A 56,529-nucleotide genomic window follows, 5' to 3' on the forward strand; every position below is an offset into this window, starting at 1 on the left:
ACTGGTCGGGGAGACAGGATTCGAACCTGCGACCTCTACGTCCCGAACGTAGCGCTCTACCAGACTGAGCTACACCCCGAATGAGCCGCGCATGATACCGGCCTGGCGCGGCTTCGGCAAGAGCCCCGGTGAACCGGAGGCCTTGCAAGGCGGGGGAGGCCTGGATGCCGGAAAAACCAAGGGCCGGCTTGCGCCGGCCCTTGGCCTGAAACTGGTCGGGGAGACAGGATTCGAACCTGCGACCTCTACGTCCCGAACGTAGCGCTCTACCAGACTGAGCTACACCCCGCGGTGGCCGCACATGATGAGGGATCGCTCATGGCACGGCAAGTCTTGCTTTCAGCGTTTTTCATCGGACGCATCGTCTTCGCGCATCTCGAACCACATGCCGTTGAGCACGGCGGCCAGTGCGGCCAGGCCGGTCCCCAGGATCCAGGCGAAATACCACATATTTTTTGCTCCTTTGGGCAGGTCCCTCTGCAAGAGCCCACACGTCCGTGTGCGGGGATTCAACGGTGCAGGTCCCTTTGCAAGAGCCCGCACATCCATGTGCGGGGATTCAAATAAGGAAAACCGGGCAATCAGTAGGCGTTGGGGTTGCGGTCCATCTCGTCGGCGGTGACCTTGCCTTTCAGTACCCGGTAGACCCAGGTGGTGTAGGCAATGATGATCGGCAGGAACAGTGCGGTGACCAGCAGCATGATCCACAGCGTCAGGTGGCTGCTGGAGGCGTCCCAAACCGTGAGGCTGGAAGCCGGGACAGTGGAGGAGGGCAGCAGGAACGGGAAGATTGCAAAACCCACGGTCAGGATGATGCCGGCGATCGCCGCACCCGAGGCGATGAAGGCCAATCCACCGCGGCGCATGCGCAGCAACGCCGCGCTGGCCAGCAACCCGAGCAGGCCCACGGCCGGGGCGAGGAGCGTGGCCGGCATCGTGCTGTAGTTGTGCAGCCAGCCGCCGGCGGCGCCGATGGCGACGGTCTTGAGCAGCGGATTGCTGTCCAGGTCGGTCGCCAGCGCCGAGGTGACCGCATAGCCCGGTAGCCAGGTGGCGATCAGCACGCCGCCCAGCGCGAACAGCAGGAAGGCGACGATCGCGGCGACGCTACCGTACTTTGAAGCGCGTTCGGCGACCGGGCCATCGGTCTTCAACACCAGCATCGCCGCGCCATGCGCCACCAGCATCGCCACGCTGAGCAGGCCGGCGAGCAGCGCGAACGGTGTCAGCAGCCCGAAGAACGAACCGGTGTAGAACACCCGCATGCTGTTGTCGAAGTGGAACGGCACACCCAGCAGCACGTTGCCCACTGCCACGCCCATGATCAGCGCCGGGACGAAGCCGCCGACGAACAAGGCCCGATCCCAGTTGTCACGCCAGCGCTGGCTGGGCATCTTGCTGCGGAACTTGAAACCGACCGGGCGCAGGATCAGGGCGAACAGAATGACGAACATCGCCAGATAGAAGCCGGAAAAACTCGCTGCATACAGTGGTGGCCACGCCGCGAAGATCGCGCCGCCGCCCAGGATCAACCAGACCTGATTGCCTTCCCAGACCGGACCGATGGTGTTGATCACCAGCCTGCGTTCGGCATCGTTGCGCGCCACGAATGGCAGCAGCGCGCCCACGCCGAGATCGAAGCCGTCCATCACGGCAAAGCCGATCAGCAGGATGCCGAGCAGCAACCACCAGATCAGCCGCAGGGTGGTGTAGTCGAGCAGTACGAAATCCATGATGTGTTCTCCTGCCTTACGACTGGCCGCCGGCCAGCGTTTGGGGTGTGAGAGGGGCAGGCGATGGATGCACGATCAGCGGCGGTGCCAGTTCGTCGGGGCCCTTGCGGATCGACTTCACCATCAACTTGATCTCGATCACCAGCAGCACGGTGTACAGCGCGACGAAGCCGCACAGCGACAGCAGGATCTGATGCAGGGCCAGGCCCGAGGCGGCGTAGAACGTCGGCAGAACGCCTTCCACCGCCCAAGGCTGGCGGCCGTACTCGGCCACGAACCAGCCGCATTCGATCGCGATCCACGGCGCCGGCAGTGTCCACACCGCCAGTCTGAGGAACCAGCGCTTGCTCTCGAAGTTGTGCTTGCAGGAGAACCAGAACGCGAGCACGAAGAAGCCGATCAGGTAGAAGCCCAGGCCGGCCATCACCCGGAACGCCCAGAACAACGGCAATACGCGCGGCACCGTATCCATCGCCGCCTGTGCGATCTGTTCGGGCGTGGCGTTGAGGATGTCCTCGCGATAGCGCTTGAGCAGCAGTCCATGCCCCAGATCCTGCCAATGGCGCTCGAACACCTCGCGTGCGGCCACATCATTGCGGTCGGCACGCAGCCGTTCCAGCGCACCGTAGGCGATCTGGCCGCCGCGCACGCGATGTTCGGCGCGCTCCACCAGTTCGAGGATGCCGGGGATCGGCGTATCGAGCGAGCGTGTCGCGATCAGGCCCATCAGATAGGGGATCTTGATCGCGTAGTCGTTCTGGTGGGTCTGCTGGTTCGGAATGCCGAAGGCAGTGAAGTCTGCCGGTGCGCGTTCGGTTTCCCACATCGCCTCGATCGCGGCCAGTTTCATCTTCTGATGTTCGTTGGCCGTGTAGCCGCTCTCATCGCCCAGCACGACCACCGACAGCGCCGACAGCAGGCCGAATGCGGAAGCCACCGCGAACGAGCGCCGGGCTATATCGCGGTACTTGCCACGCAACAGATAGAGCGCGCTGATCGACATCACGAACACCGCGCCGGTGACATAGCCGGCGCTGACCGTATGCACGAACTTGGCCTGCGCGACCGGGTTGAACAGCACTGCCATGAAGTCGACCACTTCCATGCGCATCGTGTCCGGGTTGAACACCGCGCCGGTGGGGTTCTGCATCCAGCCGTTGGCGATCAGGATCCACAGCGCCGACAGGTTGGTGCCCAGCGCCATCAGCCAGGTGATGGTGAGGTGTTGCACGCGCGACAGGCGGTTCCAGCCGAAGAAGAACAGGCCGACGAAGGTCGCCTCCAGGAAGAACGCCATCAGCCCTTCGATCGCCAGCGGCGCGCCGAACACGTCGCCGACATAGTGGCTGTAGTAGGACCAGCTCATGCCGAACTGGAACTCCATCACCACGCCGGTACCGACGCCCATCGCGAAGTTGATGCCGAACAGCGCCCCCCAGAACACCGTCATCCGGCGCCAGACATCGCGTCCGGTCATGACGTAGACGCTCTCCATGATCGCGATCATGAGAGACAGCCCGAGCGTCAATGGAACGAAGAGGAAGTGATACATCGCGGTCAGTGCGAACTGCAACCGTGACAGTTCTACGACGGTCGAGTCGATCATGGCGGGGCCATCTCGTTGAGTTTTCGGGAGCTTGTGATGTGATCGGGGCGGATGGTGCGCTCGGTATCGGATTGGAACAATGCGACGATTTGCCTCATCTCCGATGATGGGCCGCAGGTCGCGCCTGCCGACTACAATCGACGACCACCCGTACTGCCTGACGAGGGTGATTTGAGCGACATCGCGGCAACTTCCAGCGATACACCCGAACTGTGTCGACGACGCGTGAAATGGCTGGCGTCACTGGCTGGCGGCGCCCGGCGGGCCGATGCCGGGGCTGCGGCGGCAATCGGTGCATCCGGCGTGCTGCTGGTGATACAGGCGGCGGCGATCGCATGGCTGGTGCATGCCGCGTTCGAGCTGCATCGGCCAGTAGCCACGCTCTGGCCGGGCTTCCTTGCGCTGGCCGCCGTGCTCGCGGTGCGGCTCGGGCTGCAATCGGCCGCGCAGCTGCTGGCGGGACGAGTGGCTGACACCGCACGTCTGGCGCTACGTGGTTGGGTCTATCGCCAGGTAATGGAGCGCGGCCCGTTGTGGCTGCGGCAACGCCGTGTCGGCGAGCTGGGTGAATTGCTGCTCGCGCATGCCGATGCGCTGGAGGGCTATTACACCGGCTATCGACTGGCGCGCGTCGAGGTCGCGGTGGTGCCGTTGGCGATCCTGCTCGCGGTGGTCTGCGTCGATCGCGTGGTGCCGGTGATCCTGCTCGGCACCGCGCCGCTGATTCCTGTGTTCATGATGCTGGTGGGTTGGGGCGCCGAAGCCGCCGGCCGCGCGCAATTGGCCGAGCTGGCGCGCATGGGCGGGCATTTCGCCGATCGGCTCAAGGGGCTGGGATTGCTGCGCGTGTATGGCTGCGGTGAAGCCGAGCTGGCCGGCATCGAGACCGCCGCCGAAGGCGTGCGTCAGCGCACGCTCAAGGTGTTGCGGATCGCGTTCATGTCTTCGACCACACTGGAGTTCTTCGCTTCGGTGAGCGTGGCGATGGTGGCGTTGTATCTGGGCCTGGGTTATCTGGGGATGATCCCCTTGGCCGGCGCAGGTTCGCTGGGCGTCGGTGTGTTCTGCCTGCTGCTGGCCCCGGAGTTCCATGGGCCGATGCGACGGTTGGCCGCGCATTACCACGACCGTGCCAATGCGCTTGCGGCGGTTGCGGAAGTGGAGCGGCTGATCGGTGCGTCCGACACGTCGATGGCGGCGGACGACACGGCTCCGGCACGTGTGCTGGAAGTCGCCGAGCAGCATGCGCCGCTGTTGGAACTGCGGCATGTCATGCTGCGACCGATTGGCGCACCCGCTGCCGTGCTGCATGACGTGTCGCTTGCCTTGCAACCGGGACAGCGATTGGCACTGGTCGGCCCGAGTGGCAGCGGCAAGAGCACCCTGTTGGAAGTGATGGCTGGCTGGTTACCGCCAGAGCAGGGGCGTGCGCTGCTGCGGCCGGGCATGAAGGTCGGCTACGCCGGGCAACGCCCCTACCTGTTTCACGGCAGCATCGCCGACAACCTGCGCCTGGCGGATCCACAGGCCACGCGCGCTCGCTTGCAGGCGGTTGCGGAGGTCGCGCAGGTGATGCGTTTCGCCGAACACCTGCCGGACGGGTTGGACACCGTGATCGGCGAGCGTGGCTTCGGTCTATCCGGTGGCGAGGCACGACGCATTGCGCTGGCGCGACTGCTGTTGCGCGATCCGGATCTGTTGCTGCTCGACGAACCCACCGCCTTTCTGGATCCGGAGACAGAAGCCGACTTGCTGCACGCGCTGGCCGCCTACGCGCGTGGACGTGCAGTGGTGGTCGCAACGCACGGTGATGCCGCGATGGCTTGGGCGGATGTGGTGTATCGCCTGCCGTCGCAGCATGCCGATGCGGAGGGTGGGGCATGAGTCCGCCACGTGATGACCTCATTGATGTGTTCCTCCGCCACCGTCGTCGGCTGTTGCTTTCGGCGCTGCTGATGCTGGTGACGATGCTGGCCGGGGTAGCGCTGCTGGGCGTGTCTGGCGGCTTCCTGACCGCGGCGGCATTGGCCGGTGTGGCGGGTGGTGTGGCCGGTTTCAACTTCTTCTCGCCGTCTGCCGGCATTCGTGCATTGACCTTCGTGCGGATCGCCTCGCGCTACGGCGAGAAGTTGATCGGACACGACGCCACCCTTCGCATCGCTCGCGACCTGCGGGTGTGGTTTTTCCGCCGTGCCTTGCCGCTGGCGCCGGCCCGGTTGTCGGCCAGCCGCGTTGGCGAATTGATGGCGCGGTTGATGTCGGACATCGGTGAGGTTGACGGACTGACGGTGCGTGCGTTGGCACCGCTGACGGCACTGCTCGGTATCGGCGTAGTGGGTGTGGTGGCGGCCGCATTGATCTACGGACCGGCGGCGGTGTTGATCGCAACGACGGGATTGGCGATCGGCCTGCTGGTGCCATCACAGGTCGCGCGTGGCGCGCAGGCACGCGAACAGCTGCGCGCGACGCAGCGCACCGAGTTGCGCACGCTGGCGTTCGAGGGGCTCGAAGGCGCGGCCGACCTGCGCGCGGTGCAGGCCGAGCCGGATTGGATCGCACGTGTGGCACAAGCTGCCGAACAGGTGGCGCAAGGAGATCGCCGTCAGCGTCGTCGGCTTGTCGCGGGTAACGCACTGCATCTGGCCTGTGGTGGCATCGGCTTGCTGGCGATGCTGTATCTGGCGTTGTCGGCGGCCGAGCAGCGCGTGATCGCGCCGGAAATGGCGGCGGCGCTGGTATTCCTGATGCTGGCGTTGCTGGAAGTGTCAGCCGGCGCCGGTTTGGCCTGGCAGGCGCTGCAATCCGGGCGCGTCGCCGCGCAGCGATTACAGACGATCGTGGAACAGCCGGTCAGCGTGGTCGATCCGGCGATATCGACCGCACCACCGACACGCGGTGAGATCCGCTTCGAGAATGTGCGTTTCGCCTGGTCCGGGAGCGGGCGCGTGCTGCTGGATGGTCTGGATCTGCGTGTCGTGCCTGGTGAGCGCATCCTCATCAGCGGCGATAGCGGCTGTGGCAAGACGACCCTGTCCTCGCTGCTGTTGCGTCTGTGGGATCCGTCGGAAGGGCGGGTGAGTTACGGCGGCGTCGACCTGCGCGAGATGGCACAGGCAGCGTGGCATCGCTGCATTGCCTGGTTGCCGCAGAACGCGCCGGTGTTCGCCGGTACCCTGCGCGAGAACCTCGCCATCGGTGATCCGCAGGCCGACGAAGCTGCGATGTGGTCGGTGCTGGAGCAGGTCCGAATGCATGAATGGGCGCAGCATCAAGGTGGCCTGGATGCCTGGATCGGCGAAAACGGCGCCACGATGTCCGCCGGTCAGGCGCGCCGTCTGGCGCTGGCCCGTGCGCTGCTACGCAACACCCCGGTGATGCTGCTCGACGAGCCCACCGAAGGTCTCGACGTCGATACCGCACATGCGCTGCTGCGCGATCTGGCGCAGGCACTGGGTGAACGCACGCTGGTGATGATCAGCCATGACGAACTGCCTGAAGGTGTGGTGCACCGGCGCTATCGGATGCAGGACGGGAAGCTTCACGCACTGTGAACCGCCGTCACAGCTGTGTAGCTGGCTTTCGTCAAAGATTTGACAGTCGGATTGCTCCATTCGACACTCGCGAAAGCGCTTGTTCGTCCTGCAGTGGAACGAGATGCGGACGGCCACGGCATGGGCCGTGGTATCGGTTGTTTTATGGATCAAGGAGAGATTGATGTCTTTCGGCATGCTTCGCGCCATGCTCGTTGTGGTCGCCGGTGCGACGCTGGCAGCCTGTGCCCATTCCACCCCCGTCAGCAAGGAGCCCACCATGACGGCCACCACCGCATCCACTTCCACCGTTCCCATCGAGCCTGTCAAACAGTGGCCACTTAAGTTCAAGCGGCATAGTTTTGGCGTGTATTGCTATGACACCTATGGCTGTAAGGTCTGGTATGCAAATACCTGGCAGGCCTTGAGGGGGGAGGCCAAACTGCAGCCCCCTTCGGACAGCTATGGTCCTGATTATCAGAGGAACTGGAGTGGCACCCATATTGATATCAGAAATTTCCCTCCGCCGGCACAGGTCACATGGCGTTCGAAGGATGGGCAATCACACGAGGCTCTAATCGATATTGGAGAGATATTCAAGGATGAATTGATCAGGCATAACCTGTCTCGTGAAGAAATGGCGGATGTGCCAAATGGGAGATATGAGTTTGATCCGGCCATCTTGATGGAGGTGAACGATCGTACGATTCGGATCTATATGCGCGCCTTCATTTCGACGAAGCACCTGCAGAAGCCCGGTAATCCCGAGAGTAACTTTCGCAATGATTTGATCCTGATCAAAACCTTTACCTACTGAGCACAAGGAGTGATGCCGTGGGCGAATTGTTCAAGGGTGGTACGTCTCGTCCCGTGACGAATGAGGAGCTGGGACTCTATGAGCAGTCTCAAGCACAGCAGGCAAGGCACCTAGTTCCAATACTTCAGCGAGCTGAAAATAATCATGAATATATGTTTGTTGCCATGTTCGATGGAACTGGGCAGGATGCTAATAATCAAAGGCAACTGCCCTCCAATGTGGGTGTTCTGAAAGCGCAGATTGAAGAAATTGGGCAAAATCCTGATTTGCGAATTGGTTATAAGTATGTTGAAGGCATTGGTACCCAAGCGAACCCATTGACACGCACTTTGGATGGCGCTCTTGCCTATACCTGGGACGACAAGATCGAGAAGGCATATACGGGGCTTGTTCAGCAGGCAAAAATTTGGCGAGAGCAAGATCCAGACGCCGAGATTCGTATCGCTGAAGTCGGTTATAGCCGCGGTGCTGTTCTCGCGCCAGGATTCGCCAGGTTGGTTGATCAGTACGGTATTGCCCGCCCGGACGGCCTGAGCTTCGGCCGCGACGCCCAAGGCAACATCACCGTCCAGAGTCCACACCCACCGCTGGTGCCACCGGGCGAAGTCGCACAGGCGATGGGGTTGTTCGACCCGGTCGGAACCAACATGCCGAAGAACTACGATGCCCGGCTGCCGCCATCGGTCATCAGTGCCTTCTCGATGATGGCGGCGAACGAGCAGCGCAAGGTATTTCCGCACGAGACCATCGTGGCTCCGGCGTTGAGCGCGGATGCGCGCTTCCTCAATGTTCCGGTGCCGGGTGGACACTCCAACGTGGGCGGTGGCAACGGCGAAGGCGGCCTGGAAGCTTTGGCCTTCAACCAGATGGCCGATTATCTGAACGGCCTGCGCGATGCACCTTTGTTCGAGCACCGCTCGCTGCCCGATGACCCATCGCAGTACACCGTCTATCAAGCGCGTGGCGCAACTGCGTTGCCGGGGCTGGACCACGACGGGCAACGCGATCTGCGCGAAGAACTGGCGAACTGCAAGATCGTCGATCCGTGTCGTGATGCGGAACCGATGAACCAGGACTTGGCCGGAAAGTTCGAGTATCGGAGTCTGCAGCCGTCAGCCCACGTGCCGGAATTCCTGACGGCGCATACGCTGCAGGCGCCGAATGATCCGGTAGATCGACGTGTATCGCCAGAGGATCCCGCGCACCCGGATCACAGCATGTTGGAGCAGATCAGGCAGGGTGTGCGCGATATAGACACGGCCCACGGCAGGAGCTACGACGAGACCAGCGAGCGCCTGAGTCGCAGCCTGCTGGCCGCCAGCAAAGACAATCGCGAGCTGTATCCCGGCCGTAAGGTTCCACTGGCGGGCAATGCACTGGAACGTGTCGATCATGTGCTGCTCGGCAAGGACGGCCGGTTCGCCTTCGCGGTGCAGGGTGATCCAAGTGATCCCGCGCACAAGCGCGCTGCGGTGGATGTCGAGCAAGCGGTGCATACACCGCTGGAGCAATCCGATACGAAGCTGGAAGCCGCGAATCAGGTGATCTCGCAGGAGTTGCAGCAGACCCGAGAACAAGCGCTACAGCAACAGCAGGCAGATAGATCGGTCGCGCCGGCGATGTCACTGTGATTTTCCTGCGACCAGTGTTAAGCACGAGCCTGTAGAGCGTCGAAGAACCTTCGTGCCGCCGCTAAAACCATGGAGGATGATCAACCCGATGTGCCGCAAGCCGGTGTTGTGCAGCCGCGAAATCGCACGCAGCTTTGGAAAGCTGTAGCAGCACAGCGAGGCGGTGCGCGCTTGCCCCACAGCCTGCCCTGGGCGAAGATCGCGGTCTATTCGATAGGGAGTTGTCGATGATGACTAGGTACGGAATCGCCATGGCTTGCGGTCTACTGGCCGGCGCGACTACTGCGGTAGCGGGTGCTGAAGAGGCGAAGGTCGCCGCGTTCAATACTCAGGTGCAGGTGGAGATCGCGGCCGATGGCCAGGCGCATGCGACCAGCATCGATCGGCGGCTGCCGGATGCCTTGCGCGGGCCGATCGAGCGCCAGGTCGAGAAGTGGCGTTTCGCGCCACCGCAGGTGAATGGTCATGCCGTTGCAGCGACGACATATGTCCGCTTGACGGCTTGTCTTGTGCCTTCCGAGGGTGACGCGATGCGATTGGCGGTTGCCTACAGTGGCCATGGCCCCGGTTCGGATCCAAATCCTGAGTTCCTGGCGCCCCGCTATCCGGTCGCTGCTCTTCGTGGAGGTGTTTCGGCGAACCTGCAGTTGCAGTACGTGGTGCAGGGCGACGGCAAAGCAGTGTTGGAGAAAGTCGACTTCGATTCGCCGATCAGTTCGGCTGCACGTCGCGGGTTCGAGGATTCGGCGCGGCAGTGGCTGAAGGGGCAGCGTTTCAAACCCGAATCGATCGATGGCACACAAGTGGCCACGCGAATGCAGATGCCGATGAACTTCAGTATCGGAACGCCGCTTGCCTCTATGAATCAAGCTGAGCGCGAAGTACGGAAGATGCGTGAGCACTACATGGCCGAGCAGGCATTGTCGCCAGCTTGTATCGCAGCGAGTGGCCAATTGCCTTCCAGCGAGGAATTCGCGCTGGACTCGCGGATAGAGGTGGATCCGCGCGGTTGATGCCGTGTGGACCAACTCATCTCAGGATGTGTCGAGGAACTTCCCGATCAGGGCGAATCCACGCGATTAAGCCCGGGCCGGGTGTGCACATCATGCCTGTGTGATGGTCGGGCAGCCGGCATCCAGCGTCGGCTGGCTGCCCAGAACGACAACGCCAGCAGACTGACGGTCGAACCCAGAAGGCACACGCCATTCCAGCCGGCATGGGCGTAAGCGAACGTGGCACCGATGGCGCCCAGGCCGCTGCCGACTGCGTAGAACAGCATGTACAGGCCGATCATCCGGCCGGAGGCTTCCGGGCGCGCGTCGAGGATCATGCTCTGGTTGGTGACATGAAGTGCCTGTCCGCCCAGGTCGAGCACCACGATGCCGATGATCAGTGCCCATAGCGAAACATGCAGGGCGGACAGCGGCCACCAGGCCAGCAGCAAGGCGGCCAGTGCCAGCAGGCTGGTGCGCTGTCCAAGTCCCAGGTCGGCCAGGCGTCCGGCACGCGTGGCGGCCAGTGCACCGGCTGCGCCTGCCAGGCCAAACGCGCCGATCATCGTGTGCGAATAGCGATAGGGCGGTGCGCTCAGCACCAGCGTCAATGCACTCCAGAAAATGTTGAATGCGGCAAACATCAGCAACGCCAGCATGCCGCGGATCTGCAGCGTGCGTTCCGTGCGCAGCAACGTGAACATCGAGCCCAGCAGCGCCGGATACCGGGGCGTGTTCGCCTGCGCGGTGGGGGATGGAAGTCTGCGCCACAGCAGGTAGGTGAATCCAAGTTGGATCACCGCCGCGCAGAGATAGACCCCGCGCCATCCGAATGGGGCGCTGACAGCGCCAGCGAACACCCGGGCCAACAGCAGGCCGACGAATACGCCGCCCTGGGCGGCTCCGACCACCGCTCCGCGTTCGGAGGGTGCGGCGATACTTGCGGCGTAGGCGATCAGGCCTTGAGTCATCGCAGTGCCGAGCAGGCCGACGCTGAGCATGCCGATCACCAGGGTCGGCAAGAGCCTGGCGTACCCGACCAGCACCAATGCACCGACCAGTCCCAGCGATTGCACGATCATCAGCGACCGGCGGTCGAACCGATCACCCAGGGGGACCACGAGTAGCAACGCCAACGCACATCCCGCCTGGGTTGCGGTGACCACCGCGCCGACGAAGGCGGCATCAATGGCGAAGTCACGGGCCAGCGTATCCAGCAGCGGTTGCGCGTAGTAGACGTTTGCCACGCTCACCCCGCATGCGAGGGCGAACAGAAGCCGCAGGCTCCTGGGCAGGTGCTGATGTGACGTGGGCGTTTCGGTGGTGATCGATGGCGCGGTAGAGGGGCGAGGCTTGTTCATTACAATGTGGTTTCATAATGAAACTTGATGCATCCTGAGGTTTCTGGTTTTAAAATGCAACCAGTGTCCATGAGTCCTGTCCATGCCCCGTCCATCCGCGAGTCGTGAAACCTGTCCTGTCGCCCGGTCGCTTGAACTGATTGGCGACCACTGGTCGTTGCTGGTCGTCCGTGACGCCTTCGATGGAGTCCGTCGCTTCGGTGATTTCCAGCGCAGCCTGGGCGCGGCGCGCAACATCCTTTCCGATCGCCTGCGGCGATTGGTGGAGGGCGGCATCCTGGAGACGCAGCCGGCTTCCGATGGATCGGCTTATCAGGAGTACGTGCTGACGGAACGCGGCAAGCGCCTGTTCCCGCTATTGGTGGCGTTGCGGCAGTGGGGCGAGCAGGAGCTGTTCGCGCGTGGCGAACGCCACTCGGTGCTGGTCGATGGCCGGAATGGGCACGCGGTGGAGCTGATGATCCCCATGGCATCGGACGGGAGCCCGCTCCCATCCGGTGCCGCAGTGGTGAAAAAACCCTGAGGTTCGTCGCTTACGAACCGGAGTCGATTTGAAGCGCATCCAGGAACTTGCGCACCGCTGGCCCGAAGCGATCGAAATCGACTAGGAACGCGTCATGTCCCTGTGGCGAGTCCAGGCCAATGAACTGCGCATCGGCACCGCCCCGGCGCAGGCCTTCGGCGATCTGTTCCTGCTGCTGTACCGGGAACAGGATGTCGGTGTTGGCGCCGATCGCCAGCGCCTTGCCGACCTTGATCCTGGCCAGCCCGGCCAGCGCGTCGCCGTTGGCGTATTCGGCCAGGTCGAACCAGTCCATCGAGCGGCTCAGGTACAGATAGCAGTTCGGGTCGAAGAAGCGCACGAAGCGGCGCGCGTGGCCTTCCAGGTAACTTTCGACCTGGAATTCCAGGCCAAACGGATCCTCGTCGGCCTGGTCCGAATCCAGCCGCACGCGCCCGAAACGGCCGTCCCATTCCAGTGCCGAGCGGTAGGTGATGACGCCCAGCTTGCGTGCCATGCGCATGCCGTTCTCGGGATAGCGCGATTCGTTGTAGTCGCCACCGTTCCAGTCCGGGTCCAGGCGGATCGCCTCGCGTTGCAGCGAGCGGATCGCGATCGAGAACGGCAGTGCCTGCGCACTGCCGGAGATGTTGATGTGGCTGCGGGCGATGCCAGGGTGGTGCAGCAACAGCGCCAGTGCGGTCATGCCGCCCATCGAGTTGCCGATCAGGCAGGCCAGTTGTTCGATGCCGAGCGCATGCACCACCGAAGCGGCGGCATCGGCGATGTCTTCGATCGACAGTTCCGGAAAGACCAGGCGATAAAGCTCGCCCGTGTCCGGATTGATCGAGGCCGGCCCGGTCGAGCCCTTGCAGGCGCCGAGCGAGTTCACGCAGACCACGAACCAGCGATCGGTATCGATCGGTTTGCCAGGACCGAGCATCGCCTCCCACCAGCCGTTTTCGGGGTTGCCGGCGTTGCGTGCGGCATGCGCGTTCGGCGACAGGCCGGTGACGATCAGGATCGCGTTGCCGCGCTGGGCATCGGGTTCGCCCCAGGTTTCGTAGGCGATGCGCGCGCCATGCAGCTCGCCGCCGCGCTTCATCGGGAAGGGTGAGGGCAGGGCGTGGAACTGGCTTGCGGGCGGGATGAATTCGGTCATCCGGGGATTCTAGCCAAGCTTGGCATTGCAATTACCGTCGTTGCCGGCACGCGGTGTCGTATCGGCGATGGGATGTTCTGCCTGCGAAGCAGATCGTAGGAGCGGCGTCAGCCGCGATGGAGCCTTCCTGGAACGGCCTCATCGCGGCTGACACCGCTCCTACAAGTTAGTCAGCCAAGTTAGTCAGCGGCCACCGATGACCAACTCGACTGGCGTCTCGCGCGGCAGTTTTACCCGCACCGGCACCGATTCGATATCACCGTCCTCGCGCATCGCGTTGCCGCTCGCGGACAGGCGCGCGAACACTTCGACTTCGCTCAGCGCCGACAGCTTCTGGGTCGGCATCGGGCTGTCGCCATCGTCGAGCGTCACCGTCAGCGGCAGCTCCTGCAGCGCGTGTTTTTCGACCGCGACCGGCATCGGTGGGCCGCCGGGGATGCGCGCGATCACGAACACGCTGGCATCGCCGCGCAGGCGCACGCGTGCGGCGAAGTCCGGGTCAAGTGCGACTTTGACCGTGAGGGTTGTTTGCGCGGGAGCAGGGGAATCCAGTGGTGGCTCGCCGGCTTCACCGCGTGCCAGGTTGATCTGTTCGAGCAGGCTGGCGCGGGTACCGGCATCCACTTCCGACAGCAGCGGTTGCCAGGTCTGCGCTGATTGCGCCGGCTGTCCGGCCTGACGCTGCGCCACGCCCAGGAACCAGCGTGCGCGCTGGTGGGTCGGCTGCAGCACGAGCGCGCGTTCGAGCAGTTGCACAGCGGTGGCGTCCAGGCGCTGGTCCGGCGCAGCCAGCATGCGCGACTGCGCTGCGGCCACCATCACTTCCGGTTGATCGGGCGCGAGTTCAAGCGCATGTGCGAATGCATCGCGTGCCTCGGTAAATTTCTGTTGACTGATCAGCGAGCGTCCCAGCAGCAGCCAGCCTTCGACCTGGTTGGGATCGCGCTGGAGGGCCGCGCGCAGTTGCACGATGGCTTCATCAAGACTGCGCGGCTGCGACTCGGCCTGCGTAGGAGCATCCAATGCCGCCGGTGTACCAACGATGCGGTACAGCGCGAAGCTGGCCACGCCCAGCAACACCACGCCGGTCAGCACCACGCCTCGCGACTGGCGCCACAACGGTCGCAACACGGCGCCGAGCGCTGCGATCGTCAATACGGCGGCAATGGTGGCGAACAGGGGCGTCACCATTCCTGATCGTCGCCAGCAAGCGGCACGCGGCCATCGCGATGCCGCCGGAGCATGCGCAGCACGATCATCACGCCGATCAACAGCAGCGCCAGCGGGCCGAACCACAGCAGCCAGGTACGCTGCTCCAACTGCGGGCGATACAGCACGAATTCGCCATAGCGCTCGACCAGGAACTGCTTGATCTGTGCGTCGCTGCGGCCGCGTTGCATCAGGTCGAGCACTTCGCGGCGCAGATCGTGGGCGATCTGCGCGTTGGAGTCGGCCAGCGACTGGTTCTGGCACTGCACGCAGCGCAGCTCGGCGGTCAATGCGTGGAAGCGCGCCTCTTCGGCGGCACTGCGATAGTGCAGCGGCGTGGGATCGCCTAGCGGTTCGGCGAAGGCCGGCGCGGCCAGCAGCACCAGCAGCAGCCAGAGCTTCTTCATTGCGCGGCGTTCAACGTGTGCGGCGGCGGTGCGGCGCTGCGTTCGGCCTTCTGCAGTGCCGGCAGCAACTGTTTCTGGATCACCTCGTCGGTGAGCGCGCCGCTGTACTTCCAGCGCACGATGCCGCTGCCGTCGACCAGGAAGGTCTCCGGCGCGGCGGCCACGCCCCAGTCGATCGCGGTGCGGCCTTCCGGGTCGGCCAACACCAGGAAGAACGGATTGCCGAGCTGCTCCAGCCAGTGCAGCGCGTCTTCGCGGTCATCCTTCCAGTTGTAGCCGATCACGCGCACGCGCTTGCTCAGCGCGAACCGGGTCAACACCGGGTGCTCGACCCGGCAGGCGGGACACCAACTGCCCCAGACGTTGAGCACATAGGGCGCGCCGAGCAGGTCGCGGGCGTGCGCGCGGACGCCGGGATCGTGCAGCAGCGGCAGGTCGAAATCGGGCGCAGGCTTGCCGATCAGTGCCGACGGCAGCGCATCGCGATCGGCATCGCCGGAACGCTTCACCGCGTACACCAGCAGCGCGGCCATCGCCACGAACAGCAGTACGCCGGCGACGATCGCAACAGTCGGCAGGCGACGGGAATTCGTATGGGGCATCAGGATTTCTCCGGGGTACGGCGGAAGCGCCGGTCGGCAGCAGTGACGAATCCGCCCAGCGCCATCAGCAGTGCGCCCAGCCAGATCCAGCGCACGAACGGCTTGAGGTGGGCGCGCACCGCCCAGGCATCGTTGCCCAGTGGTTCGCCGAGCGCAACGTAGATGTCGCCGAACAGGCCGGGATGGATGCCGGTCTCGGTCATGACCTGGCCGCCACTGGCGTAGCGGCGCTTCTCCGGGTGCAGCGTGGTGATCAGGCGGTCGTTGCTCAAGACGCTGAGCGTGGCGCGATCGGATAAATAGTTCGGCCCCTGTTTCTCATCGAGATGGTCGAAGCGCAGCTCGTAGCGCCCCAGCGACAGCGACTGGCCGGGAGCAAGCGCGACCTCGCGCTGTACGCTCAACGATTCCACCAGCAGTGCACCGGCCAGGAACACGGCGATGCCGACATGAGCCAGACACATGCCGAGCATCTCGGCAGTGAAGCGGCGGCCCTGCGCCTGCCAGCGGCTGGCAACAAACCGTAGCGTGCCGAGCACTACCCAGGCTGCGCCGAGTACACCGAACGCCGCCTTGAGCTTGCCCTGTGGCGCCACGAACCACGCCAACCCAGCGGCGACCACGGCCAGCAGCGCCCATGGCAGCAGCATCGCCAGCGGACGCGAGGCTTGCTCGCGCTGCCAGCGCGTCAGCGGACCGAACGGCACCAAGGCCACCAGTGGCGCCATCAGCAACACGAACAGCGTGCCGAAGTACGGCGGTCCCACCGAGAGCTTGCCCAGATTCAACGCATCGGCCAGCAGCGGATACAGCGTGCCCAGCAGCACCATCGCGCAGGCGCAGCTCAGCAGCAGGTTGTTGAGCAGCAGCAGGGTTTCGCGCGAATAGCCGGCAAACGGCGCGCGTGCCGCGCTGTTCGGGCTTTCCAGGCGTGGCGCGCGCAGCACGTACAGCAGCAGCGAACCGCCCACCACCAGCAGCAGGAAGATCAGGATGAACAACCCGCGCGAGGGATCGGCGGCGAAGGCGTGCACGCTGGTCAGCACGCCCGAGCGCACCAGGAAGGTGCCGAGCAACGACAGTGCGAACGCGGCGATCGCCAGCAGCAGCGTCCAACCGGCGAAGCTGCCGCGCTTCTCGGTCACCGCCTGCGAGTGCAGCAGCGCGGTACCTGCCAGCCACGGCATGAAGCTGGCGTTCTCGACCGGATCCCAGAACCACCAGCCGCCCCAGCCCAGCTCGTAATAGGCCCACCAGCTGCCGAGCGCGATGCCGATCGTCAGGAAACCCCAGGCGATGTTGGTCCACGGCCGTGTCCAGCGCAGCCACTGTGTATCGATGCGACCTTCCAGCAATGCGGCGATCGCGAATGCGAACGGCACCACGAAGCCGACATAGCCGGTATAGAGCATCGGCGGATGCACGATCAGCCCCGGATCCTGCAGCAGCGGATTGAGGTCGCCACCTTCCGCAGGGGCGGGCAGCAGCCGTGCGAACGGATTGGAGGTGAACAGCAGGAAGGCGAGGAAGCCGAGACTGACGATCGCCATCACGCCGAGCACCCGTGCGATCACGCGCTCGGGCAAGTGGCGCGAAGCCAGTGCCACTGCTGCGGTCCACAGCGCGAGCACCAGCGTCCACAGCAGCAGCGAGCCCTCGTGCGCACCCCACACTGCCGAGTAGCGGTATGCCAGCGGCAGCAGCGAGTTGGAATTCTCGGCGACGTAGCGCACCGAGAAGTCCTGCACCACGAAGGCATGCGTCAGCACCGCGAAAGCACCGGCCACCAGCGCCAGCTGTGCGAACGCGGCGGGACGCGCCACCGCCATCCACGCCGAGTTGCCCCGCTGTGCCCCGGCCAGCGGCAGCACCGCCTGCAGCAGTACGACCAGCAGAGCGAGGATGAGGAAGACTTGACCTAGTTCAGGGAGCATGGCGGGACCGGGGACTCGGGACCGGGGACCCGGGAAAATCAAATGCCAAAGCGGCCGCAATACCGCGAACTCCGCTTTTCCGGGTCCCCGGTCCCGGGTCCCGGGTCCCGGCCTCACAGAGCCTCACTGCATCCCCTCCACCACCTGATGCTTCTTATGCGCCGCGCCCATCTTGTCGGCCACTTCCTTGGGCATGTAGGTCTCATCGTGCTTGGCCAGCACGTCCTCGGCGACGAACACCCCGTCCTGCATGCGGCCGGTGGCGATCACCGCCTGACCCTCGCGGAACAGGTCCGGCAGGATCCGGTCGTAGCTGACCAACAATTGCCCATCACCATCGGTGACCCGGAAATGCGCCTGCAGCGAACCTGCCGCACGCTGGAACGAGCCCTTCTCGACCATGCCGCCAAGCCGGAAGCGGGCATGGGCCCCGGCCTCGCCGCGCAGTACTTCGGACGGGGTATAGAGGTAGGCGACATTGCGCTGCAGCGCCATCGCCACCAGCGTGGTGGTCAGCCCGCCGGCGAACACCAGCGCCAGCACCCACAGCAGGCGCTTGCGCCGCACCGGGTTCACCGCACCAGCTCCGCATCGCGGGGCGTGGCGGCCTTGTCGCGCTGGCGCTGACGGCGGGTCCTGGCCTGGCGCAGCGCGCGCCGGATCTGCCAGCGCGCCGCCAGGAAGTCCCAGGCCAGCACCAGCACGAACACCGCATAGGCGGCGATGACATAGGGCAGGTAGTTCATGCGCGCTCCTCGGCCAGCTTGCCAACCCAGTCCTTGCCGGCCTCGCGGCGCAGGTTGTCGGCGCGGGCGCGCACCAGCAGCGAGCCGGCGAACCAGAACTTGGTGGCGAACACCATCAGCCACAGCGGCGCCAGCATGCTCGGGTCCATGCTCGATTCGCCGAACAGGCGGATGGTCTGGCCCTGGTGCAGCGAGTTCCACCACACCACCGAATAGCGGATCACCGGCAGCAGCGCCACGCCGACGATCGCCAGCAGCCCGGCCGCGCGAGCGGCGTTGCGGTGGTCGTCGATCACCTGGTACAGGCCGATCACGCCCAGGTACAGGAACAACAGGATCAGCTCGGTGGTCAGGCGCGGGTCCCAGTCCCACCAGGTGCCCCACATCGGCTTGCCCCAGAGGCTGCCGGTCAACAAGGTGATGAGGGTGAAGGCGGCGCCGATCGGCGCACAGGCCATCGCCAGGATCTCGCACAGCTTGATCCGCCAGATCAGCGCGATCGCTGCGTACAGCGCCATCAGCCCGAACACGAACAGGCTCATCCAGGCACTGGGCACGTGGATGTAGAGGATGCGGAAGCTGTCGCCCTGCTGGTAATCGGCCGGCACCACGAACAGCGCCTGCCACAGGCCGAACCCGCACAGCACCAGCGCGGCGGCATAGCACCACGGCGCCCAGCGCCTGGCGAAGCGATCGAAGTGCGGGGGCGAGCCGAGTTGGTGGAACCAGCGGACGACAGGATTCATGCGATGGCGATGGGCTCTCGTTTCAGAAGTTCCGGTCAACTCAGCGAGATGCGGATCGCGGCTGCCGCGGCCAGTGGCGCCAGCACCAGCCCTGCGACCAGCCCCGCACCCAGCAACAACAACGCACCCACCGCATCCAGTCCCTGCGCGCTGGCGGCGACACTGCCGGCGCCGAACACAAGTACCGGTACATACAGCGGCAACGCCAACAACGCAACGAGAATACCAGAGCGTTTCATGGTGACCGTCAGTGCGGCCACCACCGCGCCCAGCAGACTCAGCAGCGGCGTTCCCAGCGCCAACGATGCCAGCAGCATCGGCAATTGGTCATGCGGCAGGTGCAGCAATTCGCCCAGCAGCGGCGCGGCCACGATCAGCGGCAACGCGCTGGTGGCCCAGTGCAGCAGCACGCGCACCAGGATCAGCCAGGCCAGCGGCACCGGCGCGAGCAGCCATTGCTCCATCGAGCCATCCTCGACGTCGCCACGGAACAGCGAGTCCAGCGACAGCAGCCCGGCCAGCAGCACCGCCAGCCACATCACCGCTGGCGCGGCCTGTCCCAGCAGATCCGGACGGGTGCCCAGGCCGAGCGCGAACAGCACCACGATCAGCAGCGCGAACAGCACCGGCTGCAGCGCATCGCCGCGACGGCGCCACAGCAGCCGCAGGTCGCGGGTGACCAGCGCCCGCGTGGCGTGCCACAACGACGGAGTGGGCGAGGGCACGCTCATGCCTGCTCTCCCAGCACCAGCATGCGGGTGCGTACCGGCGGCGCGGCATAGGCGCCATGGGTGGTCACCAGTGCGCCGCCACCGCCGCGCAGGTGTGCGGAAATCATCCGGTTGACCAGGTTGATGCCGTCCAGGTCGAGGTTGGCGTAGGGCTCGTCGAGCAGCCACAGCGGTGCTGGCGACAGCCACAGTCGTGCCAGCGCCAGACGCTTCTTCTGTCCGGCCGAGAGCTGCCGCACCGGCGTGTCCTCATAGCCGGCCAGGCCGACGATCGCCAGCGCGCTGCCGGGCATCTGCTTGGCGCGACGGCCATGCAGACCACACAGGAAGTGCAGGTTCTCCAGCGTGGTCAGGTCGGCTTTCAGGCCCGGCAGGTGGCCGAGATAGGCGATGAAGCGGCTGCGGTCGCCACGTCGGGCGGGGCGGCCATCGATCTCGATCCGGCCCGATTCCATATGCAGCAGACCTGCCAGCAGGCGCAGCAGCGTGGTCTTGCCGGCGCCGTTGTCGCCCTGCACCAGCAACGCTTCGCCAGTATCGACATGGAAATCGACCGGGCCGAACACCGGCTCTTCATTACGAGTGAAGGCCAGCGCATGCGCGGCGAGCAGGGGCGGCGCGGAGTACAGCGGATCGGTCATCGGGGAGCGGCGCCAGGCAGGCGTGGAGGCGGGCGGCATTGTAGCCGGGACTCGGGTTCGGGGACTTGGACTGGACGGGCGAAAGGCCGCCTCGGAAACAATGCTGTTGTGGGAGGGACTTCAGTCCCGACGGGCTTTACCGGCTTTCTTGTCGGGGCTGAAGCCCCTCCCACAAAAAACCGAAGCAGGAACATCCCAAGAACTTGACCAAGCAGCGAAGCCTGATGATGTTTCTCCCGAATCCCGAATCCCGAATCCCGACTTTTAAGTAAACTCGCGCCTCCCCCCGATGCACCGGACCGCGCGATGCCCCTGACGACCAAGCTGCCCAAGGTAGGCACCACCATCTTCACCGTGATGTCGCAGTTGGCGGCCGAGCACGGTGCGGTCAACCTCGGTCAGGGCTTCCCGGACTTCGCCGTGCCGCCGCGCCTGATCGACGAACTCGACAAGGCGATGCGCGCCGGCCACAACCAGTACCCGCCGATGACCGGCGTGGCACCGCTGCGCCAGGCCATCGCCGGCAAGGCACTGCGCTGCTACGGCGCGCAGGTCGATGCCGACACCGAGATCACCGTGACCAGCGGCGCCACCGAGGCGATCTTCAACGCGATCCATGCGGTGGTGCGCCCGGGCGAGGAAGTGGTCGTGCTCGACCCGGCCTACGACTGCTACGAGCCGGCGATCGATCTGGCCGGCGCGCGCGCCGTGCATGTGCCGCTGGACCCGCAGACCTTCGCCCCGGACTGGGACAAGGTGCGTGCGGCGATCACACCCAAGACCCGGCTGCTGATGATCAACAGCCCGCACAACCCGTCAGGCGCGATGTTCTCTGCCGACGACATGCGCGCGTTGGCCGAGCTGCTGCACGGCACCGACATCTTCCTGATCTCCGACGAGGTCTACGAGCACATCGTGTTCGACGGCCGCCGTCACGAGTCGGTGCTGCGCTGGCCGGAACTGCGCGAGCGCGCCTTCGTCATCTCCAGCTTCGGCAAGACCTACCACTGCACCGGCTGGAAGATCGGTTACGCGATCGCGCCGCCGGCGCTGACCGCCGAGTTCCGCAAGGTCCACCAGTACAATACCTTCGCGACCTTCGCCCCGGCCCAGCATGCCTTCGCCGCGATGGTGCGCGACGAGCCGGAGCACGACGAGCAGCTTGGCGCGTTCTACCAGGCCAAACGCGACCGTTTCCGCGAGCAGTTGCTGACCACCCGGCTCAAGCCGCTGCCGGTGCCGGGCGGCTACTTCCAGTTGGTGGACTACTCGGCGGTCAGCGACCTGCCGGACACCGAGTTCGTGAAGTGGCTGACCATCGAGAAGGGCGTCGCCGCGATTCCGCTGTCGCCGTTCTACGAGACCCCGCCGGCAGGCCAGCGTCTGGCACGGCTGTGCTTTGCCAAGAACGAAGCGACGCTGGATGCGGCGATCGAGCGGCTGCAGAAACTTTGAGTTGAAACTGCTCCTCTGTGGGAGGGGCTTCAGCCCCGACGGACTTTCCCGGTAAAGCTCGTCGGGGCTGAAGCCCCTCCCACAGAGGAGCGAAGCACCGATCCGAGGACCCCTCATGCAAGATTTGCGTATTTCCCTAGTCCAGGGCGCCACCCGCTGGCACGATCCGGCCGGCAACCGTGAGTACTACGGCGCGCTGCTGGCACCGTTGGCTGGGGTGACCGATCTGGTGATCCTGCCGGAGACCTTCACCAGCGGCTTCTCCAACGATGCGATCGATCGCGCCGAAGGCATGGAGGGCCCGACCGTGGCCTGGATCCGCGAGCAGGCGGCCCGGCTGGGTGCGGCGATCACCGGCAGCGTGCAACTGCGCACCTCCGAAGGCGTGTTCAACCGGCTGCTGTTCGCCACACCCGATGGCGCACTGTCCCACTACGACAAGCGTCACCTGTTCCGCTACGCCAACGAGCACAAGCGCTACGCGGCCGGCCGCGACCGGCTGACGGTGGAGTGGAAGGGCTGGCGGATCAATCCGCAGGTCTGCTACGACCTGCGCTTCCCGGTGTTCTGCCGCAATCGCTTCGATGTGGAGCGTCCCGGGCAGTTGGATTTCGACCTGCAGATCTTCGTCGCCAACTGGCCGTCCGCGCGCGCCTACCCATGGAAGACGCTGCTGCGCGCACGCGCGATCGAGAACCTGTGCTACGTCGCCGCGGTCAACCGGGTCGGCGTGGACGGCAACGAGCTGCACTATGCCGGCGACAGCGCGGTGATCGATTTCCTCGGCCAGCCGCAACTGGAAATCCGCGAGCGCGAGCAGGTGGTGACCACCACGATTTCGGCCGCAGCGCTGGCCCAGCACCGCGAGCGCTTCCCGGCGATGCTGGATGCCGACACGTTTGAACTGACCGAGTCCTAAGGCTATATCGCCATTTGCTTCACGCAGGAGCGGCTTCAGCCGCGATAGGGCTTTCCCGGCGATGTTTGAGTCCGGTGCTGTTGTTGTTGCTTCAAACAGTGCGTTGGAAACGCCGCCGGGAGAGCTCAGCCGCGGCTGAAGCCGCTCCTGCGGTGGCTGCGGCAGCGTGCTGTTTCGCATGACCCGGCGATATCAGCGTCCGGCGTTGGGCTTGGCCAACCGAATCTCGTACAACGTCGGCCAGCGCTTGCCGGTGACGAACAGGCGGTCGCGATCGGCGTCATAGGCGATGCCGTTGAGCACGTCGTTGTTCGGGTCGGTCAACGTTTCGGGAGCGGGTACCAGCGCGCTGAGGTCGATCCAGGCGATCACCTTGCCGCTGGCCGGATCGATCCGGGCAATACGATTGGTCAGCCACACATTGGCGAAGATCTCGCCCTTCACCCATTCCAGTTCGTTGAGGTTGCGCAGCGGCTTGCCGTCCGCGGTGACCTCGATCGTGCCGACCTGCTGCAGGGTGTCCGGGTCGAGCCGACGGATGGTGGCGCTGCCATCGCTCATGTACAGGGTGTTGCCGTCGCTGGTAAGCGCCCAGCCCTCGCCTGGATAGGCGAAACGCGCGCGTGGCTTGAACGTCGCCAGGTCATAGACAAAGCCCTGCTGGTTGCGCCAGGTCAGCTGCACGAGCTTGTCGTGCCAGATCACGATGCCTTCGCCGTAGTAGGGCGGCGGTGTATCGAGGCGTTGCAGCACCCGGCCGGTGTCCAGATCGACCTTGCGCACGCTGGAATAGCCGATCTCGCCGGTGCTCTCGTACAGATGACCGTCGTGATAGAGCAGGCCCTCGGTATAGGCGGCGCTGTCGTGTGGATAGGTCCGGACCACGCGGTAGCCCTGGACCGGGATGGGGGCGGCATCCTGCGCGGCGGCCAGGGCCGGCGCGGCGAATGCGAGGAAGAGGAGGGCGATATGTTTCATCGCTGGCGATGATCACATGCTGCGCGCCGCTGCGGCAGCCCGGGCGTGGAGCGATGTCGCATCGCTGATCGCTGAACGGAACCACGTCACAGGCGCGAGTGTGCTCGCGGTGCTGACGCCTGCACTGCTAATCTCGCGGCCGTCTTCACACAGGAAGCCACCCGTGACAAAAACCTTGAGCCTGATCGCGCTGCTGGCTGCAGCCTCGCTGGCCCCGCAGGCACATGCGCAGGGCAATATCGACTGCGAATTGCGCTTCAACCTGTCCGGCTGGTCACTCTTCTACAAGACCGCCAGCGGCAACGGCACCATCACCTGCGACAACGGCGCCAGCATTCCGGTGCGGATTACCGCCAAGGGTGGCGGCCTGACGGTGGGTAAATCGAAGATCGTCAATGGCAAGGGCAAGTTCACCGGTGCCTACAGCCTCAATGACCTGATCGGCACTTATGGTGGTGCGGAAGTGCACGCCGGTGCATCCAAGTCGAGCAACGCACAGGTGGTGACCAAGGGCGATATCTCGCTGGCCTTGGCCGGAACCGGCGAGGGGTGGGATCTGGGCGTGGGCTTCGGCAATTTTGTGATTGCGCGTCGCTGAGTTGGATGACTCCGCTGGGGTTGCCTGTGGGAGGGACTCTGCGTGGCCTAGGGCCATCAGTCCCGACGGGCTTTACCGGTACCCGTCGGGACTGATGGCCCTCCCACAGGCTCGATAGCGGACATGAAAAACGCCCCCGAAGGGGCGTTTTTTCTTTGGGGCTCAGGCGCCGCGCGGACCGCCACGGCGTGGACCGCCGTTGTTGCCGCCCGGACCCGGGCCACGACCACCGCCACCCGGGCGGCTGTTGCCGCGCGGACCACCCGGGCCCCCCGGACCGCGGTTGCCGCCGGGGCGGCCACCCGCCGGACGGGCGGTGCCGTAAGGGCTGAAGCCCGGATTGGCATGGTCTGACGGGAAGCTCGGTGCATTGCCCGGGTGACCATACGGATGCTTGCGCTGACCCTGGCCTTGCCCCTGACCCTGACCACCTGCCGCGCCACGACCCTGGCCACCGGCGCCGCCCGGAGCACGACCCTGTCCGCCGCCGGGCCCCCCCGGGCCACGCGCCTGACCCGGACGACCGGCACCGGCACCACCCGGACCCTTCGGCTTGCCGTAGGGACGGGCCTGGCCGCTCGGGCCGGCATTGCGGTGTCCGCTCGGGCCGGTGCTGACGCCATCCGGCACGTACCAGCTGCGGAATGCGGCCGGGTTGCCTTCGGGCAGGGCACGGTCGCCCTTGGGGCTGCGCTGCTTGAACGGCTTCTGCGATTGCTTGGCTGCGGCTTCGCCGGTCACGGTCAGGCCGCCCTTGAAGCCGCCGCCCTTGCCGCCGCGACCACGGCCGCGATCTTCGCGCACGTTGTCGAAGCGACGCAGCTCGCGGCCTTCATCGGCGGTGGTGTTCTGGCCGTTGACGTAGGCGCCGGCGCTGCGGCCGCCGCCGACGTGCACGGTGGCCTTCTTGGCGGCGCGACGCTGGCCGATCACCGGCTGCAGCGTCAGTGCGGACGGCGCACCTTCTTCCAGCTTGAGTTCGGTGCGCAGCGTCTCGACCTGCGCGCTCGGCAGCTCGACCGAGTGCCCGCGCAGCAGCTCGCGCGGCAGCGCGATGCTGCCGTAGCGGGTGCGCTTGAGGCGGCTGACCTGGCAGCCCTGCGATTCCCATAGCCGGCGCACTTCGCGGTTGCGGCCTTCCTTGACCACCACGCGGAACCAGTCGTGCGAGTCGGTGCCGCCGATGCGCTCGATCTCCTCGAACTTGGCCGGGCCATCCTCCAGCGCGACACCGCGGGCGAGGCGGTCGACGAGGTTGTCCGGCACCTTGTCCTGGCCTTCCGGGGCGCGCACGCGTACCACGTACTCGCGCTCGACCTCGAAGGAGGGATGCATCATCGCGTTGGCCAGCTCGCCGTCGGTGGTGAGCAGCAGCAGACCGGTGGTGTTGATGTCCAGGCGGCCGATCGCGATCCAGCGTGCGCCCTTCAATGCCGGCAGCGCCTCGAAGATGGTCGGGCGGCCTTCGGGATCTTCGCGCGTGGTCACTTCGCCTTCCGGCTTGTTGTAGACCAGCACGCGCGCCGGCTCGGTCAGCGCGCTGGCGACGAAGCTGCGGCCGTCCAGGTCGATCTTGTCGCCGCTCTTGACCGACATGCCGGTCTGCGCGACCTCACCGTTGACCTTGACCAGGCCATCGGCGATGCGCTGCTCGAGCGCGCGACGCGAGCCCAGGCCGGCCTGCGCCAGGACCTTGTGCAGGCGCTCTTCGTGCTTGGGTTGCTCAGGGGTGCTGTCGCGCTTGAGCGAGAGTTTGTTCAACGACGGCTTGCGGGTGGTGTCACTCATGGTTCTGGCTCCGGCCGACGTTCTCGTCATCGGCCTCTGGTTCTGGATCGGCTTCGTCAACAGCCACGGTCGTCATCGCGACGGCGTTGTCTTCGTCTTCGTTCACGTCTGCCGCGCGCTCGCCCGGCGCGGTTTCGGGGTTGCCCTCGCGGGCATCGTGTTGCTGCGGTATCTCTTGCGAGGCTCCGGCGGCTTGCGCCTCGGCCCCGTCGTCCATGTGCTGGTGTTCGGCTTCGTTCGCGGAGGGCTCGGCCGGGTCCTGCGCCAGCATCGCGCCGACGGTGAGCGGGGCGGCCGGTTGGCCTTCCGCGTCCAGCGGCAATTGCGGGTCCAGCTCGCCGATGTCCTTCAACTCCGACAGGGGCGGCAACTGGTCCAGGCTCTTGAGCCCGAAGTAGTCCAGGAACGTCTTGGTGGTGCCGAACAGTGTCGGTCGGCCCGGGACGTCGCGGTGGCCGACCACTCGGATCCACTCACGTTCTTCCAGCGCCTGGATGATGTTGCTGCTGACCGTCACGCCGCGCACCTGCTCGATCTCGCCGCGGGTGATCGGCTGGCGGTAGGCGATCAGCGCCAAGGTCTCCAGCGTGGCGCGGGTGTAGCGGGTCTTGCGTTCGGTCCACAGCCGCGCCACCCAGGCATGCACGTCGGCCTTGACCTGGAAGCGGAAGCCGGAGGCGACCTCGACCAGCTCCACACCACGCTCGGTGCAGCCGTCGCGCAGCAGCTCCAGCGCACGCGCCACGCTGCCCGGCGGCGCCGGCTCGTCTTCGGGGAACAGCTCATTCAACTGGGCCAGCGTCAGCGGCTGGTTGCTGGCCAGCAACGTGGCCTCGACGATACGGGTGATCAGCAGTTGATCCATGCGTCAGGGCCTGTTGACGCTATTGGGACAGGCCACGTTGCCGCGCGCGGCCGCCTGGGCGCCGGGCACGGCAACCCGAAGGGCCACGCCTGGGCGCACACGGTGCGGTGTCATCACTCGGTTTCTTATCGACATAAATTCTCTCGTTCTTGCTTGCCCCGCACGCGCCCAGGCGCGGCGTGGCCTATCCCAATAGCGTCAACAGGCCCTGGTTGCTCAGGTGGACACGTCGGCGGGTTCGTCGCTGTCGTCGAACTCGCTATTGAACTGCAGGGGTTCGTTGGTGTTGTTCAACGCCAACGACTTGACGTAGATCGGCGCCAGCGGTGCTTCCTGGACGATGTCCAGCAATTGCTCCTTGGCCAGTTCCAGCAGCGCCAGGAAGGTGACCAGTACGCCGAGCTTGCCTTCCTCGGCGCTGAACAGCGTTTCGAAACGGTAGAACTTGCCGTCGTTCAGACGGCTCAGCACGTCGCCCATGCGCTGGCGCACGCTCAGTGCCTCGCGCTTGATCGCGTGGCCGGAGAACAGCTCGGCGCGCTTGAGCACGTCGTACAGCGCCAGCAGCATTTCCTTCAGGTCGACCGGTGGCGGCAGCTTGATCGCGGCGCGATCCGGCACGTGTGCCTGCACCGGCGTGGTGTCGCGATCCTGGCGCGGCAGCGCGTCGATGTCCTCGGCGGCCTGCTTGAAACGTTCGTACTCCTGCAGCCGACGCACCAGCTCCGCGCGAGGATCGTCTTCCTCACCCTCGACGCTCGGCGGCCGCGGCAGCAGCATCCGCGATTTGATCTCGGCCAGGATCGCGGCCATCACCAGATACTCGGCCGCCAGCTCGAAGCGCAGCTCCTGCATCACGTTGATGTAGTCCACGTACTGCCGGGTGATCTCGGCGACGGGGATGTCGAGGATGTCCAGGTTCTGGCGGCGGATCAGGTACAGCAGCAGGTCGAGCGGGCCTTCGAACGCGTCGAGGATGACTTCCAGCGCATCCGGCGGGATGTACAGATCCTGCGGGATCTGCAGCAACGGCTGCCCATGCACTACCGCCAGCGGCATTTCCTGCTGCTGTGGAGGGGACGGCAATGTCGGGGCGGTCGCGTCAGGCGCGAGTTCGGAGGTCATCAGCTCGAATCGGTGTTGCGTTGTGCGGCCACTGCGGACTCGGTCCGGGGCAGCCATCTGTGTCTTCGTTGCAATCCCTGTCGCGCCGGAACGGGCGCGATTCCACACAACAAACCAGCACGACGCACCATACCGGGCGACGGCGTAACAGCTCTGAGAGTGTCGTCTAGCGCGGCGATCCGGTGTTGGGCGAATCGGTCGTCGGGGCGGGCGGGGCCGTGATGCCGACGGGCCGCCTGTATCCAGCCGCATGCAGTGGAGCCAAGGGTAATGCGTGGCGTGGGGCGGTGTCCAGCGGGGCGGGGCTTTAGAATGGGGGTCCGTTCAATCTGAGTGGCAGGCATTAGATGTGGTACGTGATCGAGGGGCATGACGGGGAAGGCGCACTTGAGGGCCGCAAGGCCGCGCGGCCGGCGCATCTGGAGCGCCTGAAGCAGTTGGTGGCCGAGGGGCGGCTGCTGGTCGCCGGGCCGTGTCCGGCGATCGATGCCGAGGACCCGGGCGAGGCGGGTTTCAGCGGCAGCGTGGTGATCGCCGAGTTCCCGTCGCTGGAACAGGCGCGCGCCTGGGCCGATCAGGATCCTTACGTGGCTGCAGGTGTCTACGTACGCACCGATGTGCGTCCGTTCCGCAAGGTACTGCCGTGAACCAGCCGGTTGTGAACCCGCGCGTGGGGCGCATCCGCGAGGCGCTGGAGGCGGCGTTCGCGCCGACGCTGCTGGAGGTGGTGGACGACAGTCATCGGCATGCCGGCCATGCCGGCGCCCGCGATGGGCGCGGGCATTTCAATGTGCGCATCCGCAGTACGGCCTTTGAGGGGATGACCGCGCTGGCCAGGCACAGGGCGGTCTACGCCGCGCTCGGGGACATGATGGAGACGGACATCCACGCCCTGGCGATCGATGCGGCGGTGGTGTGATGAACAGGTGAAGTGCGGCCTTTCGCAGAGCCGAGCTTGCTCGGCGGGGTTTGCCGGGAAAGCTCCTGCCGAGCAAGCTCGGCTCTGCGAGGGGTTTTTTTTGCTGCGCCGCAGCGGATTTTCTCCGCTTTGACAACGCCTTAAGTAACTGAAATTTAAGATTTCTGTGGATGATGTCGGAAATCCGTCGGCTGTGGGTTTCCTAAACTCGGTGAAAACGATTACAGTCCGCCCGGGTTCGAAAATCTCGACCGCGGAGGGCGGTAGGTTGATCAAAGCTACGATCACCATCAAGGACGTGGCACGCGAGGCCAAGGTCTCGGTTGCCACGGTGTCGCGCGCCCTGAATGGGCACACCAACGTGGCCGAAACGGTGCGCCGGCACGTCCTGGAAGTGGCCGAGCGGTTGCGCTACAGCCCGCACGCCGCTGCACGCAGCCTCAGTAGCCGGCACACCCAGACCATCGGAGTGGTGCTGCCCGATCTGTACGGTGAGTTCTTCTCCGAACTGATCCGCGGTATCGACGGGGTGGCGCGGGCGCGCCGCCAGCATCTGCTGGTATCCAGCTATCACGGCAACCAGGACGAGCAGGGCCAGGCGCTGCGCGCGATGCGCGGGCGCGTCGATGGCCTGCTGGTGCTGTCGCCGTATGCCGAGAATCCCGGTTTCCTCACCGCCAACCTGCCGCCGGCACTGCCGACGGTGCTGATCAACACGCGCGTGCCGGACGACCAGTACCCGGTGCTGAGCATCGACGACCATGCCGGTGCAGTGGCGATGACCGAGCACCTGCTTGCGGCCGGTCACCGGCGCATCGCCTTCATCGGTGGCCCGCCTTCCAACTTCGATGCGCGCGAGCGTCTGCGCGGTTTCCGCGACGCGATCGCCGCGCATGCGGGCGAGGGCAGTGAGCTGTCGGGCGACTTCGACGAGGCCTCCGGCTACCGGGCCGGACAGGCGCTGCTCGCTGCCGGCCCGTTGCCGGATGCGGTGTTCGCGGCCAACGACATGATGGCCTTGGGCTGTCTGTATGCGCTGACCCAGGCCGGCGTGCGCGTGCCGGCCGACATCGCGCTGGCCGGTTTCGACGACATCCCGCTGGCGCGTTTCGTACATCCGTCGCTGACCACGATGCAGGTCAGCATCGCCGAGCTGGGTGATCAGGCGATGACACGGCTGCTCGCACTGATCGATCGCCCTGGCGCCGTGGATCCACAGCGCCAGACCCTGACACCCGCGCTGATCGTGAGGGATTCCAGCGCACCGAGATGACGCTTGCTGCGCCGGTGGGGGGATTTTCCATCCGGCGCTCCTTTCAGATGGCCTTGCCGTCTTTGCTGGTAATTGGGGATCCGTACCCACGCAGTAATCAGGAAATCAAACCCCGGGAGGGTCTGAGAATGACAAGCCAACGAAACACCCATGCGGCAGGACCGACGCGCAAGCTGCTGGCCTGCGCGCTGACCAGTTGCCTGATGCTTGCGGCCGCGCCTGCGTTTGCGCAGAGCACCGCCGCGACCATCCGAGGCCAGGTGGTGGTCGATTCCGCGCCGGCCGCGAGTGCCAAAGTGACCGCCACCAACGTGGCGACCGGTCTTGCACGCAGCGTCCAGACCGGGGCCTCGGGCAGCTACTCGGTGGCGGGCCTGCCACCGGGCACCTATCGGGTGGACGTGCAATCCGGTGCCAGCGTCAACAGCAAGACCATCACCGTGCAGGTCGGCCAGACCGCAACCTTGAACCTGGGCGTTGGCGGCGTGGCCGAGAGCGCCAACGGTGGCGCGGCCACCACGCTGGATACCGTGCAGGTCACCGCGCCGCTGGCGGTGGAGACCAAGACCTCCGAGGTCGCCACCTACGTCACCACGCGCCAGATCGATGCGTTGCCGCAGACCTCGCGCAACTTCCTGGCGTTCGCCGATACCGTGCCGGGCATGCGCTTCGAGACCAGTCCGGGCGATGGTTCGACCAAGCTGCAATCCGGCGCGCAGAGTGCGAACAACATCAATGTGTTCATCGACGGTGTCGGCCAGAAGAACTACGTGCTGACCGGCGGCATCACCGGGCAGGACTCCAGCCGTGGCAATCCGTTCCCGCAGCTGGCGATCGGTGAATACAAGGTCATCACCTCGAACTACAAGGCCGAATACGACCAGTTGAGCAGCGCGGCGGTGTCGGCGGTGACCAAGTCGGGCACCAACGAGTTCCATGGAAGCTTCTTCTGGGATTACGCCAACACCGGCATGCGTGCGGCCCTTGAGAGCGAGAAAGAGGATGGCAGCAAACAGCGCTCCAAGGACGAGCAGTACGGCTTCTCGTTCGGCGGCCCGATCGTCAAGGACGTGGCGCATTTCTTCGTGACCTACGAGGGCAAGGACTACACCGCACCCAAGGAAGTTGTTCCGGGTGAGGATTACAGCGTGTCCGCGCTACCGGCGTTCCTGCAGTCGGCGGTGCACAACAGCACGGTGCCATTCCACGAGGATCTGTACTTCGGCAAGATCGACTGGTCGATCGGCGACAACAACCTGCTGGAGCTGACTGCCAAGCGCCGTGAGGAAACCGGCCTCGGCAACGTCGGCGGGCAGAATACCGAGTCGTACGCAACCGACAGCAAGGTGAATGAAACCCGGGTGGACCTGCGCTGGCAGTTGACCGTCGGCGACTGGCTCAACGATATGCACGTGACCTCCGAGAAATCGTTCTGGTCGCTGGAGCCGAAAAACTTCGGCGATGGCTATGTGCTGACCGACGGCGAGGGCAATACCGGCAACGTGATCCTGGCCACCGGGGCAGGTTCGGGCGGCTACCAGCGCAAGGGGCAGCAGGGGCATTCCTTCCAGGATGACCTGACCTTCTCCGGCTGGGACGGCCATACCCTCAAGATGGGCGTGAAGTACAAGCAGGTCGAGCTGAAGACGCTTGAGCAGCAGCCCTACAACCCGCAGTACTACTACGACATCAACGACAGTACGTCGGTGCCGTACTACATCAGCTTCGCCTCCGGCATCACCGGTACCAGCCAGGGCTCGCTGACCTCCAAGAACAAGCAGTTCGGCATCTACATCCAGGACGATTGGGAAGCGACCGACCGGCTGACGCTCAACCTGGGCGTCCGCTGGGATTACGAGAAGACGCCGAGCTATCTGAACTATGTAACCGACCCGGACGTGGTGACCGCGCTCTACAGCCAGGATCCGAACGCAGCGACCGGCCAGACCTACGCACAGACGCTGGCGCTGGGCGGGATCGACATCTCGCAGTACATCAGCAATGGCAGCAACCGGCATGCCTTCAAGGATGCTTGGCAGCCGCGTTTTGGCTTCTCCTACGACCTGTCGGGTGACGAGAAGCACGTGCTGTTCGGTGGCGCGGGCCGCTCCTACGACCGCGACCTGTTCGATTACCTGGCCCTGGAGCGAACCAAGGCGACCTACGGCAGCTATAGCTACAGCATCAACACCGCCGCACATCCGTGCACGGTGGGCGTCAACAACTGCCTGGACTGGGATGATTCATTGCTGGAGCAGTCCACGCTGGATGCGCTGGTGGCGGGCGATTCGGCCACCGGTCGCGAGATCGACCTGCTGTCCAACAACCTGAAGGTGCCGTATTCGGACCAGTTCAGCGTCGGCATCCGCGACAGCTTCCAGATGCTTGGTCATGACTGGAACAGCTCGGTGACGTTGCAGCGCATCGTCTCGAAGGACGGCTTCGTGTTCCTGCTGGGCAACCGGTTGCCGGACGGCAGCTTCTTCGAGGCCGGTACGATCTCCGGGTCGCCCTGGGATTACGGCGTGCCGGGGTACGGCTCGCTGATCCTGGGCACCAACGGTCTGGAGACGCGCAACAACTCGCTGCTGGTGAGCCTGGAGAAGCCGTACACGGCGGCCTCGCCGTGGAATCTGAACTTCGCTTACACCTACAGCAACGCCAAGGAAAACCGTCAGTTCGACGAGCATTACGCGCTGGACTACGCGACGTTGGCCGACTACGGCTGGTTCACCTCGGGTGGGGTGTCGCGGCATCGCCTGGTGGTGAGCGGCTACGCCGACGGACCGTGGGACACCACGTTCTCCGGGAAGCTGAGCCTGGCCACGCCGGAGTTCTACTACACCACCTACTGCCCAGTGAATACGGACGGACAATGCCGGATCCGCCAGTTCCATCCCGACACCACGCTGGGGTTCAAACAGCTGGACCTGGCAGCACAGAAACTGTGGGACACCGGTTCGAGCATCAAGCTGAAGGTGCGGCTGGATCTGCTGAATGTCTTCAACTGGAAGAATTTCGATTCCTACAGTGTCGATTGGGACAAGGGCACAGCCACCGGTTACGACCAGTACGCGACCCGCACTGCGAAGCTTTCGCTCGGTCTCGACTGGTAGCTTGAGAGACTGCGGTTGTGTCCCTCGAAAGAGGGCGCAACCGCGGTCGAAGATGTATCTTTTCGAAGATTTCTGAAATCGATTACATGAGTGGAGTTTGATGAACAGGGGACTATTGTTGAGATGGCTGGCGCTACCGTTGGCAACCTGCCTGGGACTGGTCGCGTGCCAGCGTGAAGAGTCACAGCCTGCCAAGTCGCAGGCGGCTGCCAAACCGCAAGTCATCCTGATCGAGGCCCATGTGCCGCCACGCCCACTCAAACCCGAGTTGCCGCCATTGTTCGGCGACATCGAACGACGCACCTTCCAGTTCTTCTGGGATACCACCGATGCGACCAACGGTTTGGCGCCGGATCGCTATCCGTCCCGCCCCTTCGCAAGCGTGGCCTCCATTGGTTTTGCCCTGACCGCCTATCCGATCGGCTACGAGAACGGCTGGATCAGCCGCGAGCAGGCCATCGACCGCACGCTGACGACGCTGCGCGAGCTGCGCGATCTTCCCAGCGGTCCGCAGCGCATGGGCCGTGCCAGCTACAAGGGGTTCTTCTACCACTTCCTGGACATGCAGAAGGGCCTGCGCTACGACAAGTGGGTGGAGCTGTCCAGCGTGGATACCGCCTTACTGATGATGGGCGTGCTGTTCGCGCAGTCGTACTACGACGGCGATGACCCGCAGGAGAAGGAGATCCGGCAGATCGCCGACACGCTCTACAAGCGCGTGGACTGGCCCTGGATGCAGCAGAACAAGCCGCTGATCTCGATGGGCTGGTACCCGGAGAAGGGATTCATCCAGCACGACTGGGCGGGCTACAACGAGGGGATGATGGTGTACATCCTCGCCCTGGGTTCGCCCACGCACCCGGTCGGGCCGGAAGCCTGGGACGAGTGGACGCGGACCTACAACAAGGACTGGGGCGTATTCCAGGGCCAGGAATACCTCGCGTTCGGGCCGACGCTCGGGCACCAGTACACGCACGTATGGGTCGATTTCCGCGACATCCAGGACCAGTACATGCGCGAGCGCGGCATCGACTACTTCCTCAACAGCCGTCGTGCCGCCCTGGCCCAGCGCGACTACGCCATCGACAACCCGATGAAGTGGAAGGACTACGGCGAGAACGTCTGGGGCCTGACTGCCAGCGACGGCCCGCAGAACACCACGCAGGAATATCGCGGCGAGCAGCGCGAGTTCTTCCACTACCGCAGCCGTGGCGCCGGTCTGTTCGAGCATTTCGACGACGGCACGATCGCCCCGACCGCGGCGATAGCCTCGCTGCCGTTCGCGCCGGAAGTGGTGATTCCCGCCACCGTGGAGATGCACAAGCGCTATGGCGACTTCCTGTATTCCAGCTACGGCTTCCTGGATGCGTTCAATCCCAGCTTCGACTACGACATCCCGATGAAGACCGGCCGCGTCATCCCCGGTCGCGGCTGGGTGGCCAACGACTACATCGGCATCGACCAGGGGGCGATCCTGACGATGATCGCCAACTACCGCGATGATTTCGTCTGGAAGACGATGAAGAAGAACAAGTACATCCGCACCGGGCTGGAACGTGCCGGTTTCACCGGCGGTTGGCTGGCACCGGAGGGCGAGCCGCAGCAGGTGCCGCAGAAGGACGAGCAGGCCGCCAAGGCGCGTGCGCTGGGCATTGCCGAGTCGCGCGGTGCCTCGGCCGAGGCCCAGCAGAATCCGTCCCAGCGCCAGCAGAAGCCTGAGTGACGCGTGGCAGGTATTCGTAACATCGTCATGGCGGCGGCGCTGCTTGCCGTCACCGCATGCAGCAAGCCGCAGCAGGGTGAGACCATCCGTTTCTGGGCGATGGGCCGCGAGGCCGAGGTCGTCGGCGAGCTGGTCAAGGACTTCGAGAAGCAGAACCCCGGCATCCACATCGATGTGCAGAACATCCCGTGGACGGCGGCGCACGAGAAGCTGCTGACCGCGTTCGCCGCCGATGGCCTGCCGGATGTCTGCCAGCTCGGCAACACCTGGATCCCAGAGTTCGCCGCGCTCGATACGCTCGAACCGCTGCAGCCGTATGTCGAACATTCGCAGGTGGTGGATCCGAAGGACTACTTCCCGGGTATCTGGGACACCAGCGTGATCGACGGGCAGGTAGTCGGTATCCCGTGGTACGTGGATACGCGCCTGCTGTTCTACCGCAAGGACATACTGCGCGAGGCCGGCGTCAAGACGCTGCCGACCACCTGGGCCGGGTGGAACGCGGCGATGGTGGCGGTGAAGAAGCATGTCGGCCCGGACCGCTACGCGATCCTGATGCCGATCAACGAGTTCGAGCAGCAGCTCTCGCTCGGCCTGCAGTTCGACGCCCCGCTGCTGCGCGACCACGACAACTACGGCAATTTCCGCAACCCGGGCTTCCGCAAGGCGCTGGCGTTCTACGCCAACATGTTCGAGCAGGGCTGGGCACCGAAGATGTCCGAAACCCAGATCTCCAACGTCTGGGACGAGTTCTTCAAAGGGTTCTACGCGTTCTACATCTCCGGGCCGTGGAACATCCGCGAGTTCCGCCAGCGCGAGCCGGCCAATCTGAAAGGGCAGTGGGGCACCATGCCGTTGCCGGGCCCGGACGGCCCCGGTGCGGGTATCGCCAGCGGTACCAGTCTGGTGATCTTCCGTTCCTCCGAGCGCAAGCCGGCGGCGTGGAAGCTGATCGAGTTCCTGTCGCGTCCGGATATCCAGCAGCGCTTCCATGCGTTGATCGGCGATCTGCCGCCACGTCGCAGCACCTGGGAATATCCATCGCTGGCCGATGACGAATTGGCCAGGGCGTTCCACGAGCAACTGGAGCGGGTCAAGCCCACGCCCAAGGTGCTGGAGTGGGAGCGCATCGTGCAGGAGATGCGCTTGGTGACCGAGCGGGTGGTGCGTGGCGGCGAGCCACAGGACAAGGCGCTGGAGGATCTGGACCGGCGCGTGGACGAGATCCTCGCCAAGCGGCGCTGGATCTATGCGCAGGAGCATCCTGCGCAGGCGGCGACGGGAGCGCGGCAATGAAGCGCAATTCGACCGCCGGCTGGGTCTTCGCCGGCCCGGCGCTGATCGTGATCGGCATGTTCTTCGGCCTGCCGGTGCTGTCGGCATTGGCGTTGAGCATCACCGACTTCGATCTGTACGCACTGGCCGACCGCCATCACCTGCGTTTCGTCGGGCTCGGCAACTATCTGGATCTGCTGCAGACGCCGATGTTCTGGAAGTCGCTGTGGAACACCACCTACTTCGTCATCGTCGGCGTGCCGATGTCGATCGGCGTCTCGCTGGGCGCGGCGCTGCTGCTCAACGCCCCGGCGGCGCGCTTCAAGGGGCTGTTCCGCACCGCGCTGTTCGCGCCGGTGGTGACCACGCTGGTGGCGGTGGCGGTGATCTGGCGCTACCTGTTCCACACCAGCTATGGCCTGGTGAACTGGGCGCTGGGCCATGTCGGCATTTCGCCGATCGATTGGCTGGGTGATCCGAACTGGGCGATGCCGACCATCATGCTGTTCGCGGTGTGGAAGAACTTCGGCTACAACATGGTGATCTTCCTGGCCGGCCTGCAGGGCATCCCGTACGACCTGTACGAGGCCGCGCGCATCGACGGTGCCAACAAGTGGAAGCAGTTCCTGCACATCACCTTGCCGCAGCTGGGGCCGGTGTTGCTGGTGGTCAGCGTGATCACCGTGTCCGGTTACTTCCAACTGTTCGCCGAGCCGTACGTGATGACGCGCGGCGACCCGCTGCAGAGCACGGTGAGCGTGCTGTACTTCATGTTCGAGGAAGGCTTCAAGTGGTGGAACCTCGGCCGCGCGTCGGCGGTGGCGTTCCTGCTGTTCCTGATCATTCTGGCGGTGACGACGGTGATGCTGCGCTTCGGCCGCAAGAAGGATTTGATATGAGCCGCGAAATCGGCCAATCGCGCTGGAGCAGCGTGTGGGTGAACGGCGGGCTGGTGCTGATTGCGCTGGTCAGCCTGGCGCCGTTGTTGTGGATGCTGTCGGTGTCGTTCATGCCGCGCGGCGAGGCCAGCCACTTCCCGCCGCCGCTGTTGCCTTCGCACGCCACGCTGGACAGCTACCGCGAGCTGTTCGCGCGTACCGGCATGGCGCGCAACTTCGCCAACAGCCTGCTGGTGTCGTTGTCGATCACGCTCGGTTCGCTGCTGGTCAACACGATGGCCGGCTATGCCTTCGCCAAGCTGCGCTTCGTCGGCCGCGAGCGGATCTTCCAGGTGCTGCTGGCGGCGCTGGTGATCCCGGCGCAGGTGGCGATGCTGCCGCTGTTCCTGCTGATGAAGCAGTTGCATCTGGTCAACAGCTTCGGCGGGGTGATCGTGCCGGCGCTGGCGACGGTGTTCGGCATCTTCCTGGTGCGTCAGTACGCGCGCAGCATCCCGGATGAGCTGCTGGAGGCGGCGCGCATCGATGGCGCCAGCGAGCTGCGGATCTTCTTCCAGATCGTGTTGCCGATGCTCAAGCCGGTGCTGGTGACGCTGACCATCTTCACTTTCATGGCGGCCTGGAACGACTTCATGTGGCCGCTGATCGTGCTGACCGACCAGGAGCACTACACCTTGCCGGTGGCCTTGGCGACGCTGTCGCGCGAGCACATCATGGACGTGGAAATGATGATGGCCGGCGCGGTGGTGACGGTGATCCCGGTGCTGCTGCTGTTCCTGGCGCTACAGCGCTATTACATTCAAGGCTTGCTATTGGGGAGTGTCAAAGGGTGAGGGCGATCCTTGTCGCGGTGCTGGGGGTGACGGGCATGTGGACTTCGCAGGCGTTCGCGGCGGAAGGCCGTGTGCTGGACGGATTTGATGACATGTCGGCGTGGAACCTGGTGGTGTCCAACCAGGTCAGTGGCTCGTTGCGCCCGGTGACCGGGCCCGATGGCGGCAAGGCGCTGTGCCTGGACTACAACTTCAACGGTGTGTCCGGCTATGTCGGCATCCGCCGCGCGCTGCCGATCCAGTACCCGCAGAACTACCAGCTCTCGTTCGGCATCCGCGGCGATTCGCCGGCCAACGACCTGCAGTTCAAGCTGGTCGATGCCAGTGGCGACAACGTGTGGTGGATCAACCGTCCCGGCTTCGCGTTCCCGAAGAACTGGACGACGATGGCCTATCGCAAGCGCCAGATCGACAAGGCCTGGGGTCCCAGCGCGGACAAGGAACTGCGCAGCAGCGCCGCGGTCGAGTTCACGATCTACAACAAGGTAGGTGGCAAGGGCACGGTGTGTTTCGACCGGCTGGCGATGACCGAGCTGCCGCCGCCCGACAATTCGCCGTACACCGCGCAGGTCATCGCCGATACCGCGCCGGCGCTGGAACAGCGTATTGCCGACGGCAAGCCGGATACGTTCTGGCTCAGCGGCAACGTCAAACAGCAGACCGTGACGCTGGATTTCGGCAAGGTCCGCGAATTCGGCGGCGCGATCATCAACTGGGTGCCGGGCCTGCAGGCCTCGACCTATGAGGTGCGTTCCTCGATGGATGGGCGCAGTTGGAAGGTGCTGCGCGACGTGGTCGCCGGTGCCGGCGGTACCAGTTGGCTGGCGTTGCCCGAGAGCGAGGCGCGCTACCTGCGCTTCGACCTGAAGGACGGCCCGAATTTCCGCTACGGCATCAAGGAAATCCAGGTACAGCCGCTGCCATTCGCGGCCACGCCGAATGACTTCGTCAAATCGCTGGCGACGCTGCTGCCACGCGGCAGCTTCCCGCGCGGGTTCTCCGGCGAGCAGCCGTACTGGACCATCCTCGGTCTGGACGGTGGCACCGAGCAGGGCCTGATCGGCGAGGACGGCGCGGTCGAAGTCGCCAAGGCCGGCTTCAGCATCGAGCCGTTCGTGCTGGTCGGCGGCAAGCGGCTGGCGTGGTCGGACGTGAGCAGCGAACAGAGCCTGCAGGACGGCTACCTGCCGATCCCGAGCGTGGGCTGGCACCACGATCTGGTCGACATGCAGGTCACCTCGTTCGTGCAGGGCACGCCGGACAATGCACAACTGGTGGCGCGCTATCGGCTGCGCAACAACGACAAGGCGCCGCATGACGTCACCTTGGCACTGACGATCAGGCCTTTCCAGGTCAATCCGCCGGCGCAGTTCCTCAACACGCCGGGCGGCGTCAGCCCGATCCAGCAACTCGGATTCAACGGGCCGATCGCAAGCATCAACGGCAAGCCGCGCGTGTTTGCCGCGCAGACGCCGGACGCGGCGTTCACCACTGCCTTCGACAGCGGCATGGACGTGACCCATCTGCTCGACAAGCAACTGCCGACGACGGCGCAGGTCAAGGACGCTACCGGTCTGGCTTCCGGAGCGATGCTGTATCGCTGGACGCTGCAGCCGGGGCAGGCGCGCGAGATCGCGCTGGTGATCCCGCAGACCGGTGCTGCGCAGATGCCCACCGGTTTCGACGCCGACAAGGCGCAGCAGCAGGTCGCCCAGGTCTGGCGTGACAAGCTCAACCGCGTGAGCATCAGCGTGCCGGCGGAGGGGCAGCCGGTCGTGGACACGCTGCGCACCGCATTGGCACACATGCTGATCTCGCGGATTGGCCCGCGCCTGCAACCGGGCACGCGCTCGTACTCGCGCAGCTGGATCCGCGACGGCGCGATGATCTCCGAGGGCCTGCTGCGGCTGGGCCGCGAGGACGTGGTGCGCGAGTACGTCGACTGGTTCGCGCCCTATCAGTTCGACAACGGCATGGTGCCGTGCTGCGTGGACGATCGCGGCAGTGACCCGGTGCCGGAGAACGACAGCCATGGCGAGCTGATCTTCAACATCGCCGAGTATTACCGCTATACCGGCGACAAGGTGTTCCTGGAGCGGATGTGGCCGCACGTGGAGGGCGCCTGGAACTACATGGAACAGTTGCGCCTGAGCGAGCGCACCGAATCCAACTTCATGGTCAACGCGGCCTTCTACGGGATGATGCCGGTATCGATCAGCCACGAGGGTTACTCGGCCAAGCCGGTGCATTCGTACTGGGATGATTTCTGGGCGTTGCGTGGCTACAAGGACGCGGTGGAGATTGCCGAGGCGCTGGAGCGTCCGGAAGACGTGACGCGTTTCACCGCCTCGCGCGACCAGTTTCAGGAAGACCTGATCGCTTCGCTCAAGGCCGCGGTGCGCGACCACCAGATCAACTATCTGCCAGGCTCGGCCGAGCTGGGTGATTTCGATGCCACCTCGACGACGATCGCGCTGGCTCCAGGCGGCGAACAGGGTCGCCTGCCGGCGGACCTGCTGACCAACACCTTCGAGCGTTACTGGAGCGAGTTCGCCGCGCGCCGTGACGGCAAGCGCGAGTGGAAGGACTACACCCCGTACGAATGGCGCAACGTGTCCGCATTCGTGCGGCTCGGCTGGCGCGACCGGGCCTGGGACGCGCTGTCGTTCTTCTTCAAGGACCGCACCCCGCAGGCCTGGAACCAGTGGGCCGAAGTGGTTTCGCGCACGCCGCGCACGCCGTTCTTCGTCGGCGACCTGCCGCATGCGTGGGTGGCCTCGGATTTCGTGCGCTCGGTGCTGGATATGTTCGCCTACGAGCGCGAAGGCGATGACAGCCTGGTCATCGCCGCAGGCCTGCCGGCGCGCTGGTTCGAAGGGCAGGGCGTGGTGATCGAGAACCTGCGCACGCCGCAGGGGCGGCTCGGCTATTCGATCAAGCGCAGCGACAAGCAGTTGCAGCTGCAGTTGCAGACCGGGCTGGTGTTGCCGGCCGGCGGCGTGGTGTTCCCGTGGCCGTATGCGGGCGAGCCGGGCAAGGCCACCGTCAACGGCGAAGCGGTGGAGTGGCAGGGCAACGAGCTGCGCATCCAGCAGATGCCGGCGCAGGTGGAGATCGAGGTGCCGGCATCGGTGCGCCGGGCCGAGCGCAAGGCGCAGTGATGAAGGCCGGCGCGCACTGCATGCGCGCAGTGCTGGCGCTGCTGCTGTTGGCCTCGGCACCGGTCGGTGCCGAGGACGCAGGGGCCGCCGCCGGGATGACGCTGGTGACGTTGAACCTGCATCACGACAGCGGCGATTGGCCGGCCAGGCGCGAATACATCGCCAACGAACTGGCGACACTGCGTCCGGATGTGATCGCGCTGCAGGAGGTGATCGAGCGTACCGGCAGCGTCGACAACCAGGCAGCGTGGCTGGCGCAGCGATTGGGCTATGACTACGAGTTCGCCTCGGTGGATGCGATCGGGGCAACCAAGCGCTACGGCAATGCGTTGCTGACGCGCCGGCCGATCCTGGCACGCCATCAGCGCCTGTTGCAGCCGATCGAGGACTACCGGATCGCCGCGCAGCTGCGCATCGACGTCGATGGACAGCCGGTCAACGTCTACGTCACCCACCTCAACGAGCGCAGCGATGGCCATGGGCGGAGTACCCGCACCCGCCAGGTGGCCGATCTGCTGCGCTTCGTTTCCGATACCGCGGGCGAGGCGCCGGTGGTGATTGCCGGCGATTTCAACAGCGCCGCCGATGCGATCGACCTGGAAGCGCTGCGCAAGGGCTACGGCGACAGCTATGGCAGCGTGCACCGCGATGCCCGCGCGAGCACGTTGAACATGGAGATTTACGACAAGCCGGCGCGCATCGATCACGTGTTCTTCCAGCAACAGCGATTGCTGGCACGCGAGGCGCGGATCGTGTTCGACGTGCCGGATGCACAGGGGCACTGGGCTTCGGATCACTACGGTGTATGGGCGCGCCTGCAGTTCGCGCCGCTGCCGGAGCGATCGATGGCGGATTCGGCGCCACCCCGCAATCCGTAGCGCCGAGCTTGCTCGGCGGGCTCTCCCGGTAACGCTTCAGCCGAGCAAGCTCGGCTCTACGACGGATTGCCTCAGCCGAGCGAGCTCGGCTCTACGTCACGCTGCCGCGCGTACCTGCCGCACGATCGCCGCGGCCTTGGCCGAGGTCTCGCGGACCTTGTCCCACGCGCCATCGGCGATCCAGTTGTTCGGCACCATCCACGAACCGCCGATGCACAGCACGTTCGGCTGTGACAGGAATTCGGCGGCGTTGGACTCGCTGATGCCGCCGGTCGGGCACAGCTTGAGCTCGGCAAGCGGGCCGGCCAGACCCTTGAGCATGCTCAGGCCGCCTACCGCGCTGGCCGGGAACAGCTTGCACACGCGGAAGCCGCGCGCCATCAGTTCCAGGAACTCGGTCGGCGTGGCACCGCCCGGCACCACCGGCAGCGGCGCCTGCGCCAGCGCGTCGGCCAGGACCGGCGGCGTGCCCGGGGTGACCAGGAAATCGGCGCCGGCGTCGATCGCCCGCTGCATCTGCTCGACCGACAGCACGGTGCCCGCACCGACCACCACGTCCGGCAGTTCCTTCTTCAGCACCGCCAGGGCTTCCATCGCGACCGGTGTGCGCAAGGTCAGTTCGATCGCCGGCAAACTGCCTTCCAGCAGCGCGGCCGATACGCGGCGCGCCTGGTCCAGCGTGTGGACGGTCACCACCGGCAGGATGCCGGCGGCGCGGAGCAGTTGTTCGGCCTGATTCTGATATTCGGCAATGCTCATGCTTTTCTCTGGTTCAAAAAACTAAGGGATTGGGGATGGGGGATGGGCGATTCGTGGAAGCAGCGGACCGGCTTTTGCCAGTCCCCGATCCCGAATGCCAATCCCGGCCCTCAAGCATCATTGGCTTCGTGGGGCGCGGCCGCGGCGGCAGGCACATCGCCCAGTTCGTATTCCGCGTCGTACTCCCACATGCTGCCGTCGTGGTTCATCGGGCCGCAGGAGATCGAGATCGCGCCCTGGTCGGCCGGGCCGACCACACGACGGTTGATCGCGAACAGGTTGCGGCCCAGGTCGTTGGCGGCCGGCGCGCTGTTCGGTGCGATCTCGCGCGCCACCCAGTCTTCCGGCGATACCTTGACTTCCAGAATGCCGGCCTCGCCATCGAGCACGACGATGTCGCCGTCGCGGATGCGACCGATCGGGCCGCCGCGCGAGGCTTCCGGGGTGACATGGATCGCCGCCGGGAACTTGCCGGAGGCGCCGGACAGACGGCCGTCGGTGACCAGCGCCACACGTCGGCCCTGGTTCTGCAGCATGCCCAGCAGCGGCGCCAGCGAATGCAGTTCCGGCATGCCGTTGGCGCGCGGACCCTGGTAACGCACCACCGCGACGAAGTCGCGCGGCAGCAGGCCGGCGGCGTGCAGCTTGTTGAGCATCTGCGGCGCATCGACCACCACCGCTGGTGCTTCGATGCGGCGGTATTCCGGCTTCACTGCGGAAAGCTTGATCAGCGAACGGCCGAAATTGCCGCGCAGCAGGCGCAGTCCACCTTGCGCTTCGAACGCGCTGGCGACCGGGCGCACGACCGCTTCATCGGCGCTGGTGGCGGTACCGGGCACGAACACCACGCGGCCGTCCTGCAGGCGTGGCTCCTGCGCATAGGCGCGCATGCCGCCATCGACGATGGTCGGCAGGTCGTCGTGCATCAGCCCGGCATCCATCAGCTCGCGGAACACGAACGCGGTGCCGCCGGCGGCGTGGAAGCGGTTCACGTCGGCCTCGCCATTCGGATAGACGCGCGCCAGCAGCGGCACCGTCTGCGAGATCAGGTCCATGTCGTCCCAGGTGAGCACGATGCCGGCCGCACGCGCCACTGCGATCCAGTGGATGGTGTGGTTGGTCGAGCCGCCGGTGGCCATCAGCGCGACGATCGCGTTGACGATCGCGCGCTCGTCGATGAGACGGCCGAACGGGCGGAAATCCTGGCCCAGCGCGCTGATCGCCAGCGCACGCTCGGTGGCCGCACGGGTCAGCGCATCGCGCAGGGGGGTGTCCGGATTGACGAACGAGGCGCTCGGCAACTGCACGCCCATCGCTTCCAGCAATACCTGGTTGGAGTTGGCGGTGCCGTAGAAGGTGCAGGTGCCCGGCGCGTGGTACGAGGCCGATTCGGCTTCGAGCAGTTCCTCGCGGGTGGCTTCGCCGGCGGCGTAGCGCTCGCGCACCTCGGCCTTCTGCTTGTTGGGAATGCCCGGCGTCATCGGCCCGGCCGGCAGGAACACCGCCGGCAGGTGACCAAATGCCAGCGCGCCGATCAGCAGGCCCGGCACGATCTTGTCGCACACGCCCAGATAGACGGTGCTGTCGAACATGTCATGACTCAGGCCGATCGCCGCGGCCTGGGCAATGTTGTCGCGCGAGAACAGCGACAGCTCCATGCCACCGCGGCCCTGGGTGACGCCATCGCACATCGCCGGCACCGCGCCGGCAACCTGCGCGGTGGCGCCGAGCGCGCGCGCGGTTTCGCGGATCAGTTCCGGATACGTCTCGAACGGCTGATGCGCCGAGAGCATGTCGTTGTAGGAGGTGACGATGCCGAGGTTCGGCGTGACATCGGCGCGCAGCCGGCCCTTGTCGGTGGGGCCGCAGGCGGCGAAGCCATGGGCGAGGTTGCCGCAGCTCAGACGCGCGCGGAACGGACCGTCACGCAGAGCGGCGTCGATGCCGGCGAGATAGGCGGCGCGCGACGGCGCACTGCGCTCGCGGATGCGCTCGGTGACGGCGTGGATATTCGGATGCAGGCTCATTGGCTGATTCAAAGGGGCTATGAGAGGGAGGCCGGAGGCCAGGGGCCAGAGGCCGGGGAAAGGCGGAGGCGGAAGAGACGGGGCAGGAGGCACTTCCCTGGCCTCTGGTCCCAGGCCTCCGGCCCCTGCCTAAGCACACCAGTGCACGCGCAGGCGCGGCCCCGGCAGTGCGATGGCAGCGCGGATCGGATATTCCAGCGGATCGTCGCCCTTCAGTGCTGTTTCCAGCACTTCCAGCTTCTGCTTGCCGCGCAGCAGCAGCAGTCGGGTACCCGCTGCTGCGAGCCCGGCGGGTGTCAGCGTGATCCGCAACGGCCAGGTGTTGGAACCGGGGCAGCCGGTGGCGTCCAGCGATGCATAGGGCTCTGGATTGGCCAGCGCCTTCGGCAGATCGGTTGCACCGGGAAACAGCGAGGCGGTATGCCCGTCGCCGCCCATGCCCAGCACCACCACGCTCGGCGCGGGGGCGTGCCGAGCATGCAGGTTGGCCAGATGCACGCATTCGTCGATCGGCTTGCCCGGCCGCACCAGCGGCATGAAGCCCATGCCGTCGGCGTGATCGAGCAGGCTGTGCCTGACCAGCCATGCATTGCTGTCCGGGTCCTGCGGCGACAGCCAGCGTTCGTCGACCAACCCGGTTTCGACCTTGTTCCAGTCCAGCGGACGCGTCGCCAGCGATTCGTACACCGGTGCCGGGGTGGTGCCGCCCGAAAGCAGCATGCGGGCCTGGCCGGTCTTTTCGAGTTCGTGCGAGAGGATGGTGGCCAGTTCGGTCGCGATCCCCTCGATCCAGTCCTGCGGTTCTTCGTACCGAACCAATGCGATGCGTTCGTGATTGTGCAGTTTCATCGTGTTGCTCCCGATGCCGCTTCGCGCTCGGCATCCACGGCGTAAGCGGCCGCGCCGAGCAGGCCGGCCTGCGGATGCATCACCGCCAGCGACGGCACCTTCGACATGATCGAAGAGAAGCGTCCCTTGTTCTCAAAACGCTGGCGGAAGCCGGAGTGCTGGATCGAGTCCAGCAGTCGCGGCACCAGGCCGCCGGTGAGGAACACGCCGTCCCAGGCACCTTGGACCAGCACCAGGTCGCCGGAAATGGCGCCGAAGATCGCGCAGAACAGGTCGATCGTGCGCATCGCCCGCGCATCGCCCGCGGCTGCGCGCTCGGTGATGTCCTTCGGTTGCAGCGGGCCCGGATCGATACCGGCGATCTCGCTCAGTGCGCGATGGATGTTGACCAGGCCCGCACCGCAGATCAGGCGCTCGTTGGAGACGCGGCCGAACTGCTTGGACAGCAGCTCCAGGATCTGGATTTCTTCCGGCGTGCCCGGCGGGAAGCTGACATGGCCACCCTCGGTCTCCAGCGGATAGCAGCGGCCGTTGCGGACGATCAATCCGCCCACGCCCAGCCCGGTGCCGGGGCCGATCACCGCGTAGTTGCGCGGTTGCTCCACCGCGGCTGGCTCCCAACTGGCGCCACCGACCTGCACCACGTCCTTGGGCTGCAGCAGGCTGATCGCCATGGCCTGCGCGGCAAAGTCGTTGATCAGGTACAGGCTGTCGAAGCCGAGCATGCCGGCGGTGCGGCTGCGCGAGATCACCCACGGATGGTTGGTGATGCGGGCCTCGTCGCCATCGACACGACCGGCCACCGCGAACACGCCGCGGGTGGTGCTCACGCCGGTCTGTTCGAGGTAATGGCTTGCCGCATCGCCGAGCGAGGCGAACTCGACGACTTGGTACTCGCGCACAGTGTCATCGAGCAGCGGGTTGGACGCATCGATGTCGGCCAGCGCGAAACGCGCGTTGGTGCCGCCGATGTCGGCCACCAGCACCGGCTTGGACAGCGACAGGTTCATGTATCGGCTCCGTGGCCGTCGATGCCGGGCGGCAGGAACGGTTGGGCTTGGGCCGGGCCCCAACTGCCGGCCGGGTAGGGTTCCAGCGGCAGGTTGGCTTGCTTCCAGGCATCGCTGACGCTGTCGATCCACGCCCAGGCGGCACGGACTTCGTCGTCGCGCACGAACAGCGCGTGGTTGCCGTTGAATGCGTCCAGGAACAGACGCTCGTAGGCGATACGGCGATGCAGGCCGGTCGGGACCGACAGCTCCAGTTCCAGCGGCTGCAGTTCCAGCGCGCCCCATTCCGGGCCGGCCAGACTGCTCATCAGCCCCAGCTCGATGTTTTCCTGCGGCTGCAACTGGAAGGTCAGACGGTTCGGCACGGCGTGCTTGCGGTCCGGACGCTCGAACAGCCAGTGCGTGACCGGCTTGAGCGTGACCACCACGCGGGTGGTGCGCTCGGGCATGCGCTTGCCGGTGACCAAATGGAACGGCACGCCTTCCCAACGCCAGTTGTCGATGCGTGCGGTGACGCCGACGAAGGTCTCCACATCGCTGCCTTCCGGCGGCTGATAGGCCTGGGCCGGCTCGCCGTTGATGGTGCCGGCGGTGTAGCGGCCGCGCACGCTGTCATGCGAGGCATGCGCCGCATTGAGTGGGCGCAGCGCACGCAGCACCTTGACCTTCTCATCGCGGATGCGGTCGGCTTCCAGCGAGGCCGGCGGCTCCATCGCCACCAGGCACAGCAACTGCAGGATGTGGCTCTGGACCATGTCACGCAGCGCGCCGGAGCGGGCGTAGTAGGCGTCGCGGCCGTCCACGCCCTCGCTCTCGGCGACCAGGATCTGCACCGACTCGATGTAGTTGCGGTTCCATACCGCTTCCAGCAGCGTGTTGCCGAAGCGCAGCGCGATCAGGTTCTGCACCGCGGCCTTGCCCAGATAGTGGTCGAGGCGGAACACGCGGTCCTCGTCGATCAACGCACCGATCGACTGCAGGATTTCCTTCGCACTGGCCGAATCGTGGCCGATCGGCTTTTCCAGCATCAGCCGGTGCGGGGCCGCCAGCGCGCCGCCTTCGGCCAGGCCCTGGCAGGTGCTGATGTACAGGCCCGGCGGGATCGCCAGGTAACTGACGCAGGTGCGGTTGGTCAGATCGCGCACCGCCTCGGCCACCGAGGTGGTGTCGCGCAGGTCCACCGAGCGGTAGTCGATCCGCTGCAGCATCGCCTCGATCTGGGCGGCATCGGCATGCGGCAACGCCTGCTCCAGGCGCGGGCGCAGGATGTCGCGGAACTTGGCGGTGTCGTGCGGAGAAAGCGCCAGCGCACGGACCCGGAAATCTTCCGGCAGCAGGCCGTCGATCGACAGGCGCAGCAGGGAAGGGAAGAGATAGCGTTGCGCCAGGTCGCCCGTGGCACCGAACAGGAGAAGTGTGTTGTGCATGGATCGAGTTTCAGGTTCCTGTGACATCGTTATCGATTAGATGGCCCGAGGGTTTCCAGGCGTTCTGGTGATCGGTTTGGCTGCATTGGCCGACGGCTTGCGCTGTCCGTCGGAATCCCCGCTCACGGCGGTTAGCCCCCGATTGTTGCAGCAAAGGCCCGACATGTTTAGGGCAGGCCGGGCATACCTCGGCAATGGATGTGGAATGCCAGCGTCCATACGGGGTTGGATGTGTTCGGGCGTTCGGTGCTGTGGCGTCATGTTTCCCTCCCGGTCTGAATCCCCGCACCCGCAGGCGCGGCCCCTTGTCAAGGACTCGCGCCTTCGTTCCACATGGGTGATGTGCCAGGCCCTCGCGGGGGATCGGCATCCTGCAAAACCCTGCGCATGAAGGTGCGTATTCCTGCGTGGATCCCGCAATATCGATGTTGCCATGTGTAAACGATTACATGGCAGAATAAACCAATGCATTCGTTTCCGGTAAAACTGCGACGATTGCCTGGTGCTGACGTCGGGAGGGCCGGCGCAGGTTGGTATCTCCGGTTGAGGCGAAAAGATGGCGAAAGTGCAGTTGGACAGCGTCCGCAAGGTCTATGACAACGGCCAGGTGGCCGTGCAGGGCGCCAGTTTCGAGGTCGCCGATGGTGAACTGATGGTGCTGGTGGGGCCTTCCGGTTGCGGCAAGTCCACGCTGCTGCGGATGATCGCGGGGCTGGAGGAGGTCAGTGACGGCACGCTGCGGATCGGCGAGCGGGTGGTCAACGACGTGGCGCCGAAGGATCGCGACATCGCGATGGTGTTCCAGAGCTACGCGCTGTATCCGCACATGACCGTGGCCGAGAACCTGGCCTTCGGCCTGAAGCTGCGTGGCACGCCGAAGCCGGAAATCACGCGCCGGGTGAAGGAGGCCGCCGACATGCTCGGCCTGACTTCGATGCTCGACAAGCTGCCCAAGGCGATGTCCGGCGGCCAGCGCCAGCGCGTGGCGCTGGGGCGGGCGATGGTGCGCGAATCGTCGGTGTTCCTGCTCGACGAGCCGCTCTCCAACCTCGACGCCAAGTTGCGCCACAGCGTGCGTACCGAGATCGCGCAACTGCACCGCAAGCTCGGTACCACGATGATCTATGTCACCCACGATCAGGTCGAGGCGATGACGCTGGGCCAGCGCATCGTGGTGCTCAAGGACGGCGTGATCCAGCAGATCGACACGCCGATGGCGCTCTACGAACGTCCGGGCAATCTGTTCGTGGCCGGTTTCCTGGGCAGCCCGGCCATGAATGTGCTGCGCGGACGCCTGGTCGCCGGATCGGGCCTGGGCCTGCAGCTCGCGGGCGGGCGCATATTGCCGATCGAAGGCGCGGCCGTGCCGACGGACTGGCTGGGGCGCGAGATCGTGATGGGCGTACGTCCCGAGCACCTGCAGCCGGCGCCGTCGGAGCAGGTGGCTTCGTTCGAGACCGTGATCGAAGGGCTGGAGCCGGTCGGCAACGAAATCTTCGTCAATGTCTCGTTGGACGGGGCGCTGCTGGTGCTGCGGGTGCCGCCGCAGACGCTTCCCGCGATAGGCGGGGTGCTGTCGGTGGCGATCCAGGCAACGCATCTGCACTTCTTCGATGCTGAAAGCGGTGAGCGCCTGTCCGCGTCTGATTGACGGCCAGAGCTTGTCGTAGGAGCGGCTTCAGCCGCGATGGGGCATTACCAGTAGAGCCCCATCGCGGCTGAAGCCGCTCCTACGAAAGAGATCAGGGGCCTTGAACTGCTGCCTTGTAGAGCCGCGCAAGCTCGGCTCTACGAGCGCGCCAGCCCTTCCAGGAATGCAACGGCGTGCGCCGGCTCGCCACGGACGGTCAGGCCTTCTTCGGCCGAATCCAGTGGCAACACTGCCAGGGCCAGACCGACCGCCACGCTGGCCACGCTGCCGATCGCCTGATCGTCACGTCGCACCTCATCGCCTGGTTGCGCATCCGTGGCGACGTCGAGCAGGCGCGTGCTGCGCTTGGCTTTGCCGAGGAAGTGCGTGCGCGCGACGATTTCCTGGCCGGGATAGCAGCCCTTCTTGACGCTGTAGGCGCCGAGCCGGTCCAGTCCGATCTGTTGCGGCGTCCATTGCTCGCGCTGCGAGGCGTCCAGTCGCGGCAAGCCCATGCGCAGGTCGAGCTTTCGCCATTCCTGCGCGAAATCGACATCGTCCAGCGCCTGCGATGTTGCCGATTGCACGCAGAGCGTGCGTGCGACGCTGGACGCACCGAGGTCGAACAGCAGGCGATCCGGCTCGATGGTCAACTGATTGCCACTGCTGGGCGCAGGCTTCAGGCAGCCATAGGTCGCAAGGTCCGCGCGTGCCTCGATGCGCACTTTTCGCCGGAACACGAACCGGCGCAGTTGCTCGGCGATCGCGCCGGCATCGCCGTCCGGGAACACCAGGGTGACGTCCTGCTCACCCGGCCGGGCCAGCAGGAAGATCGCGATGACCCGCCCCTTGGGGGTGAGCCAGGCGCTCCATTGCCAATGGCCGAGCGGCAGCGACAGCACGTCGTTGGCGAACTGTGCCTGGCAGAAAGCAGCCGAATCCGGCCCTTGCAGCGTGATGATTTGCGCTTCCGGGAGGAGGGCAAACGCCGGTTCCGTCATGTGAAGGTTGTCAGGCACGGGGGGCAGGACTAAAATTTGCTGCGTTGCGAGACCCACATGATAGGCCAAACGACCCCCACTCCCGAGACCGAGCCTGAGGCACCGCCACCTGATGGAACGCATGATTCCATGGGTGACACGGAGCCGAAGGAGATCGGTGGTCGCGGCGGATTGGATCCGGTGCGATACGGGGATTGGGAAAAGAACGGGCGTTGCATCGATTTCTGAGCAACATCCAGCCAACGCGGCGCAGAGCCGCCCAGCCGAGAAAAACGAGTCCAGCGAATGGCGATCCAAGAACGACCATTGTCTCCACACCTCCAGGTGTATCGCTGGCAGATTCAGATGGCCACCTCGATCCTGCATCGAGCGACCGGCATCGTTCTGTCAATTGGAGCCCTGATCATCGCCACCGGCTTGCTGGTGCTGATGCTGGGCTCCGAACACTGGAGTTGTTTCACGCAGCTGGCGGGCGCCTGGTATGGCCAGCTTTTCCTGTTCTTCTGGTCCTGGGCCTTCGCCTACCACCTGTGCAACGGCATCCGCCACATCGTGCAGGACTTCGGTATTGGTTTCAGCATTCCCGCATTCAAGCGCAGCAGCTGGCTTTCGGTGATCGCCAGCCTGGTGATCACGGCCCTGATCTGGGCCTATGTCCTGCTGGGAGCCGGCGCATGAGTCGCTTTCGTACCCCGCTGAAGAGCGTGCGCGGCCTCGGTGCCGCCAAGACCGGCACCGGACATTTCGTTCAGCAGCGCGTGACCGCTACCGCGCTGGTATTCCTCGGCATCTGGTTCCTGGTATTCGTGCTGAGGCTGCTCGGCTCGGACTACGTCACTGCGACCGAAGCGGTGTCCAAGCCGTGGAACGCGGTGCTGCTGGTCAGCTTCCTGCTGTCGATGTTCTGGCATGCCCAGCTCGGCTTGCAGGTCGTCCTTGAGGATTACATCCACAATTCGCTCCTGGCCCTGGCGCTGCAGACGACGGTGAAGTTCATCGCCGCCGCTGGCGCGATCGCCAGCGTCTTCGCGGTGGTTCGCATCGCGCTGGGCGGTGTCTGAGTTCTCCTCAGACACCCAAAACAGGAATCCCGATTAGATGTCCGCTTACAAGATTACCGAGCACAAGTACGACATGGTGGTGGTTGGCGCCGGCGGCGCTGGCCTGCGCGCCACGTTCGGCCTGGCCCAGAAGGGCTTGCAGACCGTCTGCCTGACCAAGGTTTTCCCGACCCGCTCGCACACCGTGGCGGCGCAGGGCGGCATTTCCGCCGCCCTTGGCAACATGGGTGACGACGACTGGCGCTACCACTTCTACGACACCATCAAGGGGTCGGATTGGCTGGGCGACCAGGACGCCATCGAGTACATGGTGCGCGAGGCGATCCCCGCGATCATCGAGCTTGAGCACTACGGCGTGCCGTTCTCGCGTACCGAGGAAGGCAAGATCTACCAGCGTCCGTTCGGCGGCATGACCACCAAGTACGGCGAAGGCCCGGCCGCACAGCGCACCTGCGCAGCGGCCGACCGTACCGGCCACGCCATGCTGCACACGCTGTACCAGCAGTCGCTGGCGCACAACGCGCGCTTCATGATCGAGTACTTCGCACTCGACCTGATCTTCGACGAAGAGGGTGTCTGCCGTGGCGTGCTCGCGCTGGACATGGCCGAGGGCTCGCTGCACCTGTTCCGCGCGCACGGCGTGGTGCTGGCGACCGGCGGCTACGGTCGCGCCTACTTCAGCGCGACCTCGGCGCACACCTGCACCGGCGACGGTGGCGGTATGGTGATGCGTGCCGGCCTGCCGATGCAGGACATGGAGTTCGTGCAGTTCCACCCCACCGGTATCTACGGTGCGGGCTGCCTGATCACCGAGGGCGTGCGCGGCGAAGGCGGCATCCTGCGCAACAGCAGCGGCGAGCGCTTCATGGAGCGCTATGCACCGCACTACAAGGATCTGGCTTCGCGCGACGTGGTCGCACGCTCGATGACCGTCGAGATCCGCGAAGGCCGTGGCGTCGGCGAGCACAAGGACCACATCCTGCTCGACCTGACCCACCTCGGCCCGGGCGTGATCGACGAGAAGCTGCCGGGCATCGCCGAGAGCGCGCGCATCTTCGCCGGTGTCGACGTGCACAAGCAGCCGATCCCGGTGATCCCGACCGTCCACTACAACATGGGCGGCATCCCGACCAACTACCACGGCGAAGTGGTGCGCAAGGTGGGCGACAACCCGGACGCCGTGGTGCCGGGCCTGTACGCGATCGGTGAAGCCGCCTGCGTGTCGGTGCACGGTGCCAACCGCCTGGGCTCCAACTCGCTGCTCGACCTGGTGGTGTTCGGTCGTGCGGTGGCCAACCGCTGCGCCGAGACGATCCGCACCAACCAGCCGCACAAGCCGCTGCCGTCGGATGCCTGCGACAAGGCGCTGGGTTTGCTCGATAAGCTGCGCTACGCCGATGGCGACACGCCGACCTCGGTGATCCGCGACAAGATGCAGCGCACGATGCAGGCCGACGCTGCGGTGTTCCGCACCAGCAAGACGCTGAAGGAAGGCTGCGAGAAGATGGACGACATCTTCGCCTCGTTCGAGGACGTCAAGGTGTCGGACCGTTCGCTGGTCTGGAACTCGGACCTGATCGAGACCTACGAGCTGAACAACCTGCTGCTCAACGCGGTGGCGACGATCAACTCGGCCGAGCAGCGCAAGGAAAGCCGTGGCGCGCACGCTCAGGAGGACTACCCCGATCGCGACGACGTCAACTGGCAGAAGCACACGCTGGTGTCGGTCGACGACAAGGGCCACTGCAGCTTCGACTACCGTCCGGTACATATGTACACGCTGAGCAAGGACGTGGACGTCGTCCCGCCCAAGCCGCGCGTGTACTGACCAAAGCCGGGATTCGGGATTCGGGATTCGGGATTCGCGCATGCGGAGCCCCGTCTTTCAACGAATCCCTAATCCCTAATCCCCAATTCCGGATTACAAGCCATGGCAGAGTTCACCCTCCCCAAGAATTCCAAGATCGGCAAGGGCAAGCATTTCCCGGCCCAAGGCGCCAAGAACGTCCGCACCTTCAAGGTCTACCGCTGGAGCCCGGACGAAGGCGTCAATCCGCGTACCGACACCTACGAGATCGATCTCGACAAGTGCGGCCCGATGGTTCTGGACGCGCTGATCAAGATCAAGAACGAGATCGATCCGACGCTGACCTTCCGCCGCTCGTGCCGCGAGGGCATCTGCGGTTCGTGCGCGATGAACATCGACGGCACCAACACTCTGGCCTGCACCCGCGCCATCGCGGACTGCGGCAAGAAGGAAGTGCCGATCTACCCGCTGCCGCACATGAACGTGGTCAAGGATCTGGTTCCGGATCTGACCCACTTCTACGCGCAGTACGCCTCGATCAAGCCGTGGATCCGCACGCAGACCCCGGCACCGCCGGATCGCGAGCGCCTGCAGTCGCCGGAAGACCGCAAGAAGCTCGACGGTCTGTACGAGTGCATCCTGTGCGCCTGCTGCTCGACCAGCTGCCCAAGCTACTGGTGGAACGGCGAGCGCTACCTGGGCCCGGCGATCCTGCTGCAGGCCTATCGCTGGATCATCGATTCGCGCGATGAGGACACCGGTGCGCGTCTGGACGATCTGGAAGATCCGTTCAAGCTGTATCGCTGCCACACCATCATGAACTGCGCACGCACCTGCCCGAAGGGCCTGAACCCGGCGCTGGCGATCGCCGAGATCAAGAAGCTGATGATGGAACGCCGCGCCTGATTCAAGGCGGGGTGATGGCTGCTTGCGCAGCCAGCGCGCGACGGCACCGACCTTCGGGTCTGGTGCCGTCGTTGTTTCAGGGCCGAGGAGCCTGCGGGAACGGAACCGGATGATGGACGAAGCCACCGAACTGAAGAAGCTGCGCTGGCGCTGCCGGCGCGGCATGCGCGAACTGGACCAGTTGTTCGGCCGCTACCTCGATCGACGCTGGAAGGAAGCTTCCGATGCCGAACGGGCGGTTTTCCTACTGCTGTTGGACAGCGAGGACGATAAGTTGTGGCGCTGGTTCATGGGCTACGAGGATTGTCCGGATGCACGCCTGGTCGAACTCATCGGTGTCATCTGCGGCCTGCCGGCTTGAGTGGCGGCCTTCGCGTTGGTCGATGACGGCCTGCGGGGCGTTGTCCTTGCTGGCGATCACCTCGCTCTGGCTCAGCGAACTTGTCTGGTGGCTGGCGCTGGGCGGCTCGATCCTGGCCGCCGGCTGGGGTGTGCGCCGGATCCGGGCCGAGCAGTGGGCTGAATCCTTCGACGTGGTCATCCCGTGGGACGGCGCACGTCCGGTCATCGTGGCGGGCGCGGCGGTGGACATGTTCGAGGTCGAATGGCGTGGTTCGCTGGCGTTGCTGCGCTGGAAGATGCCGGGGCAGGGGTGGGACGCTCGATTATGGTGGCCGGATCTGTTGCCGCCGCCGGTACGACGTGAACTGCGTCTGGCCGCATCGGCCCGGGCCATTTCGTCAGATACGCCGTAGATGGCACCATAGTCCTCTTTCTCATCCTTAGAACGGTCCGGTCGAACGGCATGTTCAAACCCATTTCTGTCGCCATCGGGCTGCGCTACCTGCGTGCCAAGCGTCGCAACGGCTTCATTTCCTTCATTTCGATGGCCTCGATCCTGGGTATCGCGCTGGGCGTGATGGTGCTGATCACCACGCTGGCGGTGATGAACGGCTTCCAGAAGGAGATCCGCGATCGCCTGCTGCAGATGGCCGCGCATGCCACGGTCAGTGCCGACGGCGCGCCGATGCACGACTGGCAGCACGCGGTCGAGGTGGCGATGCGCGATCCGCGCGTGGCCGGGGCGGCGCCTTACATCGAGAGCCAGGCGTTGTTGCAGGGCCCGCGCAACCAGCCGGCGATCGTGCGTGGCGTGATCCCCGCGCAGGAAGCCAAGGTGTCGGTGCTGGCGCAGAAGATGAAGCGCGGCTCGGCCGACAGCCTGACGCCCGGTTCGTACAACATCCTGCTCGGCCAGGAACTGGCGATATGGCTGGGCGTGGATGTAGGCGACCAGGTGCTGGTGATGCTCAGCGATGCCCAGATCACCCCGATCGGCGCCTTGCCCAAGTACAAGCGCTTCACCGTCAGCGGCATCTTCGAGGCCGGTTACAACGAGATCGACCGCGGCCTGGCGGTGGTCAACATGGACGACATGGCGCGGGTGCTGCGCATGGACGGCGTCACCGGCGTGCGCCTGAAGCTGCATGACATGGACAAGGCTTTCGAGGTGGCGCGCGATCTGGCGCTCAACCTGCAGGGGCCGTACCGCGTCAGCGACTGGACCCAGGAAAACGCCAATCTCTACCACTCGCTGAAGATGGAAAAGACGGTGATGGGCATCCTGCTGTCGCTGATCATCGCGATGGGTGCCTTCAACCTGGTGTCCTCGCAGGTGATGCTGGTGACCGACAAACAGGCCGATATCGCGATCCTGCGCACGCTCGGCCTATCGCCGGGCGGAGTGATGCGGGTGTTCATGGTGCAGGGCTCGCTGATCGGCATCATCGGCACCGTGCTGGGCGTGATCGGCGGCATCGTGCTGACGCTCAACCTGGAGCGCATCCTCGAGCTGATCGAGTCGATCTTCCACGTCAAGCTGCTGCCCGAGGATGTC

The 56,529-nt window shown here is 65.2% G+C and carries 52 protein-coding genes and 2 tRNA genes (1 of these 54 running past the window's edge); 28 read left to right on the forward strand and 26 right to left on the reverse strand.

Features of this window, described 5'->3' with window-relative positions:
* Positions 1-2 precede the first annotated feature (2 nt).
* The 5 genes from AC3WJE_RS02875 to AC3WJE_RS02895 form a co-directional block, all read right to left on the reverse strand.
* Positions 3-79, reverse strand: a tRNA-Pro gene (locus AC3WJE_RS02875).
* 133 nt (positions 80-212) lie between these two features.
* A tRNA-Pro gene (locus AC3WJE_RS02880) sits at positions 213-289 on the reverse strand.
* 50 nt (positions 290-339) lie between these two features.
* Positions 340-450 carry a cytochrome bd-I oxidase subunit CydX gene (gene cydX, locus AC3WJE_RS02885; RefSeq protein ID WP_493729274.1) on the reverse strand — a complete coding sequence of 37 codons (111 nt, stop codon included), beginning with the start codon at positions 448-450 and terminating at the stop codon, positions 340-342.
* Between the two features lie 131 nt (positions 451-581).
* Complete coding sequence (cydB, locus tag AC3WJE_RS02890) at positions 582-1,721, reverse strand: cytochrome d ubiquinol oxidase subunit II (RefSeq protein ID WP_493729461.1); 1,140 nt, start codon at positions 1,719-1,721, stop codon at positions 582-584.
* Between the two features lie 28 nt (positions 1,722-1,749).
* Positions 1,750-3,339, reverse strand: coding sequence for a cytochrome ubiquinol oxidase subunit I (locus tag AC3WJE_RS02895; protein WP_493729275.1), 1,590 nt, complete (start codon positions 3,337-3,339; stop codon positions 1,750-1,752).
* A 171-nt stretch (positions 3,340-3,510) separates the two neighbouring features.
* Here AC3WJE_RS02895 and cydD point away from each other — a divergent pair, with 171 nt between their 5' ends.
* The 5 genes from cydD (at position 3,511) to AC3WJE_RS02920 (ending at position 10,330) form a co-directional block, all read left to right on the forward strand.
* Positions 3,511-5,223, forward strand: coding sequence for a thiol reductant ABC exporter subunit CydD (cydD, locus tag AC3WJE_RS02900; protein WP_493729276.1), 1,713 nt, complete (start codon positions 3,511-3,513; stop codon positions 5,221-5,223).
* The gene (cydC, locus tag AC3WJE_RS02905) at positions 5,220-6,890 is read left to right on the forward strand and encodes a thiol reductant ABC exporter subunit CydC (protein ID WP_493729277.1); all 1,671 of its coding nucleotides are present in this window, start codon (positions 5,220-5,222) and stop codon (positions 6,888-6,890) included. Before cydD ends, cydC begins: the two co-directional genes overlap by 4 nt.
* A gap of 163 nt (positions 6,891-7,053) precedes the next feature.
* Positions 7,054-7,686 carry a hypothetical protein gene (locus AC3WJE_RS02910; protein WP_493729278.1) on the forward strand — a complete coding sequence of 211 codons (633 nt, stop codon included), beginning with the start codon at positions 7,054-7,056 and terminating at the stop codon, positions 7,684-7,686.
* Positions 7,687-7,703: 17 nt separating this feature from the next.
* Entirely contained in the window at positions 7,704-9,317 is a 1,614-nt protein-coding gene (locus AC3WJE_RS02915) for an XVIPCD domain-containing protein (protein WP_493729279.1), read from the forward strand.
* A gap of 251 nt (positions 9,318-9,568) precedes the next feature.
* Positions 9,569-10,330 (forward strand): energy transducer TonB, encoded by a 762-nt coding sequence (locus AC3WJE_RS02920; protein WP_493729280.1) that lies wholly within the window; start codon positions 9,569-9,571, stop codon positions 10,328-10,330.
* Between the two features lie 47 nt (positions 10,331-10,377).
* Here AC3WJE_RS02920 and AC3WJE_RS02925 read toward each other — a convergent pair whose 3' ends face one another.
* Entirely contained in the window at positions 10,378-11,670 is a 1,293-nt protein-coding gene (locus AC3WJE_RS02925; protein ID WP_493729281.1) for an MFS transporter, read from the reverse strand.
* Positions 11,671-11,752: 82 nt separating this feature from the next.
* Here AC3WJE_RS02925 and AC3WJE_RS02930 point away from each other — a divergent pair, with 82 nt between their 5' ends.
* Positions 11,753-12,193 (forward strand): winged helix-turn-helix transcriptional regulator, encoded by a 441-nt coding sequence (locus AC3WJE_RS02930; protein WP_493729282.1) that lies wholly within the window; start codon positions 11,753-11,755, stop codon positions 12,191-12,193.
* Positions 12,194-12,203: 10 nt separating this feature from the next.
* Here the strand turns inward: AC3WJE_RS02930 and metX are convergent, their stop codons facing one another.
* The 10 genes from metX to ccmA form a co-directional block, all read right to left on the reverse strand.
* Positions 12,204-13,334: a homoserine O-acetyltransferase MetX gene (metX, locus tag AC3WJE_RS02935; protein ID WP_493729283.1), complete on the reverse strand. Its 1,131-nt coding sequence runs from the start codon at positions 13,332-13,334 to the stop codon at positions 12,204-12,206.
* A 183-nt stretch (positions 13,335-13,517) separates the two neighbouring features.
* Entirely contained in the window at positions 13,518-14,525 is a 1,008-nt protein-coding gene (locus AC3WJE_RS02940; protein WP_493729284.1) for a tetratricopeptide repeat protein, read from the reverse strand.
* On the reverse strand, positions 14,519-14,950 hold the full coding sequence (locus AC3WJE_RS02945) for a cytochrome c-type biogenesis protein (RefSeq protein ID WP_493729285.1): 432 nt from the start codon (positions 14,948-14,950) through the stop codon (positions 14,519-14,521). The genes AC3WJE_RS02940 and AC3WJE_RS02945 overlap by 7 nt, the downstream gene beginning before the upstream one ends.
* Complete coding sequence (locus AC3WJE_RS02950; RefSeq protein WP_493729286.1) at positions 14,947-15,552, reverse strand: DsbE family thiol:disulfide interchange protein; 606 nt, start codon at positions 15,550-15,552, stop codon at positions 14,947-14,949. Before AC3WJE_RS02950 ends, AC3WJE_RS02945 begins: the two co-directional genes overlap by 4 nt.
* A complete protein-coding gene (locus AC3WJE_RS02955; protein WP_493729287.1) occupies positions 15,552-17,486 on the reverse strand; it encodes a heme lyase CcmF/NrfE family subunit in 1,935 nt (644 codons plus the stop codon). The genes AC3WJE_RS02950 and AC3WJE_RS02955 overlap by 1 nt, the downstream gene beginning before the upstream one ends.
* A gap of 123 nt (positions 17,487-17,609) precedes the next feature.
* Entirely contained in the window at positions 17,610-18,062 is a 453-nt protein-coding gene (ccmE, locus tag AC3WJE_RS02960) for a cytochrome c maturation protein CcmE (protein WP_493729288.1), read from the reverse strand.
* Entirely contained in the window at positions 18,059-18,232 is a 174-nt protein-coding gene (gene ccmD / locus AC3WJE_RS02965) for a heme exporter protein CcmD (RefSeq protein ID WP_493729289.1), read from the reverse strand. The genes ccmE and ccmD overlap by 4 nt, the downstream gene beginning before the upstream one ends.
* Entirely contained in the window at positions 18,229-18,978 is a 750-nt protein-coding gene (locus AC3WJE_RS02970; RefSeq protein ID WP_493729290.1) for a heme ABC transporter permease, read from the reverse strand. The genes ccmD and AC3WJE_RS02970 overlap by 4 nt, the downstream gene beginning before the upstream one ends.
* Positions 18,979-19,013: 35 nt before the next feature.
* Entirely contained in the window at positions 19,014-19,709 is a 696-nt protein-coding gene (gene ccmB, locus AC3WJE_RS02975) for a heme exporter protein CcmB (protein WP_493729291.1), read from the reverse strand.
* The gene (gene ccmA, locus AC3WJE_RS02980; RefSeq protein ID WP_493729292.1) at positions 19,706-20,350 is read right to left on the reverse strand and encodes a heme ABC exporter ATP-binding protein CcmA; all 645 of its coding nucleotides are present in this window, start codon (positions 20,348-20,350) and stop codon (positions 19,706-19,708) included. Before ccmA ends, ccmB begins: the two co-directional genes overlap by 4 nt.
* A gap of 306 nt (positions 20,351-20,656) precedes the next feature.
* Between ccmA and AC3WJE_RS02985 the strand changes: the two genes are divergently transcribed.
* Both AC3WJE_RS02985 and AC3WJE_RS02990 read left to right on the forward strand, forming a co-directional pair.
* A complete protein-coding gene (locus AC3WJE_RS02985; protein WP_493729293.1) occupies positions 20,657-21,805 on the forward strand; it encodes a pyridoxal phosphate-dependent aminotransferase in 1,149 nt (382 codons plus the stop codon).
* A 115-nt stretch (positions 21,806-21,920) separates the two neighbouring features.
* A complete protein-coding gene (locus tag AC3WJE_RS02990; RefSeq protein ID WP_493729294.1) occupies positions 21,921-22,724 on the forward strand; it encodes an amidohydrolase in 804 nt (267 codons plus the stop codon).
* A 192-nt stretch (positions 22,725-22,916) separates the two neighbouring features.
* On the opposite strand, the gene AC3WJE_RS02995 is transcribed toward AC3WJE_RS02990, so the two are convergent.
* Positions 22,917-23,702, reverse strand: coding sequence for a glutaminyl-peptide cyclotransferase (locus AC3WJE_RS02995; protein ID WP_493729295.1), 786 nt, complete (start codon positions 23,700-23,702; stop codon positions 22,917-22,919).
* Positions 23,703-23,865: 163 nt separating this feature from the next.
* Here AC3WJE_RS02995 and AC3WJE_RS03000 point away from each other — a divergent pair, with 163 nt between their 5' ends.
* A complete protein-coding gene (locus AC3WJE_RS03000; RefSeq protein WP_493729296.1) occupies positions 23,866-24,300 on the forward strand; it encodes a hypothetical protein in 435 nt (144 codons plus the stop codon).
* 162 nt (positions 24,301-24,462) lie between these two features.
* Here the strand turns inward: AC3WJE_RS03000 and AC3WJE_RS03005 are convergent, their stop codons facing one another.
* The 3 genes from AC3WJE_RS03005 to AC3WJE_RS03015 all read right to left on the reverse strand — a co-directional run bounded on the left by AC3WJE_RS03005 (position 24,463) and on the right by AC3WJE_RS03015 (position 28,078).
* A complete protein-coding gene (locus AC3WJE_RS03005) occupies positions 24,463-26,088 on the reverse strand; it encodes a pseudouridine synthase (RefSeq protein WP_493729297.1) in 1,626 nt (541 codons plus the stop codon).
* Complete coding sequence (gene scpB, locus AC3WJE_RS03010) at positions 26,081-26,953, reverse strand: SMC-Scp complex subunit ScpB (RefSeq protein WP_493729298.1); 873 nt, start codon at positions 26,951-26,953, stop codon at positions 26,081-26,083. The genes AC3WJE_RS03005 and scpB overlap by 8 nt, the downstream gene beginning before the upstream one ends.
* A 216-nt stretch (positions 26,954-27,169) precedes the next feature.
* Positions 27,170-28,078, reverse strand: a complete 909-nt coding sequence (locus AC3WJE_RS03015; RefSeq protein WP_493729299.1) for a segregation and condensation protein A — start codon at positions 28,076-28,078, stop codon at positions 27,170-27,172.
* Positions 28,079-28,425: 347 nt separating this feature from the next.
* Between AC3WJE_RS03015 and AC3WJE_RS03020 the strand changes: the two genes are divergently transcribed.
* The 10 genes from AC3WJE_RS03020 to AC3WJE_RS03065 all read left to right on the forward strand — a co-directional run bounded on the left by AC3WJE_RS03020 (position 28,426) and on the right by AC3WJE_RS03065 (position 42,155).
* Entirely contained in the window at positions 28,426-28,725 is a 300-nt protein-coding gene (locus tag AC3WJE_RS03020; protein ID WP_493729300.1) for a YciI family protein, read from the forward strand.
* On the forward strand, positions 28,722-28,997 hold the full coding sequence (locus tag AC3WJE_RS03025) for a BolA family protein (protein ID WP_493729301.1): 276 nt from the start codon (positions 28,722-28,724) through the stop codon (positions 28,995-28,997). The genes AC3WJE_RS03020 and AC3WJE_RS03025 overlap by 4 nt, the downstream gene beginning before the upstream one ends.
* Positions 28,998-29,265: 268 nt before the next feature.
* Entirely contained in the window at positions 29,266-30,270 is a 1,005-nt protein-coding gene (locus AC3WJE_RS03030; RefSeq protein ID WP_493729302.1) for a LacI family DNA-binding transcriptional regulator, read from the forward strand.
* Positions 30,271-30,398: 128 nt separating this feature from the next.
* Positions 30,399-33,386: a TonB-dependent receptor gene (locus tag AC3WJE_RS03035; protein ID WP_493729303.1), complete on the forward strand. Its 2,988-nt coding sequence runs from the start codon at positions 30,399-30,401 to the stop codon at positions 33,384-33,386.
* A 100-nt stretch (positions 33,387-33,486) separates the two neighbouring features.
* A complete protein-coding gene (locus tag AC3WJE_RS03040) occupies positions 33,487-35,109 on the forward strand; it encodes a glucoamylase family protein (protein ID WP_493729304.1) in 1,623 nt (540 codons plus the stop codon).
* Positions 35,110-35,112: 3 nt separating this feature from the next.
* Positions 35,113-36,405 (forward strand): sugar ABC transporter substrate-binding protein, encoded by a 1,293-nt coding sequence (locus tag AC3WJE_RS03045; protein WP_493729305.1) that lies wholly within the window; start codon positions 35,113-35,115, stop codon positions 36,403-36,405.
* A complete protein-coding gene (locus tag AC3WJE_RS03050; RefSeq protein WP_493729306.1) occupies positions 36,402-37,283 on the forward strand; it encodes a carbohydrate ABC transporter permease in 882 nt (293 codons plus the stop codon). Before AC3WJE_RS03045 ends, AC3WJE_RS03050 begins: the two co-directional genes overlap by 4 nt.
* Positions 37,280-38,116, forward strand: coding sequence for a carbohydrate ABC transporter permease (locus tag AC3WJE_RS03055; protein ID WP_493729307.1), 837 nt, complete (start codon positions 37,280-37,282; stop codon positions 38,114-38,116). Before AC3WJE_RS03050 ends, AC3WJE_RS03055 begins: the two co-directional genes overlap by 4 nt.
* Positions 38,113-41,277 carry a discoidin domain-containing protein gene (locus tag AC3WJE_RS03060; RefSeq protein WP_493729308.1) on the forward strand — a complete coding sequence of 1,055 codons (3,165 nt, stop codon included), beginning with the start codon at positions 38,113-38,115 and terminating at the stop codon, positions 41,275-41,277. Before AC3WJE_RS03055 ends, AC3WJE_RS03060 begins: the two co-directional genes overlap by 4 nt.
* 20 nt (positions 41,278-41,297) lie before the next feature.
* Positions 41,298-42,155: an endonuclease/exonuclease/phosphatase family protein gene (locus AC3WJE_RS03065; RefSeq protein ID WP_493729309.1), complete on the forward strand. Its 858-nt coding sequence runs from the start codon at positions 41,298-41,300 to the stop codon at positions 42,153-42,155.
* A gap of 96 nt (positions 42,156-42,251) precedes the next feature.
* Here AC3WJE_RS03065 and AC3WJE_RS03070 read toward each other — a convergent pair whose 3' ends face one another.
* From AC3WJE_RS03070 to zwf, 5 genes are all read right to left on the reverse strand, one after another.
* On the reverse strand, positions 42,252-42,914 hold the full coding sequence (locus AC3WJE_RS03070; RefSeq protein ID WP_493729310.1) for a bifunctional 4-hydroxy-2-oxoglutarate aldolase/2-dehydro-3-deoxy-phosphogluconate aldolase: 663 nt from the start codon (positions 42,912-42,914) through the stop codon (positions 42,252-42,254).
* A gap of 110 nt (positions 42,915-43,024) precedes the next feature.
* On the reverse strand, positions 43,025-44,935 hold the full coding sequence (gene edd, locus AC3WJE_RS03075) for a phosphogluconate dehydratase (protein ID WP_493729462.1): 1,911 nt from the start codon (positions 44,933-44,935) through the stop codon (positions 43,025-43,027).
* Positions 44,936-45,070: 135 nt separating this feature from the next.
* On the reverse strand, positions 45,071-45,790 hold the full coding sequence (gene pgl, locus AC3WJE_RS03080; RefSeq protein ID WP_493729311.1) for a 6-phosphogluconolactonase: 720 nt from the start codon (positions 45,788-45,790) through the stop codon (positions 45,071-45,073).
* Positions 45,787-46,800 carry a glucokinase gene (glk, locus tag AC3WJE_RS03085; protein WP_493729312.1) on the reverse strand — a complete coding sequence of 338 codons (1,014 nt, stop codon included), beginning with the start codon at positions 46,798-46,800 and terminating at the stop codon, positions 45,787-45,789. The genes pgl and glk overlap by 4 nt, the downstream gene beginning before the upstream one ends.
* Complete coding sequence (gene zwf / locus AC3WJE_RS03090) at positions 46,797-48,227, reverse strand: glucose-6-phosphate dehydrogenase (protein ID WP_493729313.1); 1,431 nt, start codon at positions 48,225-48,227, stop codon at positions 46,797-46,799. The genes glk and zwf overlap by 4 nt, the downstream gene beginning before the upstream one ends.
* 556 nt (positions 48,228-48,783) lie before the next feature.
* Here zwf and AC3WJE_RS03095 point away from each other — a divergent pair.
* Positions 48,784-49,878 (forward strand): ABC transporter ATP-binding protein, encoded by a 1,095-nt coding sequence (locus AC3WJE_RS03095; protein ID WP_493729314.1) that lies wholly within the window; start codon positions 48,784-48,786, stop codon positions 49,876-49,878.
* 137 nt (positions 49,879-50,015) lie between these two features.
* Here the strand turns inward: AC3WJE_RS03095 and ygfZ are convergent, their stop codons facing one another.
* The gene (gene ygfZ, locus AC3WJE_RS03100) at positions 50,016-50,858 is read right to left on the reverse strand and encodes a CAF17-like 4Fe-4S cluster assembly/insertion protein YgfZ (RefSeq protein ID WP_493729315.1); all 843 of its coding nucleotides are present in this window, start codon (positions 50,856-50,858) and stop codon (positions 50,016-50,018) included.
* A 129-nt stretch (positions 50,859-50,987) separates the two neighbouring features.
* Between ygfZ and AC3WJE_RS03105 the strand changes: the two genes are divergently transcribed.
* The 8 genes from AC3WJE_RS03105 to AC3WJE_RS03140 form a co-directional block, all read left to right on the forward strand.
* The gene (locus AC3WJE_RS03105) at positions 50,988-51,086 is read left to right on the forward strand and encodes a DUF1674 domain-containing protein (RefSeq protein WP_493729316.1); all 99 of its coding nucleotides are present in this window, start codon (positions 50,988-50,990) and stop codon (positions 51,084-51,086) included.
* A gap of 57 nt (positions 51,087-51,143) precedes the next feature.
* A complete protein-coding gene (gene sdhC / locus AC3WJE_RS03110) occupies positions 51,144-51,536 on the forward strand; it encodes a succinate dehydrogenase, cytochrome b556 subunit (protein ID WP_493729317.1) in 393 nt (130 codons plus the stop codon).
* Positions 51,533-51,919, forward strand: a complete 387-nt coding sequence (sdhD, locus tag AC3WJE_RS03115; protein WP_493729318.1) for a succinate dehydrogenase, hydrophobic membrane anchor protein — start codon at positions 51,533-51,535, stop codon at positions 51,917-51,919. The genes sdhC and sdhD overlap by 4 nt, the downstream gene beginning before the upstream one ends.
* Positions 51,920-51,956: 37 nt before the next feature.
* On the forward strand, positions 51,957-53,747 hold the full coding sequence (gene sdhA, locus AC3WJE_RS03120; protein ID WP_493729319.1) for a succinate dehydrogenase flavoprotein subunit: 1,791 nt from the start codon (positions 51,957-51,959) through the stop codon (positions 53,745-53,747).
* 102 nt (positions 53,748-53,849) lie between these two features.
* Positions 53,850-54,632, forward strand: a complete 783-nt coding sequence (locus AC3WJE_RS03125; protein WP_493729320.1) for a succinate dehydrogenase iron-sulfur subunit — start codon at positions 53,850-53,852, stop codon at positions 54,630-54,632.
* Between the two features lie 112 nt (positions 54,633-54,744).
* Entirely contained in the window at positions 54,745-54,993 is a 249-nt protein-coding gene (locus tag AC3WJE_RS03130) for an FAD assembly factor SdhE (RefSeq protein ID WP_493729321.1), read from the forward strand.
* A gap of 22 nt (positions 54,994-55,015) precedes the next feature.
* On the forward strand, positions 55,016-55,387 hold the full coding sequence (locus AC3WJE_RS03135) for a hypothetical protein (protein ID WP_493729322.1): 372 nt from the start codon (positions 55,016-55,018) through the stop codon (positions 55,385-55,387).
* 50 nt (positions 55,388-55,437) lie between these two features.
* Positions 55,438-56,529, forward strand: partial view of a lipoprotein-releasing ABC transporter permease subunit gene (locus AC3WJE_RS03140; RefSeq protein WP_493729323.1) — the 5' portion only. Its footprint extends 150 nt past the window's final position; only the first 1,092 of its 1,242 coding nucleotides appear in the window; it begins with the start codon at positions 55,438-55,440; the stop codon falls past the right edge of the window.

Source organism: Pseudomonas sp. GW821-FHT07E12 (genome assembly GCF_058986605.1).

Excerpts from the sequence above, each read along its gene's own strand:
- cydX (WP_493729274.1), bottom strand. The coding sequence starts at position 450 with ATGTGGTATTTCGCCTGGATCCTGGGGACCGGCCTGGCCGCACTGGCC.
- AC3WJE_RS02895 (WP_493729275.1), bottom strand. The coding sequence starts at position 3,339 with ATGATCGACTCGACCGTCGTAGAACTGTCACGGTTGCAGTTCGCACTG.
- cydC (WP_493729277.1), top strand. The coding sequence starts at position 5,220 with ATGAGTCCGCCACGTGATGACCTCATTGATGTGTTCCTCCGCCACCGT.
- AC3WJE_RS02910 (WP_493729278.1), top strand. The coding sequence starts at position 7,054 with ATGTCTTTCGGCATGCTTCGCGCCATGCTCGTTGTGGTCGCCGGTGCG.
- AC3WJE_RS02920 (WP_493729280.1), top strand. The coding sequence starts at position 9,569 with ATGGCTTGCGGTCTACTGGCCGGCGCGACTACTGCGGTAGCGGGTGCT.
- AC3WJE_RS02925 (WP_493729281.1), bottom strand. The coding sequence starts at position 11,670 with ATGAACAAGCCTCGCCCCTCTACCGCGCCATCGATCACCACCGAAACG.
- AC3WJE_RS02930 (WP_493729282.1), top strand. The coding sequence starts at position 11,753 with ATGCCCCGTCCATCCGCGAGTCGTGAAACCTGTCCTGTCGCCCGGTCG.
- metX (WP_493729283.1), bottom strand. The coding sequence starts at position 13,334 with ATGACCGAATTCATCCCGCCCGCAAGCCAGTTCCACGCCCTGCCCTCA.
- AC3WJE_RS02940 (WP_493729284.1), bottom strand. The coding sequence starts at position 14,525 with ATGGTGACGCCCCTGTTCGCCACCATTGCCGCCGTATTGACGATCGCA.
- AC3WJE_RS02945 (WP_493729285.1), bottom strand. The coding sequence starts at position 14,950 with ATGAAGAAGCTCTGGCTGCTGCTGGTGCTGCTGGCCGCGCCGGCCTTC.
- AC3WJE_RS02950 (WP_493729286.1), bottom strand. The coding sequence starts at position 15,552 with ATGCCCCATACGAATTCCCGTCGCCTGCCGACTGTTGCGATCGTCGCC.
- AC3WJE_RS02955 (WP_493729287.1), bottom strand. The coding sequence starts at position 17,486 with ATGCTCCCTGAACTAGGTCAAGTCTTCCTCATCCTCGCTCTGCTGGTC.
- ccmD (WP_493729289.1), bottom strand. The coding sequence starts at position 18,232 with ATGAACTACCTGCCCTATGTCATCGCCGCCTATGCGGTGTTCGTGCTG.
- AC3WJE_RS02970 (WP_493729290.1), bottom strand. The coding sequence starts at position 18,978 with ATGAATCCTGTCGTCCGCTGGTTCCACCAACTCGGCTCGCCCCCGCAC.
- ccmB (WP_493729291.1), bottom strand. The coding sequence starts at position 19,709 with ATGAGCGTGCCCTCGCCCACTCCGTCGTTGTGGCACGCCACGCGGGCG.
- ccmA (WP_493729292.1), bottom strand. The coding sequence starts at position 20,350 with ATGACCGATCCGCTGTACTCCGCGCCGCCCCTGCTCGCCGCGCATGCG.
- AC3WJE_RS02985 (WP_493729293.1), top strand. The coding sequence starts at position 20,657 with ATGCCCCTGACGACCAAGCTGCCCAAGGTAGGCACCACCATCTTCACC.
- AC3WJE_RS02990 (WP_493729294.1), top strand. The coding sequence starts at position 21,921 with ATGCAAGATTTGCGTATTTCCCTAGTCCAGGGCGCCACCCGCTGGCAC.
- AC3WJE_RS02995 (WP_493729295.1), bottom strand. The coding sequence starts at position 23,702 with ATGAAACATATCGCCCTCCTCTTCCTCGCATTCGCCGCGCCGGCCCTG.
- AC3WJE_RS03005 (WP_493729297.1), bottom strand. The coding sequence starts at position 26,088 with ATGAGTGACACCACCCGCAAGCCGTCGTTGAACAAACTCTCGCTCAAG.
- scpB (WP_493729298.1), bottom strand. The coding sequence starts at position 26,953 with ATGGATCAACTGCTGATCACCCGTATCGTCGAGGCCACGTTGCTGGCC.
- AC3WJE_RS03015 (WP_493729299.1), bottom strand. The coding sequence starts at position 28,078 with ATGACCTCCGAACTCGCGCCTGACGCGACCGCCCCGACATTGCCGTCC.
- AC3WJE_RS03020 (WP_493729300.1), top strand. The coding sequence starts at position 28,426 with ATGTGGTACGTGATCGAGGGGCATGACGGGGAAGGCGCACTTGAGGGC.
- AC3WJE_RS03035 (WP_493729303.1), top strand. The coding sequence starts at position 30,399 with ATGACAAGCCAACGAAACACCCATGCGGCAGGACCGACGCGCAAGCTG.
- AC3WJE_RS03040 (WP_493729304.1), top strand. The coding sequence starts at position 33,487 with ATGAACAGGGGACTATTGTTGAGATGGCTGGCGCTACCGTTGGCAACC.
- AC3WJE_RS03050 (WP_493729306.1), top strand. The coding sequence starts at position 36,402 with ATGAAGCGCAATTCGACCGCCGGCTGGGTCTTCGCCGGCCCGGCGCTG.
- AC3WJE_RS03055 (WP_493729307.1), top strand. The coding sequence starts at position 37,280 with ATGAGCCGCGAAATCGGCCAATCGCGCTGGAGCAGCGTGTGGGTGAAC.
- AC3WJE_RS03065 (WP_493729309.1), top strand. The coding sequence starts at position 41,298 with ATGCGCGCAGTGCTGGCGCTGCTGCTGTTGGCCTCGGCACCGGTCGGT.
- AC3WJE_RS03070 (WP_493729310.1), bottom strand. The coding sequence starts at position 42,914 with ATGAGCATTGCCGAATATCAGAATCAGGCCGAACAACTGCTCCGCGCC.
- pgl (WP_493729311.1), bottom strand. The coding sequence starts at position 45,790 with ATGAAACTGCACAATCACGAACGCATCGCATTGGTTCGGTACGAAGAA.
- glk (WP_493729312.1), bottom strand. The coding sequence starts at position 46,800 with ATGAACCTGTCGCTGTCCAAGCCGGTGCTGGTGGCCGACATCGGCGGC.
- zwf (WP_493729313.1), bottom strand. The coding sequence starts at position 48,227 with ATGCACAACACACTTCTCCTGTTCGGTGCCACGGGCGACCTGGCGCAA.
- AC3WJE_RS03095 (WP_493729314.1), top strand. The coding sequence starts at position 48,784 with ATGGCGAAAGTGCAGTTGGACAGCGTCCGCAAGGTCTATGACAACGGC.
- ygfZ (WP_493729315.1), bottom strand. The coding sequence starts at position 50,858 with ATGACGGAACCGGCGTTTGCCCTCCTCCCGGAAGCGCAAATCATCACG.
- AC3WJE_RS03105 (WP_493729316.1), top strand. The coding sequence starts at position 50,988 with ATGGGTGACACGGAGCCGAAGGAGATCGGTGGTCGCGGCGGATTGGAT.
- sdhC (WP_493729317.1), top strand. The coding sequence starts at position 51,144 with ATGGCGATCCAAGAACGACCATTGTCTCCACACCTCCAGGTGTATCGC.
- sdhD (WP_493729318.1), top strand. The coding sequence starts at position 51,533 with ATGAGTCGCTTTCGTACCCCGCTGAAGAGCGTGCGCGGCCTCGGTGCC.
- sdhA (WP_493729319.1), top strand. The coding sequence starts at position 51,957 with ATGTCCGCTTACAAGATTACCGAGCACAAGTACGACATGGTGGTGGTT.
- AC3WJE_RS03125 (WP_493729320.1), top strand. The coding sequence starts at position 53,850 with ATGGCAGAGTTCACCCTCCCCAAGAATTCCAAGATCGGCAAGGGCAAG.
- AC3WJE_RS03130 (WP_493729321.1), top strand. The coding sequence starts at position 54,745 with ATGGACGAAGCCACCGAACTGAAGAAGCTGCGCTGGCGCTGCCGGCGC.
- AC3WJE_RS03135 (WP_493729322.1), top strand. The coding sequence starts at position 55,016 with ATGACGGCCTGCGGGGCGTTGTCCTTGCTGGCGATCACCTCGCTCTGG.